Origin of the sequence: Micromonospora sp. NPDC049275 (genome assembly GCF_043197115.1) — a bacterium.
Taxonomy (GTDB): domain Bacteria; phylum Actinomycetota; class Actinomycetes; order Mycobacteriales; family Micromonosporaceae; genus Micromonospora.
The window spans coordinates 229,767-287,437 of record NZ_JBICSN010000006.1 but is presented as its reverse complement, the minus strand read 5'-3'; the positions used below and the strand labels follow the sequence as shown (position 1 = coordinate 287,437).

The 57,671-nt window shown below is 70.3% G+C and carries 34 protein-coding genes and 1 pseudogene (2 of these 35 cut by a window edge); 15 read left to right on the top strand and 20 right to left on the bottom strand.

Translation table 11 applies throughout. The features are described from left to right. The 3 genes from ACGFIE_RS20780 to ACGFIE_RS20770 all read right to left on the bottom strand — a co-directional run. Window positions 1-297: the 5' portion of a glycosyltransferase family 4 protein gene (locus ACGFIE_RS20780; protein ID WP_393296821.1), read on the bottom strand. It extends 939 nt beyond the left edge of the window; 297 of the gene's 1,236 nt are visible here — the first part of the coding sequence; its start codon is at window positions 295-297; the stop codon falls past the left edge of the window. A 111-nt stretch (window positions 298-408) separates the two neighbouring features. Then, on the bottom strand, window positions 409-1,497 hold the full coding sequence (wecB, locus tag ACGFIE_RS20775) for a non-hydrolyzing UDP-N-acetylglucosamine 2-epimerase (protein ID WP_393296819.1): 1,089 nt from the start codon (window positions 1,495-1,497) through the stop codon (window positions 409-411). A 272-nt stretch (window positions 1,498-1,769) separates the two neighbouring features. Continuing rightward, window positions 1,770-2,927, bottom strand: a complete 1,158-nt coding sequence (locus tag ACGFIE_RS20770) for an acyltransferase (RefSeq protein WP_393296817.1) — start codon at window positions 2,925-2,927, stop codon at window positions 1,770-1,772. Between the two features lie 159 nt (window positions 2,928-3,086). On the opposite strand from ACGFIE_RS20770, the gene ACGFIE_RS20765 reads away from it, so the two are divergent. From ACGFIE_RS20765 to ACGFIE_RS20745, 5 genes are all read left to right on the top strand, one after another. Continuing rightward, entirely contained in the window at window positions 3,087-4,541 is a 1,455-nt protein-coding gene (locus ACGFIE_RS20765; protein WP_393296815.1) for a glycosyltransferase family 39 protein, read from the top strand. Between the two features lie 174 nt (window positions 4,542-4,715). Continuing rightward, a complete protein-coding gene (locus ACGFIE_RS20760) occupies window positions 4,716-6,326 on the top strand; it encodes a glycosyltransferase family 4 protein (protein ID WP_393296813.1) in 1,611 nt (536 codons plus the stop codon). A gap of 184 nt (window positions 6,327-6,510) precedes the next feature. Then, a complete protein-coding gene (locus ACGFIE_RS20755; RefSeq protein ID WP_393296811.1) occupies window positions 6,511-8,073 on the top strand; it encodes a glycosyltransferase family 4 protein in 1,563 nt (520 codons plus the stop codon). Next, the gene (locus ACGFIE_RS20750) at window positions 8,070-9,638 is read left to right on the top strand and encodes a glycosyltransferase family 2 protein (protein WP_393296809.1); all 1,569 of its coding nucleotides are present in this window, start codon (window positions 8,070-8,072) and stop codon (window positions 9,636-9,638) included. Before ACGFIE_RS20755 ends, ACGFIE_RS20750 begins: the two co-directional genes overlap by 4 nt. A 5-nt stretch (window positions 9,639-9,643) precedes the next feature. Next, window positions 9,644-10,927 carry a nucleotide sugar dehydrogenase gene (locus tag ACGFIE_RS20745; protein WP_393296807.1) on the top strand — a complete coding sequence of 428 codons (1,284 nt, stop codon included), beginning with the start codon at window positions 9,644-9,646 and terminating at the stop codon, window positions 10,925-10,927. Window positions 10,928-10,986: 59 nt separating this feature from the next. Here ACGFIE_RS20745 and ACGFIE_RS20740 read toward each other — a convergent pair whose 3' ends face one another. Together ACGFIE_RS20740 and ACGFIE_RS20735 are read right to left on the bottom strand one after the other, a co-directional pair. Further along, window positions 10,987-11,529, bottom strand: coding sequence for an acyltransferase (locus ACGFIE_RS20740; protein ID WP_363688632.1), 543 nt, complete (start codon window positions 11,527-11,529; stop codon window positions 10,987-10,989). 160 nt (window positions 11,530-11,689) lie between these two features. Further along, window positions 11,690-12,028: a DUF952 domain-containing protein gene (locus tag ACGFIE_RS20735; protein ID WP_393296805.1), complete on the bottom strand. Its 339-nt coding sequence runs from the start codon at window positions 12,026-12,028 to the stop codon at window positions 11,690-11,692. 102 nt (window positions 12,029-12,130) lie between these two features. Between ACGFIE_RS20735 and ACGFIE_RS20730 the strand changes: the two genes are divergently transcribed. From ACGFIE_RS20730 to ACGFIE_RS20720, 3 genes are all read left to right on the top strand, one after another. Further along, entirely contained in the window at window positions 12,131-12,442 is a 312-nt protein-coding gene (locus ACGFIE_RS20730) for a hypothetical protein (RefSeq protein WP_393296803.1), read from the top strand. Between the two features lie 81 nt (window positions 12,443-12,523). Further along, on the top strand, window positions 12,524-13,180 hold the full coding sequence (locus ACGFIE_RS20725) for a response regulator transcription factor (protein ID WP_363688638.1): 657 nt from the start codon (window positions 12,524-12,526) through the stop codon (window positions 13,178-13,180). 9 nt (window positions 13,181-13,189) lie between these two features. Beyond that, complete coding sequence (locus ACGFIE_RS20720) at window positions 13,190-14,647, top strand: ATP-binding protein (protein WP_393296801.1); 1,458 nt, start codon at window positions 13,190-13,192, stop codon at window positions 14,645-14,647. A 36-nt stretch (window positions 14,648-14,683) separates the two neighbouring features. Here ACGFIE_RS20720 and ACGFIE_RS20715 read toward each other — a convergent pair whose 3' ends face one another. The 4 genes from ACGFIE_RS20715 to ACGFIE_RS20700 all read right to left on the bottom strand — a co-directional run bounded on the left by ACGFIE_RS20715 (window position 14,684) and on the right by ACGFIE_RS20700 (window position 19,031). After that, entirely contained in the window at window positions 14,684-15,646 is a 963-nt protein-coding gene (locus ACGFIE_RS20715) for a TAXI family TRAP transporter solute-binding subunit (RefSeq protein WP_393296799.1), read from the bottom strand. Window positions 15,647-15,707: 61 nt separating this feature from the next. Then, window positions 15,708-16,400, bottom strand: coding sequence for a hypothetical protein (locus tag ACGFIE_RS20710; RefSeq protein WP_393296797.1), 693 nt, complete (start codon window positions 16,398-16,400; stop codon window positions 15,708-15,710). 107 nt (window positions 16,401-16,507) lie between these two features. Further along, window positions 16,508-17,305, bottom strand: coding sequence for a peroxide stress protein YaaA (gene yaaA / locus ACGFIE_RS20705; RefSeq protein WP_393296795.1), 798 nt, complete (start codon window positions 17,303-17,305; stop codon window positions 16,508-16,510). Between the two features lie 52 nt (window positions 17,306-17,357). Further along, window positions 17,358-19,031, bottom strand: coding sequence for an ArnT family glycosyltransferase (locus ACGFIE_RS20700; protein WP_393296793.1), 1,674 nt, complete (start codon window positions 19,029-19,031; stop codon window positions 17,358-17,360). Between the two features lie 230 nt (window positions 19,032-19,261). Between ACGFIE_RS20700 and ACGFIE_RS20695 the strand changes: the two genes are divergently transcribed. After that, a complete protein-coding gene (locus ACGFIE_RS20695; protein WP_363688650.1) occupies window positions 19,262-20,302 on the top strand; it encodes a phosphatase domain-containing protein in 1,041 nt (346 codons plus the stop codon). Between the two features lie 66 nt (window positions 20,303-20,368). Here ACGFIE_RS20695 and ACGFIE_RS20690 read toward each other — a convergent pair whose 3' ends face one another. The 3 genes from ACGFIE_RS20690 to ACGFIE_RS20680 form a co-directional block, all read right to left on the bottom strand. Beyond that, the gene (locus tag ACGFIE_RS20690; protein ID WP_393296790.1) at window positions 20,369-24,817 is read right to left on the bottom strand and encodes a LamG-like jellyroll fold domain-containing protein; all 4,449 of its coding nucleotides are present in this window, start codon (window positions 24,815-24,817) and stop codon (window positions 20,369-20,371) included. A 393-nt stretch (window positions 24,818-25,210) separates the two neighbouring features. Beyond that, a complete protein-coding gene (locus ACGFIE_RS20685; protein ID WP_393296788.1) occupies window positions 25,211-29,608 on the bottom strand; it encodes a LamG-like jellyroll fold domain-containing protein in 4,398 nt (1,465 codons plus the stop codon). 335 nt (window positions 29,609-29,943) lie between these two features. Further along, complete coding sequence (locus ACGFIE_RS20680; RefSeq protein ID WP_393296786.1) at window positions 29,944-34,365, bottom strand: FG-GAP-like repeat-containing protein; 4,422 nt, start codon at window positions 34,363-34,365, stop codon at window positions 29,944-29,946. A 382-nt stretch (window positions 34,366-34,747) separates the two neighbouring features. On the opposite strand from ACGFIE_RS20680, the gene ACGFIE_RS20675 reads away from it, so the two are divergent. The 3 genes from ACGFIE_RS20675 (at window position 34,748) to ACGFIE_RS20665 (ending at window position 42,293) form a co-directional block, all read left to right on the top strand. Next, the gene (locus tag ACGFIE_RS20675; protein WP_393296784.1) at window positions 34,748-41,215 is read left to right on the top strand and encodes an RHS repeat-associated core domain-containing protein; all 6,468 of its coding nucleotides are present in this window, start codon (window positions 34,748-34,750) and stop codon (window positions 41,213-41,215) included. A gap of 26 nt (window positions 41,216-41,241) precedes the next feature. Next, window positions 41,242-41,808 carry a DUF6346 domain-containing protein gene (locus tag ACGFIE_RS20670; protein WP_393296998.1) on the top strand — a complete coding sequence of 189 codons (567 nt, stop codon included), beginning with the start codon at window positions 41,242-41,244 and terminating at the stop codon, window positions 41,806-41,808. Between the two features lie 113 nt (window positions 41,809-41,921). Beyond that, window positions 41,922-42,293, top strand: a complete 372-nt coding sequence (locus ACGFIE_RS20665; RefSeq protein ID WP_393296782.1) for a hypothetical protein — start codon at window positions 41,922-41,924, stop codon at window positions 42,291-42,293. Window positions 42,294-42,623: 330 nt separating this feature from the next. Here the strand turns inward: ACGFIE_RS20665 and ACGFIE_RS20660 are convergent, their stop codons facing one another. From ACGFIE_RS20660 to glgA, 6 genes and pseudogenes are all read right to left on the bottom strand, one after another. After that, window positions 42,624-43,154 carry a DUF6036 family nucleotidyltransferase gene (locus ACGFIE_RS20660; RefSeq protein ID WP_393296780.1) on the bottom strand — a complete coding sequence of 177 codons (531 nt, stop codon included), beginning with the start codon at window positions 43,152-43,154 and terminating at the stop codon, window positions 42,624-42,626. Further along, window positions 43,151-43,513 carry a hypothetical protein gene (locus ACGFIE_RS20655; protein ID WP_393296778.1) on the bottom strand — a complete coding sequence of 121 codons (363 nt, stop codon included), beginning with the start codon at window positions 43,511-43,513 and terminating at the stop codon, window positions 43,151-43,153. Before ACGFIE_RS20655 ends, ACGFIE_RS20660 begins: the two co-directional genes overlap by 4 nt. A gap of 186 nt (window positions 43,514-43,699) precedes the next feature. Then, window positions 43,700-45,802: a 1,4-alpha-glucan branching protein GlgB gene (gene glgB, locus ACGFIE_RS20650; protein ID WP_393296776.1), complete on the bottom strand. Its 2,103-nt coding sequence runs from the start codon at window positions 45,800-45,802 to the stop codon at window positions 43,700-43,702. A gap of 308 nt (window positions 45,803-46,110) precedes the next feature. Then, window positions 46,111-48,162, bottom strand: a pseudogene (locus ACGFIE_RS20645) (maltotransferase domain-containing protein); the annotation flags it as partial. A gap of 587 nt (window positions 48,163-48,749) precedes the next feature. Continuing rightward, on the bottom strand, window positions 48,750-49,214 hold the full coding sequence (locus ACGFIE_RS20640) for a hypothetical protein (RefSeq protein WP_393296774.1): 465 nt from the start codon (window positions 49,212-49,214) through the stop codon (window positions 48,750-48,752). A gap of 14 nt (window positions 49,215-49,228) precedes the next feature. Next, window positions 49,229-50,434 (bottom strand): glycogen synthase, encoded by a 1,206-nt coding sequence (gene glgA / locus ACGFIE_RS20635; protein ID WP_393296772.1) that lies wholly within the window; start codon window positions 50,432-50,434, stop codon window positions 49,229-49,231. Window positions 50,435-50,506: 72 nt separating this feature from the next. Here glgA and glgC point away from each other — a divergent pair, with 72 nt between their 5' ends. Both glgC and pgm read left to right on the top strand, forming a co-directional pair. After that, a complete protein-coding gene (gene glgC, locus ACGFIE_RS20630) occupies window positions 50,507-51,739 on the top strand; it encodes a glucose-1-phosphate adenylyltransferase (protein WP_363690138.1) in 1,233 nt (410 codons plus the stop codon). A gap of 29 nt (window positions 51,740-51,768) precedes the next feature. After that, window positions 51,769-53,412 (top strand): phosphoglucomutase (alpha-D-glucose-1,6-bisphosphate-dependent), encoded by a 1,644-nt coding sequence (gene pgm / locus ACGFIE_RS20625; RefSeq protein WP_393296770.1) that lies wholly within the window; start codon window positions 51,769-51,771, stop codon window positions 53,410-53,412. Window positions 53,413-53,534: 122 nt separating this feature from the next. Here the strand turns inward: pgm and ACGFIE_RS20620 are convergent, their stop codons facing one another. Together ACGFIE_RS20620 and wecB (ACGFIE_RS20615) are read right to left on the bottom strand one after the other, a co-directional pair. Then, entirely contained in the window at window positions 53,535-54,455 is a 921-nt protein-coding gene (locus tag ACGFIE_RS20620) for an NAD(+)/NADH kinase (protein WP_393296768.1), read from the bottom strand. Between the two features lie 83 nt (window positions 54,456-54,538). Further along, entirely contained in the window at window positions 54,539-55,621 is a 1,083-nt protein-coding gene (gene wecB / locus ACGFIE_RS20615; protein WP_393296766.1) for a non-hydrolyzing UDP-N-acetylglucosamine 2-epimerase, read from the bottom strand. Window positions 55,622-55,744: 123 nt separating this feature from the next. Here wecB (ACGFIE_RS20615) and ACGFIE_RS20610 point away from each other — a divergent pair, with 123 nt between their 5' ends. Beyond that, a protein-coding gene (locus ACGFIE_RS20610) for a Gfo/Idh/MocA family oxidoreductase (protein ID WP_393296765.1) crosses the window boundary here: on the top strand, window positions 55,745-57,671 show its 5' portion. The gene runs 236 nt beyond the window's last position; only the first 1,927 of its 2,163 coding nucleotides appear in the window; it begins with the start codon at window positions 55,745-55,747; its stop codon lies off the right edge, out of view.

Here is a 57,671-nt window from a genome sequence, read left to right as displayed (position 1 = left end):
GGTGGCGTAGGACAACCCGACCGCCAGCGGCACCGGCAGGTGCAGCAGCGCCGCGCCGCCCACGGTCGGTCGGGGCCGCAGCGTACGGGGGAGCAGCGCGTGGTGGGCACGGAGGATCTCCGCCTCCTCGGCCGGGCCGAACCGGCCCGCCCACTCATCGCAGTGCAGGACTGTCATGTCCTCGCCAGGCGCGGTGGCCTCGACCATTGCCTTGACGAACGCGCCGAGGAACGGCCGCTGGGTGCTGGGATACCAGGGCGTGACGATAGCGACGCGACTGCGGAAAGGTGCCGTCACTCGAGTTGTTCCTCCCTGAGTCGCGGCAGCGGATCCGTCGCTACCAGCGACGGATCCGGGTGCCGAGTCATCGACGGTGGGCCGACCGTGCCGTAGCACCTGGTGCGCTGGTCAGCCGAGCCGCTCTGCGAGGATCTCGACGACACGCTCGGCCGCGTGGCCGTCGCCGTACGGGGTGCCGCGCTCGGTGCTCGGCACCGGGCGGGTGGCGGCCTCGATCCAGGCCGGGCGGCCCAACGCGTCCGGATCCGGGATGAGCCGGTTCCAGTCGCCGTTGATGGTCTCCACCCATTCGGTCTCCGGGCGCAACGTCGTGCACGGGCGCCCGAGCAGGTACGCCTCCTTCTGCAGGCCACCCGAGTCGGTGACCACCCCGACCGAGCCGAGGACGGCGGCGACGAGGCCGCCGTAGCCGAGCGGGCGGCCGACGTGCACGGCGCCCTGGTTGAGCTTCAGCCCCTGCTCCGCGGCGCGGGCCACCAGCCGCGGGTGGGCGAGCAGCGCCACCGGCACCGGCAGATCGGCCAGGGCGGCGATGAGTGCGGCCAGTCGGGCAGGGTCGTCGGTGTTGTCCGGGCGGTGCAGGGTGGCGACCAGGTACGGCTGGTCGAAGTCGATGCCGTCCGGCAGCGCGGGACGGGCGTGCTCGCCGCGCTGGACGGCGTCCCGTACCCGCAGGCAGACATCCACCATGACGTCACCGCTGAGCACCGAGCGCTCGGCGAGACCCTCGCGGGTCAGGTGGCGGAGGGCCTCCTCGGTCGGCGCGAGCAGCAGATCGGCGGCGTGGTCGGTGAGTACCCGGTTGTGCTCCTCGGGCATGCGGCGGTTGAACGACCGCAGACCGGCTTCCAGATGGGCCACCTTGATGTGCTGCTTCACCGCGGAGAGCGCGCCGGCAAGCGTCGAGTTGGTGTCGCCGTAGACCAGCACCCAGTCCGGCTGCTGCTCGGCCAGCACGGGGTCGATCGCGGCCAGGACCCCGCCGGTCTGCAGGCCGTGGCTGCCGGAGCCGATGCCCAGGTGCACATCCGGGTCGGGGATGCCCAGGCCGGTGAAGAAGACGTCCGAAAGGTCGGCGTCGTAGTGCTGGCCGGTGTGCACGATCACGTGTTCGTGCCCGGTGCCGGCGAAAGCGGCCGCGATCGGCGCCAACTTGACCAGTTGAGGACGAGCCCCGACAACGCTGACGACCTTCACTGAAACATCTCTCCTGCACGTCTCGACACGGTAGGCGGCGGATGCCGTCCGGCGGTCGGGCGCCGACCGTTGGTGTCCGCCGAAGCCCGGGAGCCTTCGCCGTAGGACCATACGTCACGCAGGGTCAGTCGGAACGGACGACCCAGGCGGGGCCGGTGCGAGTTGTGCCGAATCCGTCGTCGGTAGCCCCCTCCGGGGGTCGCCGACCGGCGACCTCCGGCGACGCGGCAGCGGCTGCCCGGGGCGCGCGGCATCACCCGCCGGCGCGGCGCTCAGAAGATCGCGCGCAGGTACGGCACCCGGGCCGCCCCCAGGGAGACCGCGAAGGAGCCGACGATCACCACGGCAAAGGTCGCCGCGGTCGTCAGGAGCGACTCGCCCACCGGGAGCTGGGGGAAAGCGGCCTGGATCAGGGCCAGTAGCAGCAGGTGCACCAGGAACACCCCGAAGGAGGCGTTCGAGAGGTCGACGATCAGCCGTCCGGTCCGCTCGCTCGGTCGCCACCGGTCGCCGAGGCTCAGGGCGACCAGGAAGAGGCAGATGGCGGCGAGCGCCACCGTTGCGCCGACGTAGCTGACCGGCAGCAGGGCCTGGAGGACGGGGAGGTCCGGCTTGGCCCCCCAGCGCCAGACCGCCTCGGCGAGCAGGGCCAACGCGACCAGCGCGGCCACCGGTAGCTGCCAGCCCCGCAGCCGGGTGTTCCGCAACGCCCATCCGGCGAGGAAGTAGCCGACGTAGGGCCACCACATCGTCCACGCGCCGAGGTGGATCGGGCGGCTCACGCCGATCAGGCCGGCGATCCCACTGACGATGAACGCGGCCAACGTCCAGCCGAGGGCGACCGCCGCGGTGCCGTACGCGCGGCGCTGACCGCCGGCGGCGAGGAACGCCGCCAGCACCGGGGCGACGAGGTAGAGCCCGGCGATCAACCAGAGGAAGTAGAGGGCGGTGTAGAGCTTCCCGTCGATCAGGAGCAGGGTGAGACCCTTCCCGGTCAGTTCCTCCCCACGCAGCAGCATCCGCACCCCGAACAGGTAGATCAGGTGCCAGGCGACCAGCGCCGGGAGGACCCGGGCGAAGCGGCGGCGGTAGAAGGCGGCGGGGCCTGCCTGGTGCAGCCGGGGCGCGAGCACCAACGCTCCACTGATCATGACGAACACGGGCACGGTCCAGATCGCGCCGATGTCCACGGCTGTGGCGAGCCACCAGTTGCGGCTGCCCCGACGGTCGTCGTTCGCCACGTACGTGCCGAACACGTGGATGGCCACGACACCGCAGATGGCGAGGAGCCGCAGCACGTCGAGGCCGTACCGGCGAGGTGGCCGGCCGACCGGCGGATTTCCGCTCGCCGTCGCCTCCGCCGCCTGCGCCGGGAGCGGCTCGGCGGGTGGCTCGGACTGACCGGTCTGAGATTGGGTGGGGCTGCTCACCGGCCGGATGCTAACCAGAGACGGTCCCGGAAGCCATTCGAACGCGCTGTCGACCCGCCGGGGTCCCGCGTCGCGCTCTCCGGTCGACTATGGTGTGCGTCGCCGTGGCTGCCCAACCGGCACCTGATACGGAGCGTCGAGCGGACGGGAAGAGACGACGTGGCGCAACTGCCGACAGGCGCAGCGGAGGAGACCAGCGGGGCCGCCAGGACGGCGGTGGCGCCCGCCGTCGACGAGCCCACCCCGCCGTCCGCCCCGCTCCCGGGGTTCCGGCCGATCCTCGCGCTGCTCGGCACCGCCGCCGCGCTGCTTGCCGTGCTCGCCTACGGCCTGCACCGGTCGCCTATCACGTTTGGGGTGTTCACCCACCCGCCCGTCTACGGCATCTGGGCACCCACCTGGGATCGGCTGTCGTTGACTGTCCTGCCGGCCGCGGTGCTGCTCGCCGGGACGGCCTGGCTGGTCACCTCGTCGCGGCGGATCCCGACCTGGCTGGCGCTCGGCGCGCTGATCGGCTGCGGAGTGCTCACCGCCCTGGCCGTCGGCCTGGTCCGAGGAGATCCGCACGACCTGATCCGCGGCCTCTCGACCGGGCCAAAGTCGCCCTACTACACGTCTGACCTGCACTTCCTCGACGAGCTGGGAGTCCGCGAGTTCATTGAGCGGCACCCCCGGATGACCACGGCCCTGCACTCGTACAACTCCCGCACCCATCCCCCCGGGACGCTCGTCTTCCTCTACCTGCTCTTCCGCCTCTTCGGTAGCGCGCACACGCTGCGGATCGCCACCGTGCTGGCGGCCCTGGCGCTCGCGGCGGCGGCATGCGCGTGGGCGATCGGACGGACGCTGGGTGGTGAGCGCGCCGGGCGCATCGCGGCGGCGCTGTTCGTGGCCGCGCCGGGACCCCTCATGCTGGCCTACAGCAGCCTCGACATGACGTTCGCGTTGGTGATGAGCGCCGCTGTCGCGCTGTTCGTGCTTGCCATCCACCGACGGTCGGCGCTGGTCGCCGCGGCGGCCGGCGCGGTACTGGGGCTGGGGACGCTGCTGACGTTCGCCACCTCCTTCGTGGCCCTGGCAGCGACGCTGGCGGTGCTGGTGCAGAGCGGCAGCCTGCAGCGCGCGGCCCGGCTGCTCGGCGCGGCGCTGGCTGGCGGAGCGCTCGTCCTGGTGCTGGCCAGGGTGCTGGGCGGCTTCGACGTGCTCGCCTCGTACCGTTCCTCGCCCGGCGCCGGGCGCCCGTACGACCCGTACTGGATTGTCGGCAGCCCGTCGGCCTGGCTGATCTATGCCGGGCTGCCGCTGGCCGCGCTGGGGATTGCCGGGTTGTTCTGGGCCGTTCCGGACGCCCGCCGGCCGGTCCTGCCCCTGATCCTGGTCCTGCTGATGGTCGGCTGGGCCGCCCTGCCCACCGTGTACACCAAGCTGCGCCCCGGCGAGGTGGAGCGGACCTGGGCGTTCCTCTACCCGCTGCTGGCCGCAACGGCCGGGGTGATGGTCGACCGGTGGAGCCGACGCTCTCGGCTCCCGGCGGGCGCGCTGGTGGCCGGGCTCGTCATCCTCTCGGTGGCGCAGGCGGTCCTGCTCCAGGGCCTGTGGGATAACTTGAACTGAGCGGGAGCCAGAGGTGACGCCGTCCGGGCCGCCCGAGTGGGCGGTACCCGACTCGATGTCCTGATCTACTCCCGTAACCTCGGCAGGATCCCTTGGCCGGAAGGGCGACGCCCGGCAGGATCGGCGTGGTCGCGCCGAGCGGCGGATTTCAGGCGAAAGGCAGAAGAAGACAGCATGGGACGCGAGGACACCGCCGGGGCACCAACCTCCCGTGGCCGGGTGGTCATGCTTGTCGACAACGGGGTCCACGGCGACTCCCGGGTCCAGAAGGCGGCCCGCTCGGCCGCCGACGCCGGCTGGGAGGTCATCCTGCTGGGCAAGGCTCCCGACGGCCTTCCGCGCACGTGGCAGCTGGGTGGCGCGGAGGTTCGCCTGCTCACCGTGCCCGACCTGCTGCGCCGCCGTCGGCACGAGTTCCGCCGGGTGTGGCGACGCGGTGTGCTGTCGTACCCGCCGAACGGCATCGCCCCGCACCGTGCACAGGCGGTCAAGGCCTGGCGTACGGACCTGCGGCTGCGCGAGGCGGAGCTGACCCTCGCCGCCCGTGCCGGCCACCCGGCTCCCGGCTGGCGGCGGACCGCGCTGAGGGCGGAGCACCTGGCCGCGCAGACGGTGTCCCGCTGGGTGTCGTTCCGCTACTGGCAGCTCAGCCGGGGGCAGCAGGCGCGCCGGAAGCTCGCCGGACCCCTCGACCGGGCGTACACCCGGTTCTGGGAGGCGGTCCGGGGCGACCGTGCGTGGCGCCGGCTGGAACCCGCGCTGTGGGACTGGGAGCTGGCCTTCGGCCCGGTGATCGACGAGTTGCGCCCGGACCTCATCCACGCCAACGACTACAAGATGCTCGGCGTCGGCGCCCGGGCCACCCTGCGGGCCCGCGCCGCCGGCCGGCCGGTCAAGCTGGTCTGGGACGCGCACGAGTTCCTGCCGGGGCTCAACCCGGGATTGAGCAAGGGCCGGTGGTTGCGCGCCCAGTGCGCCCACGAGCGGGAGTACGCGCCGGTCGCAGACGCCGTGGTCACCGTCTCGGAGGCCCTGGCCGACCTGCTCCAGCGGGAGCATCGACTGCGGGAACGACCGGCCGTGGTGCTGAACGCGCCGAACGTCGGCCCCGCCCCGGCCGACGCCGCGCCGGCGCCGGACCTGCGTGCCCGCTGCGGTATCGGCCCGGATGTGCCGTTGCTTGCCTACTCGGGTGCGGTGGCCCCGGTACGCGGCGTCGACGTGGCCGTGGAGGCGCTGCCGAAGCTGTCCGGGGTGCATCTGGCACTGGTCTCCCTGCCGCCGGGGAAGACCAGCACGCCGTCGATCGCCAAGCTGCTCGCCCGCGCCGCGGAGCTGGGTGTCGCCGACCGGGTGCACACGCTGCCGTACGTCGCCCACCACCAGGTGGCCGCGTTCCTGTCGGCCGCGGACGCCGCCATCAGCCCGCTGCACCACCTGCCCAACCACGAGATCGCGCTCAGCAACAAGTTCTTCGAGTACTCGCACGCCCGCCTGCCGATCGTGGTGAGTGACGTGAAGACGATGGCGGAGACGGTCCGCTCGACCGGGCAGGGCGAGGTGTTCCGGGCACAGGACGTGGACGAGTTCGTCCGGGCCGTCCGCGCGGTGCTCGGCGACCCCGGGCGCTACGTGGCCGCGTACGACCGGCCGGGTCTGTTGGACCAGTGGACCTGGGAGCGGCAGGCGGAGGTGCTGGACGGCGTCTACGCCCGGCTGTGCGGGCAGCGCCGACCGGAACCAGCCGGCCCGGCCGCGGCACTCCTGCCGAGCGGCTCGCGCTGAGCGACAGGCAGCGGACCGAACGACCGGTCGACGCCGCGACACCGGGTCGCTCCGGGAGAGTATCGGCCGGACGTTACCGTAAACTCGCCCGGGCTTTCCGGGCACGAGACCGGCAAGGCTAGAGAGGCGAAAGATGGAGCTCGATGGTGCGCCCGCTGCGCCGGGTTCTCGTGGACGGGTTGTCATGCTTGTCGACAACGGCGTCAACGGTGACTCCCGGGTGCAGAAGGCGGCGCGTTCGGCGGCCGAGGCCGGCTGGGACGTCGTGCTGCTCGGCCGTTCGCCGGTCGGGGTGCCCCAGACCTGGCAGCTCGGTCGGGCCGAGGTGCGTCTGCTGGCCATGCCCGACCCGCTCGCGCGGCGTCGGCACGAGTTCCGTCGGGCCTGGCTGCGCTGGCCGTTGGCGTACCCGCCGAGCGGCATCGCCCCGCACCGCGCCCAGGCCGTCAAGGCGTGGCAGGCCGACCTCGCGGTCCGGGCGGCTCAGCTCAAGCTGGCCGATCCCGCCGCCCCCCGCCTCGCGCTGCGCCGCCGGGCCCTGGCCGCGGAGCGGATCGTCGCCCAGGTGACCCGCAAGTGGGTCTCGTTCCGCTACTGGCAGCTCACCCGGGCCCGCACCCGGCGGAAGTTCCGCAACCCGTGGGACCGCGCCTACACCCTGTTCTGGCAGGCGGCGAAGGGCGACGGCGCGTGGCGACGACTGGAGCCCGGCCTGTGGGACTACGAACTGGCGTACGGACCGGTCATCGATGAGCTGCGGCCGGACCTGATCCACGCGAACGACTTCCGGATGCTCGGTGTCGGCGCCCGCGCCAAGATCCGCGCTGCCGTCGAGGGACGCGAGATCAAGCTGGTCTGGGATGCCCACGAGTTCCTGCCCGGGCTCAAGCCGTGGCAGGACAACGCGCGTTGGCTGCCGGCCCACAAGGCCCACGAGCGGGAGTACGCCCGCTACGCCGACGCGGTGATGACCGTCTCGGACGGGCTGGCCGAGCTGCTGCAACGCGAGCACGGGCTGTCCCGGGCGCCGGACGTGGTGCTCAACGCGCCGGCCGCCGACCACGGGGCACTGGACCCGGACGCTCCCGTACCGGACCTGCGGGCGCTCTGCGGCGTCGGCCCCGACGTGCCGCTGCTCGTCTACAGCGGGGCGGCGGCCCGGCAGCGTGGTCTCGACATCATGGTCGACGCCCTGCCGCAGTTGCCCGACGTGCACGTGGCGCTGGTCGTGAACAAGCCGACCGGCCCGTACGTGACGGGCGTGCTCGCCCGGGCGGCGCGACTCGGTGTCGCCGACCGGGTGCACACGCTGCCGTACGTGGCGCACTGGCAGGTGGTGTCGTTCCTGTCGGCGGCGGACGCCGGGGTGATCCCGATCCACCACTGGCCCAACCACGAGATCGCGCTGATCACCAAGTTCTTCGAGTACTCGCATGCCCGGCTGCCCCTGGTGGTCAGCGACGTGAAGACGATGGCCGGCACGGTCCGCTCGACGGGGCAGGGCGAGGTGTTCCGGGCCGAGGACGTGACGGACTACGTTCGCGCCGTGCGGGAGGTGCTCGCCGATCCCGCGCGCTACCGGGCCGCCTACGACCGTCCCGGACTGCTGGAGAGCTGGACCTGGGAGGCCCAGGCCGAGGTGATGGACGGGGTGTACCGGCGGCTGCTGCCGGACCGGCCGCGACCCACCGCCGGCGGTCGCGGTCTCGCGAGCGAGATCCAGTCGTCGGTGGGAGCCGGCACGTGACCCCACCGGACGTGACAGTCGTCACCGCCGTCTACAACACCATGCCGTACCTGACCCGTTGCCTGACGTCGCTGATTGAGCAGACGATCGGTCGGGACCGGCTGGAGGTCGTCGCGGTGGACGATGGCTCCACCGACGGCAGCGGACGCGAGCTCGACCGTTTCGCCCGTCTCTACCCCGGCACCGTCAAGGTCATCCACCAGCCGAACTCCGGTGGGCCGGCAGCACCGAGCAACCGGGGTCTGGAGCACGCCACCGGGCGGTACGTCTTCTTCATCGGTGCCGACGACTACCTGGGCCCGGAGGCGCTGGAGCGGTTGGTGGCCGCCGCCGACCGGTGGGAATCGGACGTCGTGCTCGGCCGCACCGTCGGAGTCAACAGTCGCTACATCCACCAGGCGATCTTCGAAAGCACGGAGCCGGACGTCGACCTCTTCGACTCCGCGCTTCCCTGGTCGCTGTCGAACACCAAGCTGTTCCGCCGTGAGCTGATCGAGCGGCACGGGCTGCGCTACCCGGAGGACATGCCGGTCGGCAGCGACCAGCCGTTCACGATCGAGGCGTGCGTGCACGCCCGGCGGATCTCCGTGCTCGCCGACTACGACTACTACTACGCGGTGCGCCGGCTGAATGCCCGTAACATCACCTACAAGAGCCGGCACCTGGAGCGGCTGCGCTGCGCCGAGGAGCTCGTCCACTTCGTGGCGCGGCTGGTGGAGCCGGGCAAGCGTCGCGACGCGGTGCTACTGCGGCACTTCACCCTGGAGGTCGCCAAACTCCTGGAGAACGACTTCCTGCGGCTCAACCGGGACACCCAGGACGGCGTGCGGGTCGGGGTGCGGAAGCTGGCCCAGGAGTACCTCACCGACGACATCCGGGACCGGCTGCCCATCGAATCCCGGGTCCGTCTCGCCGCAGCCCGTTACGGCGACCTCGACGACCTGCTCGCGGTGATCCGGCAGGACGCGCAGCAGGGCATCCCGCCCGCAGTGGTGGACGGCGACCGCTGGTACGCCGGCTACCCCGGCTTCCGTGAACCCCGGCTGGGCATCCCGGACCCCTGGTTCGAGATCACCGACACGGTCCCCGACTGGCTGGCCCGGTTCGACACCGTCTCTGCCGCCTACGAGGGCGGCCGGACCGGCGCGCCGGCGCTGGTCGTGACCGCGCGAAGCCCTCGCCCGGACCTCCCGACGGTCACCTCCGGGATCCAGCTGTCCGCCGGGGACTTGGCGGGCGCTACCCTCGCGGTCGAGGCGGACGCCACGGGGACGACCGTCCGGTCCCGGATACCGTTGAAGCGGGTGCTGGCCGCCATCGCCCCCGGCGGCGAGCTGCGGGTCGTCCAGGCTCAGGTGAGCGCCTTCGGGGCCACCGGGTCGGCGGCGTTGCGCGGTCCTCGGCAATCGGCGCCGCTGCGGACCGTGGTGCGTCACGGCTCCCGGCTGTACCTGTTCACCAGCACCACGAATCACAAGGGCCAGCTCGTCATCGCCGTAGCACCTGTGACGCCGCGCCGGCTGATGGCCCGCCTGCGACGCAGGCTCCCACTAGGAGGAAAGTAGTAGCCATGAACATCTCCGTCGTCGCACTCGGAAAGATCGGGCTGCCGCTGGCCGTGCAGTTCGCCGCGAAGGGGCATCGAGTGCTCGGTGCCGACGTCTCCGAGCGGGTTGTCAGCCTGGTCAACGACGGGGTGGTCCCGTTCCCCGGTGAGACCGACCTGGACGTCAAGCTCAAGGAGGCGGTCGCCGCCGGGCTGTTGTCGGCCACCACCGACACCGCCGCCGCGGTCGCCGAGTCCGAGGCCGTCGTCGTGGTCGTGCCGCTCTTCGTCGATGGCGAGGGTGTGCCGGACTTCGGCTGGATGGACGACGCGACCCGGGCGATCGCCCGTGGGCTCAAGCCGGGCACCCTGGTCAGCTACGAGACCACCCTGCCGGTCGGCACCACCCGCAGCCGCTGGGCGCCCATGCTGGAGGAGGGCTCGGGCCTCACCGTCGGCAAGGACTTCCACCTCGTGTTCAGCCCGGAGCGGGTGCTGACCGGTCGGGTCTTCGCCGACCTGCGTCGCTACCCCAAGCTCGTCGGTGGCGTCGACGAGGCGTCGGCCGCGCACGGTGTCCGGTTCTACGAGGCGGTGCTCGACTTCGACGAGCGGCCGGAACTGTCCCAGCCCAACGGCGTGTGGGACCTCGGGTCGGCGGAGGCGTCGGAGCTGGCCAAGCTGGCCGAGACGACCTACCGGGACGTCAACATCGGGCTGGCCAACCAGTTCGCCCGTTTCGCCGACACCGTCGGCGTCGACGTCACCAAGGTCATCGAGGCATGCAACACCCAGCCGTACAGCCACATCCATTCACCGGGCATCGCCGTCGGCGGCCACTGCATCCCGATCTACCCGCGGATGTACCTCTGGAACGACCCGGCGGCCACCGTGGTGCGCTCGGCCCGGGAGGCCAACGCGGCCATGCCCGACTACGCCGTCGACCTGCTCGCCGCCGCGTACGGTGACCTGTCCGGTGTGGGCGTGCTGGTGCTCGGTGCCGCCTACCGGGGCGGCGTCAAGGAGACCGCGTTCTCCGGGGTCTTCCCGACCGTCGAGGCGCTGCGCAAGCGCGGTGCCACGCCGTACGTCTCCGACCCGATGTACACCAACGACGAGCTGGCCGCGCACGGGCTGCCCGGCTACGACGGCCAGCCGATCGGCGCAGCCGTCATCCAGGCGGATCACGCCGAGTACCGCAACCTCGCCCCGGGCGACCTGCCTGGCGTGACGGTGCTTGTCGACGGCCGTCGGGTCACCGACCCGGCGCGCTGGGCGGGCGTCCGCCGAGTGGTCATCGGCGGCTGACTCCGGATGCGCTCCCGGCGGGGGTGGTCGTCGACGACGACCGCCCCCGCCGCGCCTTTTCAGCCCTGCTGCGGCGGGTTCTCCACGTCCCGGGAGATGACCTCGCCCTTGGCGTCGACCCAGCCCTTCGGCCGGGCCGGGTTGCCGGCGACCAGCTGGTACGGCTGCACGTCCTTCGTCACCACCGAGCCGGCGGCGATCATCGCGTACTCGCCGACCTCGATGCCGCAGACCAGGGTCGCGTTCGCGCCGATGGAGGCGCCTCGCCGGACCAGGGTCGGCGTGATGGTCCAGTCCGGATTCTGCGCCCGCGGCCGAAAGTCGTTGGTGAAGACCGCGCACGGGCCGACGAAGACCTCGTCCTCGATGGTCACGCCCTGGTAGACGGAGACGTTGTTCTGGATCTTCACGCGGTCGCCGACCGTCACGGTGGCGTCGACATACACGTTGCGCCCGATCACGCAGCCCGCGCCCACCTGGGCCGATGATCGGATGTGGGCCAGGTGCCAGACCTTGGTGCCGTCGCCGACCTGGGCGCCGTCCTCGACGTCGGCGGTGGGGTGGACGAAGACCGAGGGGGCCGGTGAGGTGCTGTCAGTCATCCTTCAACTCGCATGTGTCGCAGGGCGCAGAGCGCCGTCGGTGACCCGCGCCGGCTCGGGCCGGGAACTTGGCACCGGTCGCGCGGATCGGGGCTGCCACGCTGCCCCGGGCACGGAGCGTGCCGTCGGGGCGCGGGACTCGGCGTAGCATATCGACCGCTCAGCCGAGCAGCGCCGCCACCGCCTCGGCGGCCGGGGTGTCCACCGGCAACGCCTGCGCCGCCGCCACCGCCGCGACCGGCAGCGGCCCGTACAGGTGCGGAAAGAGTTGCCCGCCGCGGGACGGCTCCCAGTGCAGCGCGTCGCCCAGTCGCTCCTCCTCGACGCTGAGCAGGGTGAGGCCCGTGACGCCGGTGAAGTGCCGGCGAGCGGTCTCCACCACCTGGTCGCCGGCGGAGAGGTGGATGAAACCGTCCTGCCGGTCCACCGCGGAGCCGGTGAAGGTGCCGGCGGCCCGGGCGTCGTCCCACTCGGTCGTCGGCAGCAGCTTGTAGATCATCTCCGCAGCCTACGTCGGCCCGGTGGGCGTTTCGGCCGTACCGCCGCCGACCTCGGTCGCGGCCCGGCATGCTCAGGTGGAGCGGCCGTGGAGGGATGGACGATGGCGAGCTACGACGACGACTGGACCGACACCCAGCGCGGGTTGTACGACGAGTGCTACCGGGCCGGCGGCGAGTGGGCCGAGGACCCGGACACCCCGTCCGACGACGTACAGCATGTGATCAACCTGGCCGAGGCGGACGACGACGCCTTCGACGACGCCGAGATCGACTATCCGCCCCTGGTCGACGCCGTCACCCAGGCCAGCGGCGTCAACGTCACGAGCGTGCCGGCCCGCCACGACGACCCGGGCTTCCGGGGCTTCGCCGACGGCGTCCGCGACGCGGTCGCCGACGACGTCTTCGGTCTGTAGCCGACCCGACCGGAGGCGGCCTCCCGCTCGCGGCGCCCTTCTGCCACCATTCGCAGGACGGCTGCGACGGATGGGGGCACGGTGCGGATCCTGCTGGTGGAGGACGACCGCCGCGTGGCCGCCGCGCTCTCCTCCGCCCTGACCCGCCGCGGCTACGAGGTCGAGCACGCGGCCACCGTCGCGGCGGCCCTCTCGGCCGCCCCCTGCGACCTGGTGCTGCTCGATCTGACCCTGCCCGACGGGGACGGCACCGACGTGTGTCGGGAGCTGCGTCGACGCAGCAGCCAGCTCGGCATCATCGCGGTGACCGCGCGGGGTGAGGAACGCGACCGGGTGCTCGGGCTGCGCCTCGGCGCGGACGACTACGTGGTCAAACCGTTCTCGATGGTCGAGCTGCAGGCCCGGATCGAGGCCGTGCTGCGGCGGGCCGCGAACGCGGCGCCCGAGCGGCACCTGATCGAGGCGGGGGCGGTACGCATCGACGTGGCCGCCCGCACGGTGACGGTGGCGGGGCGCGCGGTCACGCTTACCCGCAAGGAGTTCGACGTTTTGCTGTCGCTGGCCCGCCAGCCGGGGGTGGCGGTGCCCCGCGACCGCATCCTGCTCGACGCCTGGGGCACCACCTGGGCCGATCGGCACACCGTCGAGGTGCACGTCGGGTCGTTGCGCGGCAAGCTGGGCGACGCGCGCCTGGTGGAGACCGTCCGCGGGGTCGGCTACCGGTTGCGCGATGCGTGAGGGGCTGCCGTGCGCCGTCGACTGGTGATCAGTTACCTGCTGCTGATGGTGCTCGTCCTCATCGCGTTGGAGAGCCCGCTCGCCGTCACCCTGGCCAGCCGGGAGACCGAGCGGGTACGCGCCGACCGGCTCGCCGACGCCACCCGGTTCGCCTCGCTCGCCGGGCCGGCGCTGCGCGGCGGCGGGCCCGGCCCGATCGGGGCGGAGCTGCGCAGCTACGACGAGCTGTACGGGATCGGCGCGGCGGTCGTCGACCGGGACCGGGACATCGTCGTCGACTCGGCGAGCTGGCAGTCCACCGGCACCGCCATGGTGCTGGACGTCGCGTTGTCCGGGCAGCAGGCAAGTGCGCCCGAGTCGGTCTGGCCCTGGTCGGCCGGGCCGGTGGTGGTGGCGGTGCCCATCAACGACGGCGGTGAGGTCCTCGGCGCGGTGGTGATCGTGACGCCGGCCGACGAGATCCGTCGGGCGGTGGGCACCTGGTGGCTGCTACTCACCCTGGCCGGCCTGCTCGTCGTGCTGGCCTGCGTGCTCACCGCGTTCTGGCTGGCCGGCTGGGTGCTGCGCCCGGTGACCGAGCTGGACGCGGTCACCCACGAGATCGCCGAGGGTGATCGGGGGGCGCGCGTGCAGCACCGGCTCGGTCCGCCGGAGCTGCGCCGGCTCGCGGCCAGCTTCAACCACATGGCCGACGTGGTCTCCGACGTGATGGACCGGCAGCGCGCGTTCGTGGCGCACGCCAGCCACCAGCTGCGCAACCCGCTCACGGCGCTGCGCCTGCGGGTGGAGGAGCTGGGGCCCAGCCTCACCGACGAGGACGGGCGGTCCGAGCACCGGCTGGCGCTGGAGGAGACCGACAGGTTGGCGCTGGTGCTCGACGCGCTGCTGACCCTGGCCCGCGCCGAACGGGAGGAGAACGAGCGCGTCACCGTGGACGCCGCCGCCGTGGCCGCGTCCCGGGTGTCCGCGTGGGCGCCGTTGGCCCGGCACCGGTCGGTGTCGCTGCGGCTGGCCACGAGCGACGCCCCGGCGTACGCGCGGACCGTACCGACAGCCGTCGACCAGGCGTTGGACGCGCTCATCGACAACGCGGTGAAGTTCAGTGGGGCGGGCGGGGCGGTGACGGTGACCGTGACCCGCCGCGACGGTGGGGTGGTCCTGGAGGTGCGCGACACCGGCCCGGGGATGACGGAGAGTCAGCTCGGCCAGGCCACCGAGCGGTTCTGGCGGGCGCCGGACGCGCAGAACGTCGACGGCGCCGGGCTCGGCCTGACCATCGCCGCTGTGCTGGTGGACGCCTCCGACGGGCGGCTCACCATGTGGCCCGCCACGCCGCGCGGGCTGGTCGCCGGCCTGTGGTTTCCGGAGCCCTCACCGGAGCCCGAGCCGGCCCCCGAGACCGGGCCGGCGGGGGAGCCGGCGGACGAGGACACCGCCGTCGACAGGCGGCCCGCCCCGACGCGGTAGTGGGCCGAGCGGGCCGGGTGGCCCGCCCGTCGACCGTCAGGGCTTGGCGGCCCGGTACCAGGCGGCGGCCCCGGGGTGCAGCGGCAGCGGCGCGGTGGCGATCGCCGAGCGAGGGCTCATCCGCCCCGCCGCCGGATGCGCCGCGCCCAGCTCGGCCCGGCGCTCCATCAGCAGCCGGGTCACCTCCCGCACCAGCGGCTCCGGCAGGTTGGCCCGCACGATCAGGTAGTTCGGGTCGGCGACAGTGGTCACCGGGTTCATGCCGTACACCGAACGGGGAATGTCGCGGGAGACGTAGACCTGGCCGTAGCGGGCGCGCAGCGGCTCCGTCCACTCACCCAGGTCCACGATGCGGGTCGCGCTGCGCCCGGCCAGCTCCTCGATGCCCCGCACGGGCAGACCGCCGGAGAAGAAGAACGCGTCGATGTGCCCCGTGCGCAGAGCCTGCACCGAGTCGTCCAGGCCGAGCCGTTCCCGGCGTACCGTGTCGCCGCCGAGCCGGGCCACCTCCAGCAGCCGGGTGGCGGTGATCTCGGTGCCCGAGCCGGCCGCGCCCACGGAGACCCGCCGGCCACGCAGGTCGCCGACCGTGCGGACCGGGCCGCCGTCGGTGGTGACCAGGTGCAGTTGGTCGTCGTACACCCGGGCCACCGCGTCCACCGACGGGTTCAGCGCCGGGCTGCTGGGCAGCACGTCGGCCTGGGTGAAGCCCAGCTCGGCTGCTCCGGAACCGACCAGGCGGACGTTCTCCGCCGAGGCGGCGGTGATCACCACGCTGGCCCGTACACCAGGCAGCTCCCGGTTGAGGATGGTGGCGAGGGACTGCCCGAACGCGTAGTAGACGGCGGTGGGGCTGCCGGTGGCGATCCGGATCGCCATCGGCTCGGCCGGGTCGTCCCGGCAACCGGCGGCGGCGAGTGCCACGACCAGCACCAGCGCCGCCGCTCCCGCTCGGCGTGGACCGGCGCGACCCGAGGAGGTACGACTCACGCGGTGCACTGTGCGCGCTACGGCGCATCGGCGCAAGCCCGTACCGGTCGGTGCCGCCGAGGGGTGCCGGTCAGCAGGCCGGACGGTGGGCCGGCCCCGCCGCCACGCCCCGGGCCGGCTCCATCGACGCGCTGCGCAGGATGCGCTCCCGGTCCGGCCCGTCGGCCACGCTGACCAGGAAACAGCCGGTGCCCGGGCGGAGCACGGCCGGCACGTCGAGCACGGCCGCGCTGCGGATCAGCACGGCGGCCAACTCCCGGTCGGTGAGGCGTACGCCGAGGATGTGCCGCCGCACGTGCCGCCCGCCGGCCAGGAGCGCCGACCGCCACGCCGCCGCCGCGAGCCGGGACGTCCACCGGCGGCGGGCCGGTGAGGCACCCGGCACGGGACCGCCCAGCAGCTCCCGACGCCCCTGCCACCACCCGGCATCCACCATCCGGGCGTACGCCCCCCGGTGCTCCGGCGGCACCCAGAGTCGGTGCAGCTCGTAGCGGCGGCGCAGACCGCCGACTGTCAATTCCTGGGTGACCGGGATGTCGAGGCGGGCGAGCAGCTGCCGCATCCGCTGCGCGGCGTCCTCCCGGTTGAACTCGACACCCGGCGCGTGCGACGGCAGTGCGGCGGCCGAGCGGGCGCCGGTCGGCGGTGCCGTGCAGCGCAGCAGGCAGGCGGCCTCGAAAGCGTCGCCCAGGGTCAGCCAGTCCAGCGGGGGAGGCGTCGCCGGCGAATGGGGCCGGTCGAGCAGGGCGGGATCGCGGGCCAACTGAAGGCTCCCTTGTCGGAGTCTGGGTTCCCCTACCGTGGCCCCCACGCGCCCGTTGCGGAACGCATTCCGCCCAGCCTTGAGGAAATCTTGCGGCTGCCGCGCCGCTACAGGTCGGTCACGACCAGGTCCACCTGCCGGACCCGGCCGGCGGCCACGGGCTCCTCCACGACTGTGTGCTTCAGCTCCCGCAGCGTCCCGATCAGCTCCGCGGCGGTACGCGGCCGAGCGCCGACGATCAGCAGGTCACGAACCAGCCGTCCCTTGGTCGCCTTGTTGAAGTGGCTCACGACCGAGCGGACCGGTACGCCGTCGACCTCCCGCTCGTGCAGCACCCGCACGGTCACCGTCCGCTCGGCCAGCTCCCCGCGCGGAGTCCAGGTGGCGGCGTACGCGCCGGAGCGCAGGTCCAGCACCGGCCCCCGACCCGCCGCGCCGGCCAGGACCGGCTCCAGCTCCTTTCGCCAGTACGCCGACAGCGCCCCGACGCCCGGCAGGCGCGCGCCGATCGGGCAGCGGTACGGGGGGATCCGGTCGGCGAGACGGACCGCCCCCCACAGTCCGGAGCTGATGAGGATCGACCGGCGGGCCGCCCGCTGTGCGGCCGACGGCAGGGTGGCCAGCTCCAGCGCTTCGTAGAGCACGCCCGTGTAGAGCCGTTCGGCCGGGGCGGTTGCCGCCGCGCGCAGCCGGGCGTTGCGGCGCAGCTCACCGCGCTGGCCTTCGCTGAGGCCGAGCGCGGCACGGGCGACCTCCTCGTCGGGGCCGGCGCTGAGGGTCACGAGCGCGTCGAGCACCCGCTCGCGGGCCGGGTTCAGCTCCGGCAGGGAGAGCTTGTCCGGGGTCCACCGCCGTCCGGTGCCGGCGTCGGCCTTCCCCTCCGAGGGCGGCAGCAGGATGAGCATCGGGTCTCCTCGGGCGGGTGGAACGGCGGCCCGGCCAGCGTACGACCCGCCGCTACCGCCAGGGCCGCACCGGTGTGTCGGGGTGGTACACGCGATAGCCGCCGACCTCGCGTACCGCTGCGGCGTCGGGCCGGTCGCCGAGCAGCCGGCGCAGCCGCCGGTCCATCGGTGAGTCGACCTCCACCACGTAGCCCGGCCGGGCTGCCCGCCCGACCTGCCGCCAGTAGGGCCGGTAGCGGTTCTGCCCGGGGGACAGATCCCCGTCGAGCACCGCGCAGACCACCGACTCGTCGGTGTTGAAGGTCAGCCGGTTGCAGGTCCAGTAGTCCCCGTACACCTCGTGGGGGCCGTTGGCGCGTAACGCGGCGGCCAACTCCCGGGCCTGGCGTTCCTCGGTCCGCGACGCGGCGGTGCCGGTGCTCGCGAAGAGCACGGTCATCACAAGCGTCGTCGCGGTCAGCGCCGCCAGCACGGCGGTGGCCAGCGCGCCGGCCAGCCGGCCGAGCGCGCCCACCGTGCCCCGCCAGCAGGCGAGAGCCGCCACCCAGAGCGGCCAGAGCACCGCCGGCAGCGACAGTTGCAGCACCGACAGGTAGCGGGCGTTGTCCAGCGGACTGGTCGCGGCGAGCGGGCTGCGCACGTACGACAGCAGGGTCAACGCCGCGCCGACGACAAGCGCGAGCTGCACCACCGGCCCGACCCGCGCGCCCCGCAGCGTGGTCTCGCCCCGCGTGCCGGGCGGCGTGGCGGCGGCCTGCGTGCCGCTCGTCATGCGGGCGGCCCGGCGGTAGGCGAGGAGCGCGAGCACGGCGGCGGCCACCAGCAGCACCGGATAGAGCAGCCCGAACCACTGTTGCCACCGGCCGCACCCGTCGACCGGGCAGAGCCCGTGTGCCAGTGGCACCCCCTCCAACAGGCCGCCGGAGATCCGGTCCGACCACTGCGGCGACGGGCCGGCCTTGGTGCTGACCTCCCGGAACACCGTCAGCGAGTCCTCACCCGGCCCGGCCCGCAGGTTGTCGACGATCATCGGTGCCACCCCGGCCACGAAGCCCGCCACCAGCAGCAGCCCCGACCAGCCGAGAAGCTCCCGCCGCACCGCCCACACCAGGGCCAGCCCGGCCACCGCCAGGTACGGCAGGATCAGCCAGTCCGACCAGGCGGCCAGCCCGACCAGGAGCCCGAACAGCGCGACGGCCAGTCGCCGGTGCCGGACCGTCCCGGCGGCCAGCCCCACGGTGATCAGCAGCATCAGCAGCACCGCCGGCTTCACCTCCGGCCGGCCGCCGACAACTGTGAGCTGGTCGCGCACCACCCGCTCCGGCCCCAGCGCCAGCAGGCCGACGACGAGGACGGCGAACCACGGCGTGTAGAGCCGGCGGGTGAGCCGGTACACGAGGTAGAGGAAGACCGCGTACAACGCGAGCATCGGCAGCCGCAGCACCGGCCAGCTCGGCCCGGCCACCGCGAGCAGCGGCGCGGCCAGGTACGACTCCAGCATGCCCATGTAGTGCTGGCCGTACAGGAAGACGGGGCGTTCGCGGCCCTGCCCGATGTGCAGAGCGGCCAGCCCGAAGGTCGCCTCGTCGCTGTTCGACACCGGCACGGTGTACAGCGTGAGGATCAGCCGGTACCCGACACCGACCAGCCCGACCAGGAGCGCGACGAGCGCCGGCCGGTCGAGTCGCGGACGCCACGGCCCGCGGTGCTGCTCTGGATGCGACACGACCACGCCCCCGTCGTCGTCCCGAACGGAGTGTTTCACGTCTGGCCCGGCGGCCGTGGTCGATCGGCTGGTCCGGCCCGGCTGGCCCGGCCCGGCTGGTTCGGCCCGGCTGGTCTGCTTCGGCCCGGCTGGTCTGCTTCGGCCCGGCTGGTCTGGTTCGGCCCGGCTGGTCTGCTTCGGCCAGGCCGGCTCGCGTGGCCGTGACCGGCGACGTGTGGCAGGGTTGGCGCGTGCCACCCACACCCGCCGGCCAGCTGGCCGTGCCGAACCTGCACCGGGCCGCGCGGATCGAGGACGCCGTGCACCAGCTCGTGGAGCGTCGGTTGCGGCGCACCGGCTGGCGGATGAACATCGTGGCCTACACCGGGTACGGCCGTCCGGGTTGGGTGCGGGTGATGTGCCGGGTGTTGCTGGGTCGTCCGGACACCCGCCAGCGGGGTCGGCTGGAGAAGGTCCGGGGCTGGCGCAGCTTCACCACGCTGCCCGCCAAGCACGTGACCGTGCAGATCGAGGCCGGCGGAGTGCGGCACGAGGCCCGCGCCGATCGCAGCGGCTTCGTCGACATGCTCGTCGAGGCCGACCTGCCGCCCGGGTGGGGTACCGTCCGACTCAGCGTGCCCGACGCCGAGCCGGTCGACGCGCCCGTACGCATCCTCGACCCGGACGTCAAGTTCGGCATCCTCTCCGACATCGACGACACGGTGATGGTGACGGCGCTGCCCCGGCCGCTGCTCGCCGCGTGGAACACGTTCGTCCTCGACGAGCACGCCCGCGCCGCAGTGCCCGGCATGGCGGTGCTCTACGAACGGCTGGTCACCGCCCACCCCGGCGCCCCGGTCTTCTACCTCTCCACCGGCGCGTGGAACGTCGCGCCGACGTTGACGCGGTTCCTGTCCCGGCACCTCTACCCGGCCGGGCCGCTGCTGCTCACCGACTGGGGTCCGACCGCCGACAGGTGGTTCCGCAGCGGCATGGAGCACAAGCGCTCCACCCTGGCCCGGCTGGCGAAGGAGTTCCCCGACGTGCGCTGGCTGCTGGTCGGCGACGACGGCCAGCACGACCAGGAGATCTACCGGGAGTTTGCGGCCGCCCACCCGGAGAACGTCGCCGGGGTGGCGATCCGCCGGCTGTCCCCGACGCAGTCGGTCCTGGCCGGTAGCCTGCCTGCCCCTGCGGGCCGGCCGTCGTCGGGGCCGGTGGGGCAGAAGTGGCTGTCCGCCCCGGACGGCGCCGGCCTGTGGATGCTGCTGCGCGACGCCGGCCTGGTCTGACTCGCAGATACGCGAAACCCCCGGGCACCACGACGCGCGTGGGTGCCCGGGGGTTCGGTGCGTCGACTACATCAGCGAGGGCGCAGCCCAGGCGACGGTGCCGGGGGCGCCGTTGCCCGGGTAGAGGGTCATGGTGCCGTTGCTCCGGCGCCGGACCACCAGGTCGACCTTTCCGTCGTTGGTGACGTCGCCGAGACCACTCATGTCGAAGTCACGGCAGATGCCGCAGACCAGGATGCGGGGGGCCCAGGTGGGGGTTCCGCTGGCTGCTGTGTTCGGGTAGACCCACATGTCGCCGGTGCCGCTGTTGCGCATGATCAGGTCGACCTTGCCGTCATTGGTCGCGTCCTCGACGCTCACGTTGTCGTACCCGCCGCAGGAGCCACAGAGCAGGATCCGGTTGCTCCAGGTGATCGCGCCGCCGGTGGGGCCGTTGCCCAGGTACGCGTACATGTCGCCGGTGCTGTTCTCCCGGATGAAGAGGTCGGTCTTGCCGTCCCGGTTGACGTCGCCGAGATCGGATACGCCGAAGTTGAAGCAGCCGCCACAGACCAGTTGGCGGGTGGTCCAGACCGGGTCTCCGGTGGCGACGGTGTTCGGGTAGACGTACATGTCGCCGGTGCTCTTCTGGCGCATGAACAGGTCGACCTTGCCGTCGTTGTTGGCGTCGGCGATGTTGAAGGAGTCGTAGCCGCCGCACTTGCCGCACACCACGATGCCGGCGTCGAACGTCAGCGTGCCGTCCAGGTTCGTCCCGCGGCGCAGCAGCACGTCACCGTTGCTCTGCATGATGAGCATGTCGGTCCGGCCGTCGCCGGTGACGTCGCGAATGTTGGGCGCGATGACCTGCTGGGCGTAGTTGCCCGGTGCGGTGGCCTCGGCCGGGTTCAAGCTTCGGTCCCAGTGCTGCACGTTGCTGATCTGGCCGGAGTAGTACGAGCTCGGCGCGCCCTGGTAGCGGTAGTGGCCGATCACGAAGCGCCCGGTGCTCGGCCAGGACACGGCGGCAGCGTGCTGCGCGGTGCCGGCCAGGTTGTTGTTGACGTACAGGGCCATCGTGCTCGTGGTCGCGTTGTAGGTCGCCACCAGGTGCGTCCACACGCCGAGCTGGGCGTTGGGCGCGCTCTTGGCCTGGTCGTACGACCAGGCGTCGCCGTCGGAGCGGGCCATCCCGAACCGCCAGGTGTTGTCGCTCTGCTCCTGCCAGAGGATGAAGCGGGCGGATCGTGCCCCCTCCTCGGAGAGGATGATCTTGCCGGCGGTGGTGGGCTTCACCCAGGCGGCGACGCTGAACGACTTGGTGGTGTCGATCAGAACGGGACTGGCGGCGCTGACCAGGCTGCCGGTGCCGCTGGCGTCCACCCCAGTGCCGGTGGCATCGCTGTTGAGGCGCAGGTCCGGGCTGAAGAGGTCACCCTCGTGCCATTTCGCGTTGCCGGTGCCGGTGAGGGTGCTGCCGCCGGAGATGTCGACAGCGGTCGCCGCGGTCTCTCCGGCCGCGCCGCCGTTGAGCGGCCAGGTGTGCTTGGCGGTGACCAGGCCCTGCGCCTGCTGGATGGCGATGGTCGGCGTGGTGCCGAGCCCGCTCACCAGGTAGGCCGTGGTCAGGCCGTTGCCGCCGACGGTCCACAGGTCGGGGGTGCCGTCGGAGTTGGCGTCGGCGGCCCGCAGGCTCAGCGTCGCGCCGCGGTTCCAGTTGGTCGAGAGCGTGTACGGCGTGTAGGTGAGCTGGTTGGTGTCCTGGTTGTAGGCGAGGTTCTTCCAGAGGTACAGGGCGCCGGTGCTGCTGTTCCAGAGGAACATGGCGGTGCCGCTGGTGAGCTGGGCGGTGGTGATGGTCCAGTTGTTCCAGTCCACGCCGCCGGTCGGGGTCAGGGTCGTGGTGCTGCCGCCGTAGTAGTAGAGGCCGGCGGCGAAGGCCATGGGGTAGTAGTTGAGGAAGTAACCGTTGGTGGCGTCGCCGCTGGTGCCGATCAGGTCCGGGATGGTGCTTCCGGTGGCTCGGGAGTCGCCGGCGTTGGCCAGTTGTAGTGGGGCGTTGCCGTTGCCGTCGAGAAGTAGTTCGCCGGAGACGCTTACCTGGTTGTTGTACGGCTGGATGACCGAGCCGTCGCCGCTGCCGCGCAGGACGATGCCGTTGCCGGCGTTGGTGCCCGAGGTGTAGTAGACGAGGACGTCCTGCAGGCCGGAGCCGAAGAAGTGACCGGAGATCGCCTGGCCACCGTTGAAGTCGGACGGGTCCTCGTTGCCGGTGACGCCGTTACCGCGGGCTCCGAGGTCGTTGACCGTGGTGCGTACCGCGCCGCTGTTCATGCCCGTGCCGAGCCAGAGGCCGGACGGCAGTCCGTTGCGGGCGCCGATGGTCAACAGGTCGGCGACGCCGTCACCGGTGAGGTCCGCGTCGGCCGCCGTGGCGGCGGGGTTCGCGTTGAAGGTGACGGTGGCGGTCTCGCCGAAGTTCCCGCCGGTCGACAGGCTCGTCACCGCGAGCGTGTTGGTGAACCGGGTCGGGCTCACGACCACCGTGGCGGCACCGGCGGAGGCGGCGACGCTGACCGGGGGCAGGCCGTTGAGCTGGTAGCTGTAGCTGGCCGGCTGGGTGCCGGTGCTCGGCGGCGTGATGGCGAAGCTGATCTCTTCACCGATCTGCGGCTGCCCCTGCGGCTGACTGATGTCCGGCGCGCCGGTCCGGGTGGGATCGAACGTGAAGTTGCAGGTCGCCGACCAGTCGCTGGGCGTCCGGAAGTCGGTCGCCTGGACCTTCCAGGAGAAGTTGGTGGCCGCGCCCCCGGCAGCGGCGCGCAACGTGGCTGCCGGCACGATCAGCACGCCGGTACTGCCGGACGAGTACGTGAGCAGGTTCGGGTTGGACGACGCCAGGGCGGTCTGCGCGGCGTCGGACGTCTTCCACAGCTTGAAGCTCACCCCGAGGGTGCCGCCGTTGGGGTCGGACACCGGGGCGTAGAGGTAGACCGGGTTGTCCCCGATCATCGACCCGGTGCAGGCGGTCCGTGGTGAGGTGGTCAACCCGGTCGGCTTGTTCGGCTTGTGGTTGTAGAGGATCTCCAGCGTGGGGCTGGTCTCCAGGAACTCCTTCCAGCTCTGGGCGTCGCTGCCCTCGTTGTCGCCGACCAGCCGCAGGGTGCGGGCGGCCGTGCGGTTGTTCGCGAGGTCCGTCGTGATCTGGCTGGTGATGTCGAAGGCGACCCCGGCGGCGGCGCAGCCGCTGTAGCCGTGGGCGAAGCTCCCGTACGCCGCCAGCCGGGTGTTGCTCTGCGTCTCCCAGTAGTTCCAGGTGGCGTTGGATTTGGTGAGCACGGTGTCCGGGGCGTACACGTTGACGCGCTTCGGGTTGCAGGACCACGAGCGGGTGTTGGTGATCTTGAAGGTGGCCGAGCTGATCTCGGCACCCTTCAAGGCGCTGTAGGGCACCGGAAAGTTGATCAGCGTGTTCGAACGTTGCTCGCCGGAGTTGCCGACCTGCATCCGGCCGATCGGGTCCGGGGTGTTGTTCCAGTAGTTGGTCGACTGGTGCTGGTAGGAGATGCTGGCCCAGCCGGACATCCGCGGGCCGCTGGCGCTCCAGTTGAAGCTGGGGTCGATGTAGACGGGGTAGATGGTCGCGGCATCGGTGAGGAGCTTGCGGTCGGGCTTGAGACCGAGCTTGCCGGGGGCGATGGCCACCCCGATGGCGGCGGTACGAGCGGCGCGGCCGGGAGCCGCGGTCGTGGATGCGGCGCCGCTGCGAGCGGTCGGCCCACTGGAGGTCCCCGCCGAGGAGTCCCACATGATCGGCGCGGGTGCGGTGATGACCGCGTCGCCGGTGCGGTCCTGCCCGCTGATGTTGCCGGCCGCGTCCGCGTCGAGGGTGAAGCCCTTGGCGGCGGTGGCCAGCTCGAGGGTGGCCAGCTTCGGGTTCTTCGCTGCCGTTGCGTTCTTGACCACGAAGACGTGGGAGAACCCGCCCTGGGCGTTGACGGTGGCGGTGAGGTCCACGCCGGGCAGTACGTCGGCGTAGGTCGCCGTCGGCCCGGCGAGCGTGGGGGCCGGCAGGGCGACGGGGGCGGTCAGGGTGAGTGAGCGGTCCCCGCTGACCAGGTGTGCCATCGGCCCGGTGCCACCGCCGGACAGCGTGATGTCGTGCGTGGTGGTGGTCGGCGTGACGGCGCCGTCGGCTCGCCGGACCAGGGTGGGGTCCAACTGCTTCCAGGCGTCGCCGACGCGCTTGCGGCTCGGCATGGCGCTTTGGCTGAGCAGGAGCCGCCCGTCCGGGCGGGCGGTGAGGGTCTCGGTCGAGGTGCCGGCGGCGGTGGCCTCGACCTGCTTGCCGGTCCGCTTGGCGTGGGCGAGGGCCGCGTCGATCCCGAGTGGCCCGGCTGGGACAGCGGCGGGTTTCGGCGTCGCAGGAGCGGCGGCGGTGGCCGGTGTGGCGAGCGGGACGGTGGCCGTGGCGATGGCGACAGCGGCCACCGCACCCGATGCGACAGCGCGTAGGCGCAGCCGTCTGGTGATCATAAGCAGAAACTCCCCGTGAGTGATGTGCCGCGAACGCTCAGACGCGATCGCGCTGACACGTCGGATTGGCGGCCACATTGAAGCAGTCGCGCCGGCCTGCCGGGAACGCCTCCGCTCACAGAATGCTGTCCTTTTAGAACTTACTGAGATGGGTTTGATGGCATCGGCGGCTGATCTTCGTTGTGATTCCGTGATCTTTCGCGGTCTTGTGCACGAAACAGTGTTCGCGCCAGAGGGTGCGTGATGGATAACTCTGCGTGGCCCACCGTGCATGTCAGGATCGAGTCGCCCGGGGTGATCCGGACGAACGAGACGGCGACGTCGTCATCGGCGATCCACGCGGGAGGGGCCGGTCACGGCTTGCGCCACGAACGGCCCCTCCACCTGTACGGATCAGAAGATCCGGTTGTACGCGGTCCAGCCGGTGCCGATCAGGCGTCCGTGCACGTACGGCTTGCCGTTGCTGTTGGTATTGATGTCGTTGCCGTAGTACCAGAGGGTTCCGTCGGACTTGGTGGCCACCAGATCGACGTAGCCGTCACCGCTCACGTCGCCCGGCAGGATCCGGTTGAACGTGCCGAAACCCGCGCCTATCTGGACCGGTGTGGTGAAAGGCCAGTTCGGGCTGTTGACGTAGTTGTTCGGGTAGTACCAGAGCGTCCCGTCCGACTTGGTGGCGATCATGTCGGCGTACCCGTCGCCGTTGATGTCGCCGGCCATGATCCGGTTGAACACGGTCCAACTGGTGCCGATCGTGAGACCGCTACCGTAGAACGGGTTGGTCGAGTCGGTCGCCCACCGGTTGTGGTGCCAGATCAGGTTGCCGTCGTTCCGCAGGCTGATGATGTCGCCGTAGCCGTCGCCGTTGATGTCGCCGACCATGGTTTTCGGCAGATCGTCCCAGCCCTCGCCGACGACCCGGCCGTAACCGTAGGGCTGGCCCGGGTTGAGGCTGCCGTTGTTGCCGTAGTACCAGAGCGTGCCGTCCGGCTTGGTGGCGACGATGTCGGGGTAGGTATCGCCGCTGATGTCACCGGTCATCACCCGGTCGAAGCCGTTCCAGTCGCTGCCGATCAGGCTGCCGTAGCCGTACGGCTGGGAGATGACGCCGGTGTTCTGGTAGTACCAGAGCGTTCCGTCCGTCTTGGTGGCGACGATGTTGGCATAGCGCGCCTTCGGCGCGGGCGCGACGCTCCAGGCCTCATTCCAGGTCTGGACGAAAGCCAGTTCGCCATTGAACCAGCCGCCGTAGGTGGTGGCGGCAGTCTTGTGGCTACCGATCCGCAGCCCGCCGGTGGCGTTGAAGACGGTGTTGTGGCTGACCCGCCCGACGTTCGCCCCGTTGACGTAGATGGTCATCAGGTTCAAGGACTTCTGGAAGTTGACCGTGACCTGCGTCCACACGCCCGCCCGCGCGGTGTTGGCACCGGCGCTCGCCGTGTCGTACGTCGGTGTACCGGTGTCGGTACGCGGCATGGCAAAGCGCCAGGACTTGTCGCCGGCCTCGGTGTAGAGCTTGAAGCCGGCGGTGTTGGTCCCGTTCTGGGAAACGACGGTGCCGCCGAGGACAGCGGGCTTGATCCAGGCGGAGACGGTGAAGTCGGTGCTGGTGTTCACCGCCGACGTCGGGGTGGTAAGGGTGCCACTGGCGCCATTGAAGACGGCGTCCGGGTCGAACATGTCCCCGGTGCTCCAGCTGACACCGGTGTTGCCGGTCGCGTGGAGGGTGCCGACGGTGTCGAGGGCGGTGCCCACCGCGCCGGTCTCCGCGTCGTTGAGTTGCCAGGCGTGGTCGGCGGTGATGAGGGTCTGGGCTGGTTGTGTGGTGATGGTGCCGGTGTTTGCGGACATTGCGGTGACCAGCCAGGTCGTGGCGATCCCGTCGGTGCCGATGGTCCAGAGGTCGGGGGTGCCGTCGGTGTTGATGTCGGCGGCGCGCAGGTTGAGGGTTGCGCCGCGGTTCCAGTTGGTCGAGAGGGTGTAGGGCGTGTAGGTGAGTTGTTGGGTGTCCTGGTTGTAGGCGAGGTTTGTCCAGAGGTGTAGGGCGCCGGTGCTGTGGTTCCAGAGGAACATGGCGGTGCCGTTGGTGAGTTGGGTGGTGGTGATGGTCCAGTTGTTCCAGTCCATGCCGCCGGTCGGGGTCAGCGCGGTGGTGCTGCTTGGGTAGTAGTAGAGGCCGGCTCCGGGGTTCGTGGGGTAGTAGTTGAGGGAGTAGCCGTTGGTGGCGTCGCCGCTGGTGCCGATCAGGTCGGGGAAGGTGGATCCGGTGGTTCGGGAGTCGCCGGCGTTGGCTAGTTGTAGTGGGGCGTTGCCGTTGGCGTCGAGTAGTAGGTCGCCGGAGATGCTTGCTTGGTTGTTGTAGGGCTGGATGACGGAGCCGTCGCCGCTGCCGCGCAGGACGATGCCGTTGCCGGCGTTGACGCCTGAGGTGTAGTAGACGAGGACGTCCTGGAATCCGGCTCCGAAGAAGTGGCCGGAGATCGCTTGGCCGCCGTCGAAGTCGGACGGGTCTTCGTTGCCGGTGGTTCCGTTGCCGCGGGCTCCGATGTTCGCTGTGATGGGGTCTACGCCGGTTCCGTTTCTGCCGGTGGCGAGCCAGAGGCCGGAGGGCAGGGTGTTTGCCTTGCCGACGGTGAGCAGGTCGGCGACGTCGTCGCCGGTCATGTCGCCGTCGAGTGCGGTGGCGGCGGGAGCGGCGTTGAAGACTTTGGTGGCGCTGTCGCCGAAGTTGCCGCCGGCGGAGACGCTGGTGACGGTGAGCGTGTTGGTGAAGCGTGTTGGTGACACCGTGAAGGTGGCGGTGCCCGTGGCGTCGGCGGGGATGTCGACCGGCGGGCCGCCGTTGAGTTGGGAGACGTACCCGCTCGGTGTGGTGCCGTTGCTGCCTTCGGATTTGGTGATGGTGAAGGTGGCCGGCTGGCCGATGGTGGCCCCCGTGGGTGCGTCGCTTACTGACGGGTGACCGGGACGGGTGGGGTCGAAGGTGAAGGTGCAGGTGGCCGACCAGTCGCTGGGCGTCCGGAAGTCGGTGGCCTGGACCTTCCACGAGAAGGTGGTGATGGCGCCGGCGGCTGCGCTGCGCAGGGTGGTCAACGGCACGATCAGCACGCCGGTGGAGCCGGATGAGTAGGTGAGCAGGTTCGGGTTGGACGATGCCAGGGCGGTCTGCGTGGCGTCGCTGGTCTTCCAGAGCTTGAAGGAGACGCCGAGGGTGCCGCCGTTGCGGTCGGAGACCGGGGCGTAGAGGGAGACGGAGGCGTCGCCGACGATGCTGCCACCCGCGCAGGCGGTCTTCGGTGAGGTGGTCATTCCGGTCGGCTTGTTGGGCTTGTGGTTGTAGCGGATCTCGAGCGTGGGGCTGGTTTCGAGGAACTCTTTCCAGCTTTTCGGGTCACTGGCGTCGTTGGCGGCGACCATCCACAGGGTGCGGGTGGCTCGTTTGTTGGCGACGTCGGTTTTGATCTGGTTGGTGATGTCGAAGGAGACGCCTGTTGCGGCGCAGCCGCTGTAGCCGTAGGCGAAGCTCTTCGACGCGGCGAGAGGGCTCTTGCTCTGGTTTTCCCAGTAGTCCCAGGTGGCGTTCGACTTTGCCAGCGTGGTGGACGGGGCGTAGATGTTGACGGTCTTGTTGTCGCAGTTCCAGGACCGGGTGTTGGTGATTTTGAAGGTGGCGTCGTCGATTTCCGCGCCGGCGAGGGTGCTGTAGGGCACCGGGAAGTTGATCAGAGTCTGGGAGCGTTGTTCGCCGGAGTTACCGACCTGCATGCGGCCGATCGGGTCCGGGGTGTTGTTCCAGTAGTTGGTCGACTGGTGCTGGTAGGAGACGCTGGCCCAGCCGGACATCCGCGGGCCGCTGATGCTCCAGTTGAAGCTGGGGTCGATGTAGACCGGGTAGACGGTCGCCGCATCGGTGAGCAGTGTGCGGTCCGGCTTGAGACCGAGTTTGCCAGGGGTGATGGAAACTCCGATGGCGGCGGTGCGAGCGGCCCGGCCGGGTGCCGTGGTCGTGGATGCGGCGCCGCTGCGGGTGGTCGGTGCGCTGGCGGTGCTCGCGGAGGAGTCCCACATGGTTGGTGCGGGTGCGGTGATGACCGCGTCGCCGGTGCGGTCTCGGCCGCTGATGTTGCCGGCGGTGTCGGCGTTGAGGGTGAAGCCCTTGGCGGTGGTGGCCAGTTCCAGGGTGGTCAGCTTCGGGTTCTTCGCGGCCGTGGCGTTCTTGACCACGAAGACGTGGGAGAAGCCGCCTTGGGCGTTGACGGTGACGGTCAGGTCCACGCCGGGTAGGACGTCGGCGTAGGTCGCGGTCGGCCCGGCGAGCGTCGGGGCGGGCAGGGCGACGGGGGCGGTGAGGGTGAGCGTCCGGTCTCCGCTGACCAGGTGTGCCATCGGTCCGGTGCCGCCGCCGGACAGGGTGATGTCGTGGGTGGTGGTGGTCGGTGTGATGGCGCCGTCGGCCCGCCGGGTCAGGGTGGGGTCGAGCTGCTTCCAGGTGTCGCCGACGCGTTTGCGGTTGGGCATGACGCTCTGGCTGAGCAGGAGCTGGCCGTCGGGTAGCGCGTTCAGGGTCTGCGTGGAGGTGCCGGCGGCGGTGGCCTCGACCTTTTTGCCGGTCCGCTTCGCCTGAGCCAGCGCCGCGTCCACCCCGAGCGGTCCGGCCGGGACAGCGGCCGGTTTCGGCTGGGCGGCACCGGCGACCGCCGGTGCGGTGAGCGGGACCGTGGCCGTGGCGATGGCCACAGCGGCCACCGCACCCGATGCGACAGCGCGTAGGCGCAGCCGTCTGGTGATCATAAGCAGAAACTCCCCTTGAGTGATGTGCCGCGAACGCGGCAGACGCGTCCGATCGACGGCCATGGTGAAGCAGTCACGCCGGCCTGAGGGATGCCTTCCCAGCAACACGACGGGTCCATTTGCAACTCACTGAGATGCTTCAGGGCGCAGATCGAGGACTTCGTCACGGATCCGTGACCTTTCCAGGCGGTTGAACATGCAACATCGCTTTCGCCCCGGGATTTGCCGAGGCGCTCACTGCGAGTGAGAGAAGCGTGCAGATTCGCGCATGGCCGAGGTGGAAAAAATCTGGCCGGTCCGGCCCGGGCTCACCGCCCGGACCGGACCATTCGCGATCAGAAAATCGTGTTGAAGGCCGACCAGTTGGCACCGATGACGGTGTAGCCGGACTTGAACCGTCCTACCCCGTTGCCCTGGTAGAGGTGGAGATTCTTGGTCGTCGCGTGGCGAGCGATGACGTCGGTGTTGCCGTCCATGTTGAAGTCTCCGACCGAAAAGATCCGGTCGAGGGCGGCCCAATTGTCGCCGATGACGGTCGAGCCGGGGTGGAACCTGCCGGTGCCGTTGCCGCGGTAGAGGTAGATGTCCTTGTTGGTCGCGTGCCGGGCCATTACGTCAGTCTTTCCGTCCCCGTCGAAGTCGCCCGACGAGAAGATCGTGTCGAAGGCGGCCCAGTTGTCGCCGATGATGGTGGAACCGGAGATGAAGCCCCCGGTGCCGTTGCCCCGGTAGAGGTAGAGGTCCTTGCTGGTGGCATTGCGCGCGATCACGTCGGTCTTACCGTCGCCGTCGAAGTCGCCCGGCGAGAAGATCGTGTCGAAGGCGGCCCAGTTTTCGTCGATGATGGTGGAACCGGAGAGGAACCTGCCGGTGCCGCTGCCTCGGTAGAGGTAGAGGTCCTTGTTGGTCGCGTGCCGGGCGATCACGTCGGTGATGCCGTCGCCGTTGAAGTCGCCCGGCGAGAAGATGGTGTCAAATGCGGACCAGGCCGCGCCGACGGTCGTCGAGCCGGACTGGAAGGTCCCAGCGCCGTTGCCCTGGTAGAGAAAGATGTCGCTGTTGGGCGTATACCGCGCCATGACGTCCGGGTAACCGTCTCCGCTGAAGTCCCGGCGCGGGCCGGCGGGAACCGGCTGGACCGGGCTCACCACCGCGTTCCAGGCGAGCAACTCACTGAGCTGACCCGTGAACCAGCCGCCGTGCCCGGCGGCCGACGTCCGGTGCGCGCCCATCCGGAACGGGCCGGCGGCGTTCCAGCTGCCGGAGTGAGTCACCACCCCCTTGTTCAATGCGCCGAGGTAGAGGCCGAGACGACCGTTGGCCTTCTCGTAGCTGACCGTCACCCTGGTCCAGACGCCCAGTCGGGCACTGTTCGCGCCGGCGGTGGCGACATCCCAGACCGGGTTGGCGACGTCGCTCTGCGACATTGCGACCCGCCAACTTCTGTCCGAAGCGTCGATCCAGACTCTGATGCCGGCCGTGTTCGTCGCGTCCTGGGAGAAGACGGTGCCGCCGGCGGCGGTCGGCTTGGCCCATACGGAGACCGTGAAGTCGGCGTTGGTGGTCACCGCCGGCCCGGGCGTGGCGAGCGCGCTGTTGGTCGTACCGTCGAACAGGGCAGCCCGGTCGAAGAGATCACCGGCCGTCCACATGCTGTTCCCGGAACCAGTGGCGTGCAGGGCGCCGACAGCGTCCTTCGCGACGTCGGCCCCCGTCACGGGGCCGCTCTCGGCGTCGGCGAGCGGCCAGGCGTGATTGGACGTGATGAGGCTCTGGGCCGGCTGCCCGGTGACGCTGCCAGCACCTGCGGACATCCCGGTGACCAACCAGGTCGTGGCGACCCCGCCGGTACCGATGGTCCAGAGGTCGGGGGTGCCGTCGATGTTGATGTCGGCGGCCCGCAGGCTCAGCGTCGCGCCGCGGTTCCAGTTGGTCGAGAGCGTGTACGGCGTGTAGGTGAGCTGGTTGGTGTCCTGGTTGTAGGCGAGGTTCTTCCAGAGGTACAGCGCCCCGGTGCTGCTGTTCCAGAGGAACATCGCGGTGCCGCCGCTGACCTGGGCGGTGGCGATGGTCCAGTTGTTCCAGTCCACGCCGCCGGCCGGGGTCAGCGTCGTGGTGCTGCCGCCGTAGTAGTAGAGGCCGGCCGCGAAGGCCATGGGGTAGTAGTTGAGGAAGTACCCGTTCGTCGCGTCGCCGCTGGTGCCGATCAGGTCCGGGATGGTGGATCCGGTGCCTCGGGAATCGCCAGCGTTGGCCAACTGCAGCGGGGCGTTGCCGTTGCCGTCGACCAGCAGTTCACCGGAGACGCTTACCTGGTTGTTGTACGGCTGGATGACCGAACCGTCACCACTGCCGCGCAGGACGGTTCCGTTGCCGGCGTTGACACCCGACGTGTAATACACGAGGACGTCCTGGAACCCGGCTCCGAAGAAGTGCCCGGAGATCGCCTGACCGCCGTCGAAGTCGGACGAGTCCTCGTTGCCGGTGACCCCGTTGCCCCGAGCTCCGATGTTCGCCGTGATCCGTTCTACGCCGGTCCCGTTCCTGCCGGTGGCGAGCCACAGCCCGGAGGGCAGATTGTTCGCCTTGCCGACGGTGAGCAGGTCCGCGACATCGTCGCCGGTCATGTCGCCGTCCAGCGCAGTGGCGGCGGGAGCCGCGTTGAAGACCATGCTGGTGCTGTCGCCGAAGTTGCCACCGGCGGAAACGCTGGTGACGGTCAGCGTGTTGGTGAACCGCGTCGGTGACACCGTCAAGGTGGCGGCACCCGTCGAGTCGGCGGGGATGTCGACCGGCGGACCGCCGTTGAGCTGGGAGACGTACCCGCTCGGCGTGGTGCCGCTGCTGCCCTCGGACTTCGTGATGGTTAAGGTGGCCGGCTGGCCGACGGTGGCCCCCGCGGGCGCGTCGCTCACTGACGGCTGACCCGGACGAGTGGGGTCAAATTTGAAGGTGCAGGTCGCCGACCAGTCGCTGGGCGTCCGGAAGTCGGTCGCCTGGACCTTCCAAGAGAAGCTGGTGATGGCGCCGGCGGCTGCGGTCCGGAGGGTGGTCAACGGTACGACGAGAACCCCGGTGGAGCCGGAGGGGTACGTCAGCAGGCTCGGGTTGGAGGCGGCGAGCGCGGCCTGGTTGGTGTCCGCGGTCTTCCAGAGCTTGAAGGAGACGCCGAGGGTGCCGCCGTTGCGGTCGGAGACCGGGGCGTAGAGGGAGACGGAGGCGTCGCCGACGATGCTGCCACCCGCGCAGGCGGTCTTCGGCGAGGTGGTCATTCCGGTGGGGGTGTTCGGCTTGTGGTTGTAGCGGATCTCCAGCGTCGGGCTGGTTTCCAGGAATTCTTTCCAGCTTCGGGTGTCGCTGGCCTCGTTGGCGGCGATCATGCGCAGGGTGCGGGTGGCTCGCTTGTTGGCGACGTCGGTCTTGATCTGGCTGGTGATGTCGAAGGACACGCCTGCTGCGGCGCACCCGCTGTAGCCGTAGGCGAAGCTCTTGGACGCTGCGAGGGGACCGTTGCTCTGGTCTTCCCAGTCGTCCCACCTGGCGTTTGACTTGGTCAGCGTGGCGGCCGGCGCGTAGACGTTGACCGTCTTGTTGTCACAATTCCAGGACCGGGTGTTAGTGATCTTGAACGTGGCGTCGTCGATCTCCGCGCCCGCGAGGGTGCCGTACGGCACTGGGAAATTGATCAGGGTCTGGGAGCGCTGCTCGCCGGAGTTGCCGACCTGCATCCGGCCGATCAGGTCGGGGGTGTTGTTCCAGTAGTTGGTCGACTGGTGCTGGTAGGAGATGCTGGCCCAGCCGGACATCCGCGGGCCGCTAGCGCTCCAGTTGAAGCTCGGGTCGATGTAGACCGGGTAGACGGTCGCGGCATCGGTGAGCAGTGTGCGGTCGGGTGTGAGGCCGAGTTTGCCGTGGGCGATGGCGACCTTGATCGGCGCGGTGCGCGCGGCCCGGCCGGGTGCCGCGGTCGTGGATGCGGCGCCGCTGCGGGTGGTCGGTGCGTTGGTGGTGCTCGCGGAGGAGTCCCACATGGTGGGTGCGGGTGCGGTGATGACCGCATCGCCTGCGCGGTCCTGGCCGCTGATGTTTCCGGCTGCGTCGGCGTCGAGGGTGAAGCCCGTGGCGGTGGTGGCCAGTTCGAGGTTGGCCAGCTTCGGGTTCGCCGCGGCTTTGGCATCCTTGACCACGAAGACGTGCGAGAAGCCGCCTTGGGCGTTGACGGTTGCGGTCAGGTCCACACCGGGCAGGACGTTGGAGTACGTCGCGGTCGGCCCGGCGAGAGTAGGCACGGGCAGGGCGACGGGGGCGGTCAGGGTGAGCGATCGGTCGCCGCTGACCAGGTGTGCCATCGGCCCGCTCCCACCACCGGACAGCGTGATGTCATGCGTCGTCGTGGTCGCCGTGATGGCGCCGTCGGCCCGCCGGACCAGGGTGGGGTCGAGCTGCTTCCACGTGTCGCCGACGCGTTTGCGGTTGGGCATGACGCTCTGGCTGAGCAGGAGTTGACCGTCGGGTAGCGCGTTCAGGGTCTGCGTCGAGGTGCCGGCGGCGGTGGCCTCGACCTGCTTGCCGGTCCGCTTCGCCTGAGCCAGCGCCGCGTCCACTCCGAGCGGTCCGGCCGGGACAGCGGCCGGTTTCGGCGTCGCAGGAGCGGCAGCGGTGGCCGGTGCGGCGAGCGGGACCGTGGCCGCGGCGATGGCGACAGCGGCCACCGCACCCGATGCGACAGCGCGTAGGCGCAGCCGTCTGGTGATCATGTGAGGTACTCCCCGTGAGTGACGTGAACGCATGGACGCATCCGGTCGAGCGGCCACAGTGAAGCAGTCGCGCCGGCCTCCGAGAAACGTCTCTGGTCACTTACTGCTGTCCTTTTAGCACTCAGTGAGACGGTTTTGATGGCATCGGGAGCTGATCATCGTTATCCGTTCGTGACCTCTTGGGGTGGTTGAACATGAAACATTGTTCGCGCCACGGGGGTGCATGATCGATCACTCTGCGTGGCCTCTCATTTCACTGCACAGAGTTGAGGTCAGCATGGCCGTCCACGGGGGATCCCGCGTGCTCAAACGTCCAAGACGGCTGGTCGCGGTTGTCGCGGCCGCAGCGGTCGCAGCCAGCCTGTTGTCGGGTTCGCCTGCGGTGGCGAAGCCGAAGGGCCCGGAGATCGCGAAGGCACCGGCGACGTCGCCGGGGCAGTCGGTCAAGGGTGTGAAGCCGTTGCCGACGAAGTTCGTGACGCCCCCGGACGACGCGAAGTCGACGTACAAGCCGACGCGGACGGTGTGGCCGAAGGCCGCGTCGGCGGAGGTCGACCTGGCGGCCGTCTCGGCTGGGGCGCGGGCGGCGACGCCGACGAAGACACGTGTGGCGGGCATGCCGGTTTGGGTGCAGCCGGTGGCCGAGAAGGCCGGCCGGGCCGGTCCGCGCGGCCTGAAGGTGAAGGTCGCCGACCGTCGCGCCGCTGAGGCGGCCGGGGTGGACGGCGTACTGCTGTCGGTTTCTCCGGACGTGTCCTCGGGCTCGGTGCGGGTCGGAGTGGACTATGCGGGGTTCGCCGAGGCGTTCGGCGGTAACTACGGGTCGCGGCTGCGGCTGGTGCGGTTGCCGGCCTGTGCGGTGACGACGCCGACGGTGAGCGAGTGTCGGACGGCGACCCCCCTGGTGTCGATGAATGACGCGGCGGCCCGGACTGTGTCGGCCGAGGTGCCGTTGGCGGCGGACGCGCAGGCCCGGGCGACGGGTGGCATGACCGTGCTGGCGGCGGTGGCAGCGGCCGGCGAGGAGGGCGGCAAGGGCGGCACGTACGCGGCCACGGATCTGAAGCCGTCGGGTTCCTGGACCGGCGGTGGTAGCACGGGTTCGTTCACGTACTCCTATCCGGTGACCGTGCCGCCGGCGGCGTCGGACCTCGTGCCGACGGTGGCCTTGTCGTACGACTCGGGCAGCGTGGACGGGCAGACGGCGTCGACGAACGCGCAGGCGTCGTGGGTGGGTGACGGCTGGTCGACGCCGCGCTCGTTCGTGGAGCAGACCTTCGCCTCGTGCATGGACGAGCCGGGCGGCAGCGCGTCACCGGTGAAGACACCGGACCGCTGCTACGACGGACCGCTGCTGACGCTGTCGTTGAACGGTTCGTCGACGGCGCTGGTGTGGGATGCGACGAAGAAGGTGTGGAAGCCGGAGTCGGACAACGGCGAGGTCGTCACCCACGTCGAGAACGCCAACAACGGTTCGGGGACGTACAACACCGACTACTGGCGGGTGACGCTGCGCGACGGCACGAGTTACGAGTTCGGTCGTAACCGGCTGCCGGGGTGGGCCTCGGGCAAGGCGGAGACGAAGTCGGTGGATCACACCCCGGTGTACTCCCCGCACTCGGGCGACCCGTGCTACAACTCGGCGGGGTTCTCGTCGTCGGTGTGCACGATGGCGTACCGGTGGAACCTGGACTACGTCACCGACACCCACGGCAACGCGATGGCCTACTACTACGACCAGGACACCAACTACTACGGCCGCAACAAGGGCGCCACGGACGTGTCCTACATCCGCGACAGCAACCTGGCGCGCATCGACTACGGCTTCACGGACGGCGGCGCGTACGGCACGGTGCCGGACCGGGTGGTCTTCAACACCGGTGACCGCTGCCTGTCCGGGACGTGCCAGCCGCTGAACTCGGCGAACAAGGCGAACTGGCCGGACGTGCCGTTCGACCTGATCTGCGCCTCGGGAACCGACTGTGACGACTGGAGCCCGGCGTTCTTCTCCACGCGGCGCCTGACCTCGATCGAGGCGCAGCAGTACAACATGGCCACCAGCCAGTACGAGAAGGTTGACTCCTACGCCCTCTCGCACAGCATGCCGGCCACCGGTGACGGCACGTCGCCGACGTTGTGGCTGACCTCGATCGCGCGCACCGGCCACGACACGAGCGCCGGCGGCTCCACGGCGGCGATCACGTTGCCGTCGGTGTCGTTCACAGGAATCAAGCTGCCCAACCGGGTCGACATCACCGGTGGACTGCCGTCGTTCTACCGGCAGCGCATCGCCACGATCACCACCGAGACCGGTTCGGTGATCTCGCCTTCCTACGAACTGCCGGTGCCCTGCACCGCCCCGGTCACCACCGACCCGGCGGCGAACACGAAGTCCTGCTACCCGGTCTACTGGACCCCGGACGGGTACGTGAACCCGACCAAGGACTGGTTCAACAAGTACGCCGTCACCCGGGTCACGTCCACCGACCCGACCGGTGGCGCGGCGGCCCTGTCGACCAGCTACAAGTACCTCAACGGCGCGGCCTGGCACTACGACGAGAACGAGGTCGTCAAGACCAAGTACCGCAGCTACGGCCAGTTCCGCGGCTACGGCAAGGTCCAGACGTTCACCGGCGACGGCGTCAACGATCGCCGCACCCAGGCCGAGACCGTCTACTACCGCGGCATGTCCAAGAACAACAACAGCACCGTGGTGAACCTGACCGACTCGGTCGGCGGCAACCACGAGGACGTCGACGAACTCGCCGGCAAGGAGCTGGAAACCACCCAGTACCTCGGCGAGAACGGTCGCGTCGACTCCTCCACCATCACCTCCTACTGGGTGTCCGGGGCGACCGCCACGCGCAGCAGAACCGGCTTGTCGGCGTTGACGGCGCAATGGGTGGCACCGGTCAAGACGTACACCCGCCAGGCCGTGACCAGCAGCGGCTCGGTGACCTGGCGTACCACCGCCTCCGACAGCAGCTACGACGCGAACATCGCCAGCGCCACGTTCGGCGAACTGAAGAACAGCTACACCTACACGGTGCCGGTCGACGCGGCGTACAACCAGTGCACCACCTACACCTACGCGCCGGTGAACACCGGCAAGAACCTCGCCGGGCTGGTCAGCCAGACCGAGACCGTGTCGGTGGCCTGCGGCGGCTTCACCCAGGGCAGCCCGGCGTCGGTGCCGGGCAGCGTCAACACCCTCACCGCGCCGGGCACGGTCAACCGACCCGCGCAGGTGGTGAAGGCCGAGCGCAGTTTCTACGACGTGGTGGACTTCTCCACGACGTTCCCGCAGGTGGCGGCGCCGTCAAAGGGTGATGTGACCGTTACGCAGACCGCGAAGGACTACGCCTCCGGCGCGTACGTCTGGCAGACCACCGGGCGTTCGACCTACGACAGCTACGGCCGGGTCACCGACTCGTACGACGCCAAGGGCAACAAGACCGCCACCGGCTACACGATGAACGCCGTCAAGCTGGTAACTGCCACGTCCACCACCAACCCCGCCGAGCACGGTGGCTCCGTCACGCTCGACACGAAACGCGGCATCCCGCTGGTCAGCACCGATGCCAACAGCATCGTCACCACCCAGCAGTACGACGCGCTAGGCCGAGCGACGTCGGTGTGGCTGAACTCGCGCGCCACCAGCGTCGGCGCGAACCACAAGTTCGGCTACACGGTGTCGAAGACCGGGGTGTCCGCCACTACCGCGGAAACCCTGAACAACTCCAACGGCTATCAAAAGTCCGTCACCATCTACGACGCCTTGCTGCGCACGCGGCAGACCCAGTCGATCACCCCAGCGGGTGGCCGGATGATCACGGACACGTTCTACGACACGCACGGGTGGACCCGCGCGTCGTACAACGGCTGGTGGGACGACGGGTCGTTGCCGACAATCAGCACGCCGGTGTCGGCGGCGGACCTGAGCAAGCAGGTGCCGAACCAGACGTTCACCACCTATGACGGCCTGGGCCGCGCGGTCATCGTGACGGCGGCCAAGAACGGTGTGACCGTCTCGACGACGACCACCGTGCATGCCGGTGACCGCACGACCGTCGTGCCGCCAACCGGTGGGGTCGTCTCCGCCACCCTCACCGACCTGCTCGGTCGGAAGAAGGAGTTGCAGGAGTACAGCGCCCGTCCGACGGTGACCGCTCCGTCGGACACGTTCACCGGCACGTTCACCGTAACCGGCGGTACGGCGACGGTCAGCAAGTACGGCTACGACGAGCACGGCAACCAGTCGACGCTCACCGACGCCAGCAACAACGTGTGGACCTCGACGTACAACCTGCTCGGCCAGGTCGTGGCGAAGTCCGACCCGGATGCCGGCGCCAGCAGCATGAGCTACGACGCCAATGGCAACCTCGAACAGTCCACCGACGGGCGCGGCAAGACCCTGTCGTTCACCTACGACGCGCTCGACCGCAAGACCGGCGAGTACGCGTCCACGGTGGCGAACCAGTCGTCGGCGAACCAGCGGGCGGCGTGGGTGTACGACAACAGCAACAACGTCGCCGGAGTCACCAACGCGCTCGGGAAGCTGACCACCACCACCGCCTATCGCGGCGGGCAGGCGTATGTCACGCAGCAGAAGGCGTTCAACGTCTTCGGTAGCTCGCTCGGAGTCACCGTCACCGTCCCCGACAGCGAGGGTGCCCTCGGCGGGGCGTACGTGTTCGGGCACACCTACACCTCGGTGCTGGGCCTGCCGCTGACGGACACCTACCCGGCCAAGGGCAGCCTGCCCTCGGAGACGGTGATCCACGGCTACTCGCCAATCCTGGACCTGCCCACCGTGCTCGGTGGGTTGGCCAACTACACCAACGGGGTCAGCTACGACGCCTACGGCCGGGTCGACCAGCAGACCCTCGGCGCGGGCACCAACGTGGCCTACGTGACCAACACCTACGACCCGCACACCAGCCGGCTGACGAACCAGCTCGTCACGCGCGCCACCGGCACGCCGACGAACGTGGACGAGCAGGAGTACAGGTACGACCTGGCCGGGAACATCACCCGCAAGATCAGCAAGCGGTTGGGTGCCACGACCCCGGCGGAGACGCAGTGCTACGGCTACGACGGCCTGGCCCGGCTCACCGAAGCCTGGACGGGCACCGACGCCTGCGCCGCCACGCCCACCGACACCAACAAGTCCATGGTGGGCAACACCATCGGCGCGGGTAGCGCCTACTGGACCAGCTGGCAGATCGACCTGATCGGCAACCGCACCCAGCAGACCGAACACAATCTGACCGGCGGCAACGACACCAAGACCACCTACGCCTACAACGGCAACGGTCAGAACAAGCCGCACACCCTGACCTCCACCACCACGACCGGCGGAACCACTGGCACCACGTCGTACACCTACGACAACGCCGGCAACACCACCGGCCGCAACGCCGCCCAGGGCAACCAGACCCTCACCTGGGACGACGCCGGCAAACTCGGCACGGTCACCGGCGGCACCAGCGGGACCAACTCCTTCATCTACGACGCCGACGGTGCCTTGCTGCTTCAGAGGGAACCCGGCAAGAACACTCTCTACCTTCCGGGACAACAGCTCACCCTCAACACCAGCACCAGCGTCGTCGGCGGCAGCCGCTACTACGCCCTACCCGGCGGCGGTAGCTGCATTCGTACCGGCAGCGGCACGGCGTACTCCTTCGCCATCGCCGACCACCAGGGCACCCCATCCCTCTACCTCGACAGCACCGCCCAGAACCCCACATGGCGGCAGTACACCCCCTACGGCGCACCCCGAGGTGCCGCCGTTACGGCCCCTGACAACCACGGCTTCCTCAACAAACCGATGAGTCCGACCGGGCTCACCACCGTCGGCGCCCGCTCCTACGACCCCACGCTCGGCCGTTTTCTTTCGGCAGACCCCCTACTGGATGCAGCCCAGCCGCAGCAGTGGAACGGCTACTCCTACGCCAACAACACCCCGGTGACATCCAGCGACCCCACCGGCTTGATCCCTGACGACTGCAAGTACTTCGACTGCTATGGCTACGACGTCAAAAAGGGCTGTCCGGGCGGATGTGGCTCGACCAGCAACGTGGCCTATGGCAAGAAGAACAAGCTGGGAAGCACCAAGTTGAAGCGCGGGACGTACGTTCCCCCACCGCGGCAGGCCCCGAAGCCGAAGCCGCAGCCGAAGCCGCAGCGGTGCGGCGGCGGCTTCCTCAGCACCATGTGTAACTGGGCTGTCGACCACGCCGATATAACGGGAGCGGTTGCGGGTGTGGTCGTTGGGGTCACCTGCACGGTCGTCACCGGTGGTGCCGGCGCGATAGCGTGTGGCGCGCTCGGTGGGGCGGTGACGAACCTGACCGCCGGAGCTCTGAAGTGTGAGGGTGGAGATCAGTCAATGTGTGGCCTTGGCTTGGTCAACTACACCGCGCAGGGGGCCCTGTTCGGTGCTGCGGGCGGCGTGCTCGGTGCCGGTGCCGGTGGCTTCTTCAAGGCTGGAGGGGCCGGCATGAAAACGGCTTGGGGTCAAATCGATACTATGGAGGCGTTTGGCCGGGGGCTACCAGCGGCGTTGAGCAAGCGCATCGGCGGTAGCCCAATGAACAATCTCGACACCTTCGTCAAATCCTCAGTGTCGGACATTGGCAGAGAGATCAGCAGGTCAGGTGTCAGAGGCACCGCATACAACATCACGAGGGATGTCATCAACGCCAGCTATTCGCCCGAGGCCATCGGTGGGGGAATGGTGGCGGGGCTTATGCCGGGCAGTCTCAATGATGTTGCGAACTACAACCCATTCCAGCCCCAGAACTACATCAACGGGGGCGGCGGAAATGTTGGCGGTTGGTTTTCGTGAGTCAGGCGAAACCCGGCTTCGGCCCCATGAACCCTGACATCCGGGACCGTGAGATGCGGCTCTGGGAGAGCTTGGGTCCAGCCGGGTATCGCCTACGCTGCGTCGGAGTCGCTGCTCTGCTTGCCTTGGCCGGAATTGTGAGCTTTCTCACTGGAATGACCGTGGCCAGCCTTTTCCCAGGCACCGGCGCGGTTTTTCACGGGCCAGGAGAACACCCGGTGATTGTTGTCGTTGACGGTTGCCAGCGGGTTGGTCCGATCAGTTCGAGGGGCTTCGGTTATTGGTGGGAGTGCGACGCGACGGTGACGGCAATGGACGGCGCAGCCCGGAAGGCCCGGATCGAGAGTTCCGTCGTTACTCCAGAGGACCAGGGCAGGCCGCTTGAACTTCGCGAGGGTTGCCGCGACGAAAGTGGCCTCACCGACTGCACCTACGGCAGACCTACCAACGGGTGGCTCGAGGTCGGCGTGCTGCTCATCAGTAAGTTGGGCTTGCTGGTTGCAGTCGGCAGCGGTGTGGTGGCCCTGGTTTACTTGACCCGAGCGGCCCTTGGCGCACCTCGGTATTGTCGCTTCCGCGGCGGTAACCCGTAACGCAGTTGTTTGCGAGCGGATCCTGCCTGACCGTCAGCGCGGTCGGGCAGGATCCGCTCTCAGCCCACCAGGAGGAAAATGTGGGACGACCGTCCGACCAGAGCATGCTGACAGTGACGTTGCGCCACCCGGCAGGCACTTTCCTCTACCAAGCCGCCAAGCCTCGAATTCAGCTCGACGGTGTTGATGTCAAGTCGACCGGCTGGGGCGCCCATCGGATTCCGGTCACGCCTGGTGACCACCGGCTCGATGTCTGGGTGCCCTACGCGGTCCCTCGGCGTGCCGGCCGGGCCCGTCGCAACTTCACCATTGACAACGGGCAAAACCTGGCGCTGGAGTACATGGCGCCGACAGTGACCTTCGCTCGAGGTTCCCTTGGTGAACCGGGGAAGCAAACCTCGACCGGTTATTCCACCGTCATGGTGTTCAACGTCATTGCGGCGATCCTGGTGGTGGCTGCTCTCATCGCGTTCGCGCTGACCTAAGAACGCCGGAGCCAGACGGCACCAGCGGGGGCACCTGCAGAGCCGTGGACGCCACCATTCCGTGCCACGCCAGTCGAGGCCGCGTTCTCGCTCCACTTCCGGTCGTCGACCAGATCGGAGCCGATGAGCCGCCGCCGACCCGGGAAACATCGCCGGGGTGGCGACCCGCCGACCGGCCCCGACCCAGTCGGTGCGGGCCGGTAGCCTGCCCGCCTCGGCCGGCCGTCCTCGGGTCCGGTGGGGCAGAAGTGGCTCTCCACGCCCGACGGCACCCGCCTGGGGCAACTGCTGCGCGACGCCGGGCTGGTCTGACCGACTGCCCCTGCCGGGCTACCGGCCATCGAACACGTCTTCAAGAACAAGCCTCGCCCGGCCGGGGACCTCTTCGTCCGGGAAGATCTCGGCACAAAGGCCGAGGACCTCTTCGGGGTTGTTCAGCCCGAGGTGCTCCACGAGGAAGCGGATGTCCTCGGCGTCTCGGCGTCGTGCCGCGAGAACCTTCATGGCAAGTAGATGCTCCGGGGACGCCGCCGAGACCCGCAGGCCAGGATGATCGAAGACTCGTGGTGCCTCCGGGTCCCCGCCAATGGCGACGTACACGCTCGCCTGTTCGTTCAGCCACCACTGCGGCAGCCCCAGCTCATCCGCGACGGCCCGCGCTTCGTCGAGGACGATACCGTGCGGCTGAAAAACGGCGTCTATGTCCCGCGTCGCCCGGCGGGCGTCGTAGGCCAACGCCATGGCAGCCCCGCCGAAGATATACAGGTCGGCGACCACACCCCGCTTTGCCAGCCGGTCACCGAGCCTGCGAAAGGCGTCCTCTATGGCAGTTCGGTCCAGCAGCGGGTCATCGGCGCTCACGCGACCTTCAACTCCTGCGGAGAGATGAACACCCCACGGCGCCGGAATGCCGCGGGCGCGTGCACCACGGCGTCGACGCGGGCGGCGCGAGTGTTGAAGGGGAACCAAAACTGCCGTAGCGACCGCGTCTCGACCCACGAGGGTGCGCCGCGCCCGTCGCGGGCGGAGAGGTACTCCGCCAATGCCGCGAGGAAGACATCCCAATGATCGTCACCGGTTGGGGCTGGCTCCTGGATCAGCAGGTCGGCGCGATGCTCGGGTGCTTCCCAGCCGTACTCCTCCAGGAACTCCGCCACCAGACGCCACCGCCTGGTGTCGTCGCCTCCGACGAGCAGGACGCCCAGGTGTGCGATCGTCATCGGTTCGTACCTCGCAGCACGATTGCTCACGGCGTCAACGCTAGTACAGGTCTGCGCCGATCCGCCGTAAGCCCTGCCTCTCCAAGGTGCTGCGATATCGTCCCCCGAACCGCTGAGTGTCCAGGCCCAGGGGGCAACTCCCGACGACTGCTCAGCATCAAGTGATCAAGAGGCTGGCGGCGACAGTCAGCCCTGCCGCAGCCAGACGACGCCCAGCGGTGGCACCTGGAGTGCCGCCGAGGCCACCAGCCCGTGCCACGGCACGTCCTCGGCGTGCACCGCGCCCAGGTTGCCCACCCCCGACCCGCCGTAGTGGTGGGCGTCGGTGTTGAGCACCTCGGTCCACGTCCCGCCGGCCGGCAACCCGATCCGGTAGTCGTGCAGCGGCGACGCGGAGAAGTTCGCCACGCACACGAGCGTCGAGCCGTCCGGGGCGATCCGGACGAACGACACGGTGTTGTTGGCGACGTCGTCCCCGGCGATCCACCGGAACCCGGCCGGCTCGGTGTCCTGCGACCACAGCGCCGGCGTGGCCCGGTAGACGCGGTTGATGTCACCGACGAGCCGCTGGACGCCGGCGCGAGCCGGGTCGTGCAGCAGGTACCAGTCGAGGCCGCGCTCCTCGCTCCACTCCCGGTCGTCGGCCAGTTCGGAGCCCATGAACAGCAGTTGCTTGCCCGGGTGCGCCCACATGTACGCGAGCAGCGCGCGGACGTTCGCCAGCCGCTGCCAGGTGTCGCCGGGCATCTTGCCGGCCAGCGAGCCCTTGCCGTGCACGACCTCGTCGTGGCTGATCGGCAGCACGTAGTTCTCGCTCCACGCGTACGCCAGGGAGAACGTGAGCTGGTGGTGGTGGTGCTGGCGGTAGATCGGGTCCTTCGAGGTGTAGAGCAGGGTGTCGTGCATCCAGCCCATGTTCCACTTGAACCCGAAGCCCAGCCCGCCCTCGGCGGTGGGGGCGGTGACGCCCGGCCAGGCGGTGGACTCCTCGGCGATCATCACGACGCCGGCGTGGTGCTTGTAGACCGTCGCGTTCACCTCCTGCATGAACGCGATGGCCTCCAGGTTCTCCCGACCGCCGTACTTGTTCGGTGCCCACTGCCCGTGCTCGCGGGAGTAGTCCAGGTAGAGCATCGAGGCGACCGCGTCGACCCGCAGCCCGTCGACGTGGAACTGGTCGCACCAGTAGAGCGCGTTGGCGACCAGGAAGTTGCGCACCTCGCTGCGGCCGTAGTCGAACACGTACGTACCCCAGTCGGGGTGTTCGCCCCGGCGCGGGTCGGCGTGCTCGTAGAGCGGGGTGCCGTCGAAGCGGGCCAGGGCCCACTCGTCCTTGGGGAAGTGCGCGGGCACCCAGTCCAGGATCACGCCGATGCCGGCGGCGTGCAGGGCGTCCACGAGGTGGCGGAACTCGTCCGGGTCACCGAAGCGGGACGTCGGCGCGTAGTAGCCGGTCACCTGGTAGCCCCAGGAGCCGCCGAACGGGTGCTCCATCACCGGCAGGAACTCCACGTGCGTGAAGCCCAGTTCGGTGACGTACGCGGTGAGCTGCTCGGCCAGCTCCCGGTAACCCAGGCCGGGCCGCCACGAGCCGAGGTGCACCTCGTACACGCTCATCGGCTCCTGGTGCGGCTTACGCTCGGCCCGCCGGGCCAGCCAGTCCTCGTCGTTCCACCGGTACGTCGAGTGGTGCACCACCGAGGCGGTGGCGGGCGGCACCTCGGCGTACGCCGCCAGGGGGTCGGCCTTGTCCCGCCACTGCCCGTCGGCGCCGAGCACCCGGTACTTGTAGCGGGCGCCGACCCGGGCGTTCGGGACGAACAGCTCCCACACGCCGCTGGAGCCGAGCGACCGCATCGGCCAGCCGTCGTCCGGACCCCAGCCGGTGAAGTCACCGATCACCCGGACCCCGCGCGCGCTGGGCGCCCAGACGCTGAACGCCACGCCCTCGTCGAAGACCCGGGCCCCGAGCGCGTCCCACAGCCGCTCGTGCCGGCCCTCGCCGATCAGGTGCAGGTCGAGCTCGCCGAGCGTGGGCGGATAGCGGTACGGGTCGTCGTGGACGACGCCGTCGACCTCCACCCGGTAGTCGAGCACGGTCCCCTCGACCTGCGCCTCGAAGACGCCCAGGTCGTGCACCCGCTTCATCGGGTGCCGCTCGTCGCCCACGAGCAGCACGACGTCGCCCGCGCCTCGGCGCATCGTGCGGATCGTCGTCGAGCCGTCGGCGGGGTGCGCGCCGAGCAGCGCGTGCGGGTCGTGCGTCACGCCGGTGATCAGCTGGTCCATCGGTCGTCCTTCGGGGCGGCTTCGGTCGGTGCGGAGGCGGACGGGCGGGGCGCGGCAGACGGGCGGGGCGCCGCCGAGCGGGCCTTCGCCGAGCGGGCAGCGGACGCGCGGGCCGCCACGGAACGCGGGTCGAACGGGCGGGCCACCGCGGGGCGGGCGTCGGACGGGCGGGCCGCCGCCGGGCGCGGAGCCACCGCCGGCTCGGAGCCGGCTGTCGGGTCGGTGTTGGCTGTCGGGTCGGCGTTGGCCGTCGGGTCGGCGTTGGCCGCCCGCTCGGCGATGGCAGTCGGGTCGGTGACAGCCGTCGGTGCCGGCGTCGTCGGCGCGGTGCCGCCGGAGAGCTCGTCCGGAACGTCGGTGACGGTCAGGTCCGCCGGTTCGACGCCGGCGGGCTCCGGAGCGGAGTGCTGCGCGACCGGGCGGCGGACGGTAAGCACGTGCGCCGGTTGCAGGTACGGGTCGAGCCGCACCGCGTTGCGCTGCCCCCAGTCGTAGCTGGTGCCGGTCAGCTCGTCGTACACGGTGAACCGCTCGTGCCAGTCGAACCCGAGCTCCGGCATGTCCAGCGTCGTATTGCCCCACTGCACCACACGTGGGTCGAACGAGCAGATCACGATGACGGTGTTGCCGGTGTCCGGGTCGTGCTTCGACCAGCACAGCAGCGCCGGGTTGTCGATCTCGTGGAAGCGCAGGTTGCGGAGCTGGTGCAGGGCCGGGTTGTCGCGGCGTACCCGGTTGAGGGTGGCCAGGAAGGGCGCCAGCGAGCGGCCCTGCGCCTCGGCCGCGGTCCAGTCGCGGGGGCGCAGCTCGTACTTCTCGTTGTCCAGGTACTCCTCCGCGCCCGGCCGGGCCACGTGCTCGAACAGCTCGAAGCCCGCGTACAGGCCCCAGGAGGGGGAGAGCAGCGCCGCCAGCACCGCCCGGATCTTGAACATCGGCGGACCACCGTGCTGCAACGACTCGTGCAGGATGTCCGGTGTGTTCGGCCAGAAGTTCGGCCGCATGTGGTCGGCCGACGCGACCAGCTCCTCGCAGTACTCCCGCATCTGCGCGGCCGTCGTGCGCCAGGTGAAGTAGGTGTACGACTGCGTGAAGCCGATCTTGCCGAGCCCGTGCATGATGGCCGGCCGGGTGAACGCCTCGGCCAGGAACAGCACGTCCGGGTCGACGGTCTTGACCTCGGCGATCAGCCAGTGCCAGAAGTCGAACGGCTTGGTGTGCGGGTTGTCCACCCGGAAGATCCGGATGCCCTCGCCCACCCAGTGCAGCACCACCCGCAGCACCTCGGCCCGGATGCCCTCCGGGTCGTTGTCGAAGTTGACCGGGTAGATGTCCTGGTACTTCTTCGGCGGGTTCTCCGCGTACGCGATGCTGCCGTCGGCGCGGGTGGTGAACCATTCCGGGTGCTCGGTGACCCAGGGGTGGTCCGGCGCGCACTGCAACGCCAGGTCCATCGCCACCTCCAGGCCCTGCGCCGCCGCCGCCTCGATGAAGGCCCGGAAGTCGGCAGGCGTACCCAGGTCGGGGTGGATCGTGTCGTGGCCGCCCTCGGCGGCGCCGATCGCCCACGGCGAGCCCACGTCGGTCGGCCCGGCGGTGAGCGCGTTGTTGCGGCCCTTGCGGTTGATCCGGCCGATCGGGTGGATCGGCGGCAGGTAGAGCACGTCGAAGCCCATCGCCGCCACACCCGGCAGCCGCTCGGTGGCCGTGGCGAAGGTGCCCGACCGACCGCCCGCCGCTCCTTCGGAGCGCGGGAAGAACTCGTACCAGGCCGAGAAGAGCGCCCGCTTGCGGTCAACCCAGATGGTGTACGTGTCACCGACGGTCACCAGCTCCCGCACCGGGTGCTCCCAGAGCAGGTCGGCCAGGGCCAGCGCGGGGTCCACCCGCTGCGGCAACGGAAGGTCGGTGTCGACGAGCGCGGTGAGCGCGGCGGCGACGCGGGCCCGGTCGGCGGTCGGCACGAGGTCCCGCGCGGCGGCCAGCACCCGCGCGCCCTCGGCCAGGTCGTTGGCGAGATCGACCGGACCCTGCCCGGCGGCGATCTTCTTGGTGACCGCGTTCTGCCACGTCAGGTACGGGTCCTGGAACGCCTCGACGGAGAAGGTCCAGGAGCCGACGGCGTCCGGGCGAATCGTGGCGTGCCAGCGGTCCTGGCCGGGCTCGCCGGGGCGCATCCGGGTGAACGGCCTGGTGACGCCGTCCGGACCCATCCAGACCACGTTGCAGCCGAGCGCGTCGTGCCCCTCCCGGTAGGCGCGGGCCGACACCGGAACCGGTTCGTCGACCACCGCCTTGGCCGGGTACCGCCCGCACGAGACGACAGGGGAGACGTCTTCGATCGGGAACCGTCCAGTCACCCCGCCAACCTACTGTGCGAGATCCCTTCGCGCGCGGCCAAGCACGTCTGTCAGTCTCCACGGCCGGGCCGCGAGTGAAGATCCGCGCACTTTCGGGGGGAGTTGCTGCCTCGCAACGTCGTCGACGCAGCAACTCCCCCGAAGTTGTGCGGATCTTGGCCCTGTGCGGGTGGGCGGCATCACGCGGGGTAACCACGGTGGAACGCCCGCTTTCGTGGTGTGCGGCCGAAGCCACTCACGCAGACCACCGGGTCCGCCTGAGTGGCTGGCCTCCCGGCGTGGCCGGAACGGGTTCCAGGAAACTGCGGTATCGACGCGGCTGGGATGCACCGGTTTCCTGGAACCCGTGTTGATCTAGGCCGGTGGCCCGGGGTGGCCCGGCCGGCGCCGCCGGGGTGAACATCGACCTCATCCGCATCGCGGCCAGCGCGCTTTGCCACGGGCATGGTGGTTATTCCGCCGAGGCGACGTCGTTGCTCAAGTCCCCTCCGGGAACGGCGGTCTGAGGCGACCCCTGGACGCGACGGGCACGTCGGCCGGAGAGCCAACCGGAACGCCGGCCCGAGAGCTCAGGCGGCCCCAGAGAGCTAGACCGTGAGCAGGCGTTCGATGCGCGCGTACTCGGCGGCCATCTCCGCGCTGGCGAGGACGTCGTCGAGGTCGGCCGAGACCTCGAAGTCGACCTCCTCGACGGAGCGGATGGCCAGTTCGTGCAGCTCTCCGCGCTCGTTCTCCTCCAGGTAGGTGGTCCAGTGCTCCAGCGCGGTGATGACGATCAGGAGCCCCTGGTCCAGGTCGTCGTCCGCGCGGATTCCCTCGTCGATCCGCACCAGCAGTGCGCGCAGTTCGCCGGCGCCGGCCGTCCGGATGTTCTCCCGGGCGCTTGTCAACGCCGCCCACGCGTCCTCGGTCAGCTCGTCGTCCGCCGCCGTCTCCAGCAGGTCCGCGCGGACCAGCCGGGTGACGGTGTCGAGGCCGAAGGCGCGCAGCTCATCCTCGCCGGCCGCGACGATGAGCGCGAGAACGGCCGCTTCGAGTTCGTCGTACCGCATCGTGCTCGTCTCCCTCAGCGCGCGGCGACCGAGCGGTACACGTCGAGGGTCTGGCGGGCGACCGCGTCCCAGGAGAAGTGCTCCACGGCGCGTCGGCGGCCGGCCAGGCCGAACCGTTCGGTGCGCGTCGGGTCGGCGAGCAGCGTGTTGACCGCCGCCGCCAGGTCGGCCACGAACCGCTCCGGGGCCAGCGGGGTGCCGGAGCCGTCGGTGGCCTGCTCGATGGGGACCAGCAGGCCCGTCTCACCGTCGGCCACCACCTCGGGGATGCCGCCGGTGGCGGTCGCCACGACTGCCGTCTCGCAGGCCATCGCCTCCAGGTTGACGATGCCCATCGGCTCGTACACCGACGGGCAGACGAAGACGGTGGCGTGGGTGAGCACCTGGATCACCTCGGGCTTGGGCAGCATCTCGGCCACCCAGACCACGCCGGAGCGGTTGGCCCGCAGCTCGGCAACCAGCTCCTGGACCTCGGCGGCGATCTCCGGGGTGTCCGGCGCTCCGGCGAGCAGCACGAGCTGGGTGTCCGCCGGCAGCTCCCGGGCCGCCCGCAGCAGGTAGGGCAGGCCCTTCTGTCGAGTGATCCTTCCCACGTACACCACGCTGGGCAGCGCCGGGTCGATGCCGAGCCGGTCCAGCACGTCGGTGCCGGAGTCCGGCGCGTACTGCGTGGTGTCGATGCCGTTGTAGACCACCCGGACCCGGTCCGGGTCGATCTGCGGGTACGCGGTGAGCACGTCGTTGCGCATGCCCCCACTGACCGCGATCACCGCGTCGGCGGCCTCCATCGCGGTGCGCTCGATCCACGAGGAGAGCGTGTAACCGCCGCCGAGCTGCTCGGCCTTCCACGGCCGCAGCGGCTCCAGGCTGTGCGCGGTCAGCACGTGCGGCACCCCGTGCAGCAGCTTCGCGGTGTGCCCGGCCAGGTTCGCGTACCACGTGTGGCTGTGCACCACGTCGGCGCCGGCGGCGCCGGCGGCCATCTCCAGATCCACACCCATCGTCCGCAGCGCGGCGTTCGCGCCGGTCAGGCCGGGTGGTTCGGTGTACGCCGTGACGCCCGGCTCGGTGCGCGGCAGGCCGAAGCAGTGCACGCGGACGTCGGTGAGGTGGCGCAACTCCCGGGCCAGGTACTCGACGTGCACGCCCGCGCCTCCGTAGACCTCCGGCGGGTACTCGCGGGTGAGCAGATCGACGCGCAGCGGGGTGGGTTCCGTCATGACCCCGCACCCTAGTGCAGAAGAGTCCCCGTACGAGTGGTGAAGTCCGACGCGGGTGGATAGCGTCTGGGCATGGCTGCCAAGGTGCTCGCGATCGTCCTGGCGGGTGGGGAGGGCAAGCGCCTGATGCCACTCACCACGGACCGGGCCAAGCCGGCCGTCCCGTTCGGCGGGATGTACCGCATGGTCGACTTCGTCCTCTCCAACCTGGCCAACGCCGGCTATCTCAAGATCGTCGTGTTGACCCAGTACAAGTCCCACTCCCTCGACCGACACATCACCAAGACCTGGCGGATGTCCACGCTGCTCGGCAACTACGTCACACCGGTGCCGGCGCAGCAGCGTCGCGGCCCGTGGTGGTTCGCCGGATCGGCCGACGCCATCTACCAGAGCTTCAACCTCATCAACGACGAGCAGCCCGACTACGTGATCGTCTTCGGCGCCGACCACATCTACCGGATGGATCCCCGGCAGATGGTGGAGGATCACATCGCCTCCGGCGCCGCGGTGACCGTCGCCGGCATCCGCCAGCCGCTGTCGATGGCCGACCAGTTCGGTGTCATCGAGGTCGGCGAGGACGGCCGCAAGATCCGTGCGTTCCGCGAGAAGCCCACCGACGCGGTCGGCCTTCCCGACGCCCCCGACGAGATCTACGCCTCGATGGGCAACTACGTCTTCACCACCCGCGCTCTCTGCGAAGCGGTCGAGCGTGACGCGGCGGACAAGTCCAGCAAGCACGACATGGGCGGCAGCATCATCCCGATGCTCGTCGAGCGGGGCGAGGCGAACGTCTACGACTTCCGCGACAACGAGGTGCCGGGCAGCACCGACCGGGACCGCGGCTACTGGCGCGACGTGGGGACGCTCGACTCGTTCTACGACGCGCACATGGATCTGATCAACGTGCACCCCGTCTTCAACCTCTACAACTTCGACTGGCCGATCTACACCGAGCAGCCGCCGTGGCCGCCGGCGAAGTTCGTCCACCAGTGGGGGGAGCGGGTCGGCCGCGCGGTCGGCTCGATGGTCTCTCCGGGTGTGGTGATCTCCGGCTCGCTCGTGGAGAACTCGATCGTGTCGCCGAAGGTGCGTGTGCACTCCTGGGCGCATGTCGAGGGCTCGGTGCTGATGGAGGGTGTCGAGATCGGCCGGCACGCCGTGGTCCGCCGGGCCATCCTGGACAAGAACGTGTTCGTCCCCGAGGGCACCGAGATCGGCGTCGACCTGGAGAAGGACCGGCAGCGCTACACCGTCTCCGACAACGGCATCGTGGTGATCGGCAAGGGCCAGAAGGTCGAGCCGTGACCGTCGCACTATCAAGGAGGTAGAACCCCGTGACCCATCCCCGTGCCGGCCAGCCCGCCGAGCCCGCCGACCTGGTCGACGTGCCGCGCCTGGTGACCGCCTACTACGCCGAGCATCCGGACCCCGCGGACCCGGCGCAGCAGGTCTCCTTCGGCACCTCCGGCCACCGGGGCTCCAGCCTGCGCAACGCGTTCAACTCCGACCACATCCTCGCGGTTACCCAGGCGCTCTGCGACTACCGGCGGGAGCAGGGCCTCGACGGCCCGCTGTTCCTCGCCCGCGACACGCACGCGCTCTCCGCGCCGGCCGCCGTGGACGCGCTGGAGGTGCTCGCCGCCAACGGGGTCACCGTGCTCGTCGACAGCCGCGACGGCTACACCCCCACCCCGGCGCTGTCGCACGCCATCCTCACCCACAACCGGGGCCGCACCAGCGGGCTCGCCGACGGCATCGTCATCACCCCGTCGCACAACCCGCCCGACGACGGCGGCTTCAAGTACAACCCCACAAACGGCGGGCCCGCCGACACCGACGTCACCCGGTGGATCCAGGACCGGGCCAACACGATCCTCGCCGCCGGGCTCAAGGAGGTCCGCCGGATCACCTACGCGCGGGCCCGGGCCGCCGACACGACAGGGGAGTACGACTTCCTCGCGCACTACGTCGACGACCTGCCGGCGGCGATCGACATCGACGCCATCCGTGACGCCGGTATCCGGATCGGCGCCGACCCGCTCGGCGGGGCCAGCGTGGCGTACTGGGGGGAGATCGCCGAGCGGCACCGGCTGGACCTGACGGTGGTCAACCCGACTGTCGACCCGACCTGGCGGTTCATGACGCTCGACGGCGACGGCAAGATCCGGATGGACTGCTCGTCGCCGAACGCGATGGCCTCCCTGATCGCCGCCCGCGCCGACTACCAGATCTCCACGGGCAACGACGCCGACGCCGACCGGCACGGCATCGTCACCCCCGACGCCGGCCTCATGAACCCCAACCACTACCTGGCGGTGGCGATCGGGCACCTGTTCCGCACCCGCGCCGACTGGGGTCCGGCCGCCGCCGTCGGCAAGACCCTGGTCTCCTCCTCGATGATCGACCGGGTGGCCGCCGACCTGGGCCGACCGCTGCTGGAGGTGCCGGTCGGCTTCAAGTGGTTCGTGCCCGGTCTGCTCGACGGGTCGGTCGGCTTCGGCGGTGAGGAGAGCGCCGGGGCGTCGTTCCTGCGCCGCGACGGCTCCACCTGGACCACCGACAAGGACGGCATCCTGCTCTGCCTGCTCGCCTCGGAGATCCTGGCCACCACCGGGCGCAGCCCGAGCGAGCACTGGGCGGAGCTGGCCGAGCGGTTCGGTGCGCCCGCGTACGCCCGGATCGACGCCCCGGCCACCCGGGAGCAGAAGGCCGTGCTCGCCAAGCTCTCCCCGGACCAGGTCACCGCCACCGAGCTGGGGGGTGAGCCGATCACCGCGACCCTTACCACCGCCCCCGGCAACGACGCCCCGATCGGCGGTCTCAAGGTGAGCACCAAGTCCGGCTGGTTCGCCGCAAGGCCCTCGGGCACGGAAGACGTCTACAAGATCTACGCCGAGTCCTTCCAGGGCCCCGACCACCTCAAGCAGATCCAGCAGGAAGCCAAATCCCTGGTAGACCAGGCCCTGACCCAGGCCTAACCCCCACCCCCACCCCACCCACCGACTTCCGCGTTGATCATGAAGTTATTGCCACGACACGCCGAGGCGGGCGGCAATAACTTCATGATCAACGCGGGGGTGGGGTGGGGTGGGGGTGGGGGTTAGCAGCGTGGGGGGATTTCTTGTTCGTTGGGGTTTTGTAGTTCTTTGGGGAGTAGTGCCTTGAGCTGTTCGGGGAGGAAGGGCAGGTCGAGGAGGCTCATCTTCAGCTGGTTGCGTTCCTGGTAGCGCAGCGGGTCGAAGCGGACCACCAGGCCGGCGTTGCGCCGGTAGCTGATCTCCACCGCGCCCTCGTCCGCCGCATCCCGGAACACCAGCCCGTCCATCTCCACCACCACGGCCGACGAGTGGGGCTCCAACTCCAGCCGGATCTTCTCGTCCCCGGAGAGCACCACCGAGCGGGAGATGCCGGCCATCGGCGCCGACGGGGTGACGACCACCGCGTCCGCCGCCGGGGAGATCAACGGACCGCCGGCGGCATAGCTGTACGCCGTGGAGCCGATCGGCGTGCTCACCACCACGGCGTCGGCGCGGTAGTAGCCGTACTGCTGGCCGTCGACGGCCAGGGTGGCGGTGACGAAGCCTGAGCCGGGCCGCCGAACCAGGGCGATGTCGTTGAACGCCACCACGTCGTCGCCGCACACGTCGCAGGCCAGGCAGGCGTGTGACTCGATGGTGAAGTCCTTCGACAGCAGCCGGCTCAGCGCCTCGGGCAGCGCCGGCGGCTCGATCTCGACGAGGAAACCGAGCCGGCCCAGGTGGACGCCGAGCACCGGCTTCGGGTCGAGGACGGCCGAGCGCAGCGCGCCCAGCATGGTGCCGTCGCCGCCGATGCTGATCAACGCGTCGGCGCGGACTGCCACGTCCTTCTCCGGCACGGGCTCGACGCTGGTCGGCACTCGGTGCTTGTCCTCCGCGCGCACGAAGAGCGACTTGTGGTTGCGCGTCGCCCACCGTTCGATGATCCCGACCACCTCGGTGACATCCCGGGTGGGGTGCAGTATCAGTCCCAGCCCCGCCACCCGTACAGCTCACCACACAGGTGTCGGACGCGTCCGGCGTACCGGTGAAGGGACGCGGGCTGTCCACGGACCGGCGGGGTCGGCTACCGCAGCGCCGCCACGATGATCCGCGCGATCCGTTCCCCGGCCGCGCCGTCCCACAGCGGCGGCGTGGCCCGTACGGCGGGCCGACCGGTCGCGAGGGTGTTCGCCACCGCCTCGGCGAGCGTCGAGCGGGTGACGAGGCGGTTGGTGCCGTGCGTGATCGTGATCGGGCGTTCCGTGTTGGGCCGCAAGGTCAGGCAGGGCACGCCGAGCATCGTCGTCTCCTCCTGTACGCCTCCGGAGTCGGTGACGACGACCGCCGCGCCGCGTACCAGGCTGACGAACTCGAGGTACCCCAGCGGCTCGATGACCCGCATCGCACGATGCGAGAGCAGGCCGGCGTTCTCGAGGTGACGCCTGCCGCGCGGGTGCAGCGGCAGGACGACGGGCAGGTGGTCGGCGACGGCGTGCATCGCCTTCACCAGGTCGACGGCGTCCGCCGCGTCGTCGACGTTGCCCGGCCGGTGCAGCGTCGCGACGACGTAGCGCTCGGGGAGCGCGAGCGCGGCACGGATGCCGGCGACGTCGAAGCGGTCGAGGTTGGCCAGCAGCGTGTCGATCATCGGATTGCCGACCAGGTGGACCTTCTCCGCCGCGATGCCCTCGGTCTCCAGGTGTGCCAGGGCGTCGGGGCTGGTGGCGAACAGCAGGTCGGACACGTGGTCGACGACGACCCGGTTGATCTCCTCGGGCATGGACCTGTCGAAGCTGCGCAGTCCCGCCTCCACGTGGGCGACGGGGATGCCCAGCTTCGCCGCGACGAGGGCGGCGGCGAGCGCGGAGTTGACGTCGCCGTACACGACTGTGAGCGCCGGGCGGTCGGCGACCATCAGCTCTTCCAGGCCGGTCATGACCGCGGCGGTCTGGCTCGCGTGGCTGCCCGAGCCCACCCCGAGGTTGAGGTCCGGCTCGGGGAGCCGTAGCTGTCGGAAGAAGACCTCGGACATCCGGTCGTCGTAGTGCTGTCCGGTGTGGACCAGACGCTGCCGCACGCCGTGCCGGTCCAGCGCGCGGATCACCGGTGCCGCCTTGGGGAAGTTGGGGCGTGCGCCCGCGACGTGCAGAACGGCGTCGGCTGGCATGGATCTCCTCATAATTCGGCGTGAATCAGCGGCGTCGTACCAATGGTACAAGTTATCCAATTTGATACCTTTGCTCTCTGTGCAGTGTCGACTGACTCTTATTTCCGAAGGCAGGAAGACCGCGTGAAGCAGATCGTCCAATCCGTGTCCGGCGGCGAGTTGCGAGTCGTGGAGGTTCCGCAACCGGAGCCCGGCGCGACCGAGGTGCTCGTCGCCACGCGCAGGTCCCTGCTCTCCGCGGGCACCGAGCGCGCCGTACGGGAGTTGGCCTCGGCGAGCCTGCTGCGCAAGGCCCGCGCCCGGCCGGATCTCGTCCGCCAGGTCGTCAACCGGTCGCGCACCGGGGGAGTCCGCTCGACCCTGGCCGCGGTGCGCAGCCGGCTCGACGAGGACATGCCGCTGGGGTACAGCGCGGCCGGCGTCGTCGTCACCGCCGGCGCGGCCACCGACGGGTTGCGCCCCGGGATGCGGGTGGCCACGGCGTCGGCGGGGCACGCCGAGTACCAGGCGGTGCCGGGCCTGCTCGCGGTGCCCGTCCCGGACGCGGTGTCGGACCAGGCCGCCGCCTTCGGCGCGGTGGCGGCGATCGCTCTGCAGGGGCTGCGGCAGGCCGACGTGAGCGTGGGCGGCGCGGTAGCGGTCGTCGGCCTCGGCCTGGTCGGGCAACTGACGGTACGACTGGCACTCGCCTCCGGGCTCACCGTCGTCGGCATCGACCTACGCCTGTGGACTGCCGAGCTGGCCAGCGGCGCGGGCGCGCTCGGGCTGGTCGAGGCCGGCGCGGCGACCACCGAGCAGGTCATGGAGGCCACCCGTGGCCGTGGCGTCGACGCGGTCCTGATCACGGCGGCGACCGCCTCGTCGGAGCCGGTCGCCCGCAGCGCGGAGATCGCCCGCGACCGGGCCCGGCTGGTAGTGGTCGGTGACGTCGGCCTGGACCTCGACCGGAGGCGCTTCTACGAGCGCGAGCTGGACCTGCGCTTCGCCCGCAGCTACGGCCCCGGCCGCTACGACCGTGCGTACGAGGAGTGGGGCGTCGACTATCCGATCGGCCACGTGCGCTGGACGGCGCGGCGCAACGTGGAGACCTACCTCGACCTGGTGGCCAGCGGCCGGGTCGCGGTCGACGACATGGTGACCCACGTCTTCGACGTGGAGCAAGCGACGTCGGCGTACGAGGTGCTGGCGTCGGACCCGCGCTCGCTCGCGGTGCAGCTCACCTACTCGGCGCCCGCGCAGCCGGCCGCCCGCCCGGCCACGATCCGGCCACGCCGGCGGTCGGCGGCACCCCGGGCGGGGCTGATCGGGGCCGGCACGTACGCCAAGGCGACCTTCCTGCCCGCGCTCAAGGCGGCCGGCTGGGGCGACGATCTCGTCGCCATCACGTCAGCCAAGGGGCTGTCGGCACGTCACGCCGCGGAGCGCAACGGCATCGCCGTCGTGGCGCCGACGGTCGAGGACCTGCTCCTCCGCGACGACGTGGACGTGGTGTTCGTCCTCAGCCGCCACGATTCCCACGCCGAGTTGGCGGTGCGGGCGCTCGACGCCGGTAAGCACGTCTTCGTGGAGAAGCCGCTCGCGCTGACGCGGGACGAGCTCGACGGGGTGCTGGCCGCGTACGACCGCAACCCGGGCCACCTGTTCGTCGGGTTCAACAGGCGACACGCGCCGATGGTGGCGTACACCCGAAAGGTCCTGAGTGCCGGGTCCGGGCCGATCAGCGTGGCCTACCGGGTCAACGCCGGGCAGTTGCCCGCCGCGCACTGGTATCACGACCGCCGCCAGGGCGGCCGTGTCCGCGGCGAGGTGTGCCACTTCGTGGACCTCGCGTCGTGGCTGGTCGGCGAGCAGCCCCGGGTCGTGCACGCGTACGGCAGCGGACGCGGCGAACCGGGCCTGGAGGAGGACGTGAGCGTCCTGCTCGGATACCCCGACGGCTCCACGGCGACGATCACGTACTCCACAGGGGGGCACCGGCGCACGCCGAAGGAACGACTGGAGATCCTCGGCCGTGGCCACACCGTGCTGATCGACGACTTCCGACGCCTGG

Bases quoted from the DNA above. Each gene is read 5' to 3' on its own strand.
- ACGFIE_RS20755 (WP_393296811.1), top strand. From the start codon at position 6,511: ATGCTTGTCGACAACGGCGTCAACGGTGACTCCCGGGTGCAGAAGGCG.
- ACGFIE_RS20670 (WP_393296998.1), top strand. From the start codon at position 41,242: ATGAACCCTGACATCCGGGACCGTGAGATGCGGCTCTGGGAGAGCTTG.
- ACGFIE_RS20745 (WP_393296807.1), top strand. From the start codon at position 9,644: ATGAACATCTCCGTCGTCGCACTCGGAAAGATCGGGCTGCCGCTGGCC.
- ACGFIE_RS20690 (WP_393296790.1), bottom strand. From the start codon at position 24,817: ATGATCACCAGACGGCTGCGCCTACGCGCTGTCGCATCGGGTGCGGTG.
- ACGFIE_RS20760 (WP_393296813.1), top strand. From the start codon at position 4,716: ATGGGACGCGAGGACACCGCCGGGGCACCAACCTCCCGTGGCCGGGTG.
- ACGFIE_RS20735 (WP_393296805.1), bottom strand. From the start codon at position 12,028: ATGATCTACAAGCTGCTGCCGACGACCGAGTGGGACGACGCCCGGGCC.
- wecB (WP_393296766.1), bottom strand. From the start codon at position 55,621: ATGCCAGCCGACGCCGTTCTGCACGTCGCGGGCGCACGCCCCAACTTC.
- glgC (WP_363690138.1), top strand. From the start codon at position 50,507: ATGGCTGCCAAGGTGCTCGCGATCGTCCTGGCGGGTGGGGAGGGCAAG.
- ACGFIE_RS20680 (WP_393296786.1), bottom strand. From the start codon at position 34,365: ATGATCACCAGACGGCTGCGCCTACGCGCTGTCGCATCGGGTGCGGTG.
- ACGFIE_RS20640 (WP_393296774.1), bottom strand. From the start codon at position 49,214: ATGCGGTACGACGAACTCGAAGCGGCCGTTCTCGCGCTCATCGTCGCG.
- ACGFIE_RS20685 (WP_393296788.1), bottom strand. From the start codon at position 29,608: ATGATCACCAGACGGCTGCGCCTACGCGCTGTCGCATCGGGTGCGGTG.
- yaaA (WP_393296795.1), bottom strand. From the start codon at position 17,305: ATGCTCATCCTGCTGCCGCCCTCGGAGGGGAAGGCCGACGCCGGCACC.
- glgB (WP_393296776.1), bottom strand. From the start codon at position 45,802: ATGGACCAGCTGATCACCGGCGTGACGCACGACCCGCACGCGCTGCTC.
- glgA (WP_393296772.1), bottom strand. From the start codon at position 50,434: ATGACGGAACCCACCCCGCTGCGCGTCGATCTGCTCACCCGCGAGTAC.
- ACGFIE_RS20730 (WP_393296803.1), top strand. From the start codon at position 12,131: ATGGCGAGCTACGACGACGACTGGACCGACACCCAGCGCGGGTTGTAC.
- ACGFIE_RS20655 (WP_393296778.1), bottom strand. From the start codon at position 43,513: ATGACGATCGCACACCTGGGCGTCCTGCTCGTCGGAGGCGACGACACC.
- ACGFIE_RS20740 (WP_363688632.1), bottom strand. From the start codon at position 11,529: ATGACTGACAGCACCTCACCGGCCCCCTCGGTCTTCGTCCACCCCACC.